This window comes from Bradyrhizobium sp. 192 (genome assembly GCF_023100965.1).
GTDB lineage: Bacteria > Pseudomonadota > Alphaproteobacteria > Rhizobiales > Xanthobacteraceae > Bradyrhizobium > Bradyrhizobium symbiodeficiens.
On sequence record NZ_CP064691.1, the window covers coordinates 173,015 to 230,685 of the forward strand.

General features: G+C 60.4%; 43 protein-coding genes and 18 pseudogenes (1 of these 61 cut by a window edge). 19 read left to right on the forward strand and 42 right to left on the reverse strand.

Annotated elements, in window-relative coordinates; all coding sequences use genetic code 11:
- The 5 genes from IVB24_RS39310 to IVB24_RS39330 form a co-directional block, all read right to left on the reverse strand.
- Positions 1-462 carry the 5' portion of a transporter substrate-binding domain-containing protein gene (locus tag IVB24_RS39310; RefSeq protein WP_247403176.1) on the reverse strand. The gene continues 432 nt to the left of window position 1, outside the view, so 462 of the gene's 894 nt are visible here — the first part of the coding sequence; it begins with the start codon at positions 460-462; its stop codon lies beyond the left edge, outside the window.
- A 130-nt stretch (positions 463-592) separates the two neighbouring features.
- Complete coding sequence (locus IVB24_RS39315) at positions 593-1,303, reverse strand: VTT domain-containing protein (protein ID WP_247403179.1); 711 nt, start codon at positions 1,301-1,303, stop codon at positions 593-595.
- Between the two features lie 3 nt (positions 1,304-1,306).
- Complete coding sequence (locus IVB24_RS39320) at positions 1,307-2,656, reverse strand: pyridoxal-phosphate dependent enzyme (RefSeq protein WP_247774309.1); 1,350 nt, start codon at positions 2,654-2,656, stop codon at positions 1,307-1,309.
- 751 nt (positions 2,657-3,407) lie between these two features.
- Positions 3,408-4,049: a 2-hydroxychromene-2-carboxylate isomerase gene (locus IVB24_RS39325; protein ID WP_247377031.1), complete on the reverse strand. Its 642-nt coding sequence runs from the start codon at positions 4,047-4,049 to the stop codon at positions 3,408-3,410.
- A 33-nt stretch (positions 4,050-4,082) separates the two neighbouring features.
- Entirely contained in the window at positions 4,083-4,685 is a 603-nt protein-coding gene (locus tag IVB24_RS39330; protein WP_247285523.1) for an XRE family transcriptional regulator, read from the reverse strand.
- A 281-nt stretch (positions 4,686-4,966) separates the two neighbouring features.
- On the opposite strand from IVB24_RS39330, the gene IVB24_RS39335 reads away from it, so the two are divergent.
- Complete coding sequence (locus IVB24_RS39335) at positions 4,967-6,259, forward strand: MFS transporter (protein WP_247774310.1); 1,293 nt, start codon at positions 4,967-4,969, stop codon at positions 6,257-6,259.
- A gap of 366 nt (positions 6,260-6,625) precedes the next feature.
- On the opposite strand, the pseudogene IVB24_RS39340 reads toward IVB24_RS39335, so the two are convergent.
- Positions 6,626-6,978, reverse strand: a pseudogene (locus IVB24_RS39340) (FGGY-family carbohydrate kinase); the annotation flags it as partial.
- Positions 6,979-7,500: 522 nt separating this feature from the next.
- On the opposite strand from IVB24_RS39340, the gene IVB24_RS39345 reads away from it, so the two are divergent.
- From IVB24_RS39345 to IVB24_RS39365, 5 genes are read left to right on the forward strand one after another with little or no spacing between them, the layout of a single operon-like run.
- A complete protein-coding gene (locus IVB24_RS39345; protein WP_247403189.1) occupies positions 7,501-8,937 on the forward strand; it encodes a sugar ABC transporter substrate-binding protein in 1,437 nt (478 codons plus the stop codon).
- A 59-nt stretch (positions 8,938-8,996) separates the two neighbouring features.
- Positions 8,997-9,923 carry a sugar ABC transporter permease gene (locus tag IVB24_RS39350; protein WP_247774311.1) on the forward strand — a complete coding sequence of 309 codons (927 nt, stop codon included), beginning with the start codon at positions 8,997-8,999 and terminating at the stop codon, positions 9,921-9,923.
- Positions 9,920-10,759 carry a carbohydrate ABC transporter permease gene (locus IVB24_RS39355; RefSeq protein ID WP_247285518.1) on the forward strand — a complete coding sequence of 280 codons (840 nt, stop codon included), beginning with the start codon at positions 9,920-9,922 and terminating at the stop codon, positions 10,757-10,759. The genes IVB24_RS39350 and IVB24_RS39355 overlap by 4 nt, the downstream gene beginning before the upstream one ends.
- A 10-nt stretch (positions 10,760-10,769) precedes the next feature.
- Positions 10,770-11,873: an ABC transporter ATP-binding protein gene (locus tag IVB24_RS39360; protein WP_247403197.1), complete on the forward strand. Its 1,104-nt coding sequence runs from the start codon at positions 10,770-10,772 to the stop codon at positions 11,871-11,873.
- 34 nt (positions 11,874-11,907) lie between these two features.
- Positions 11,908-12,798: an SMP-30/gluconolactonase/LRE family protein gene (locus IVB24_RS39365; RefSeq protein ID WP_247774312.1), complete on the forward strand. Its 891-nt coding sequence runs from the start codon at positions 11,908-11,910 to the stop codon at positions 12,796-12,798.
- Between the two features lie 44 nt (positions 12,799-12,842).
- Here IVB24_RS39365 and IVB24_RS39370 read toward each other — a convergent pair whose 3' ends face one another.
- The 5 genes and pseudogenes from IVB24_RS39370 to IVB24_RS39390 form a co-directional block, all read right to left on the reverse strand.
- Complete coding sequence (locus tag IVB24_RS39370) at positions 12,843-14,735, reverse strand: TRAP transporter large permease subunit (protein ID WP_247774313.1); 1,893 nt, start codon at positions 14,733-14,735, stop codon at positions 12,843-12,845.
- Positions 14,732-15,757, reverse strand: a pseudogene (locus IVB24_RS39375) (TRAP transporter substrate-binding protein). The gene IVB24_RS39370 and the pseudogene IVB24_RS39375 overlap by 4 nt, the downstream one beginning before the upstream one ends.
- 194 nt (positions 15,758-15,951) lie before the next feature.
- Positions 15,952-16,962: a transketolase family protein gene (locus IVB24_RS39380; protein WP_247403202.1), complete on the reverse strand. Its 1,011-nt coding sequence runs from the start codon at positions 16,960-16,962 to the stop codon at positions 15,952-15,954.
- Positions 16,959-17,810 (reverse strand): transketolase, encoded by an 852-nt coding sequence (locus IVB24_RS39385; protein ID WP_247385128.1) that lies wholly within the window; start codon positions 17,808-17,810, stop codon positions 16,959-16,961. The genes IVB24_RS39380 and IVB24_RS39385 overlap by 4 nt, the downstream gene beginning before the upstream one ends.
- Before the next feature lie 23 nt (positions 17,811-17,833).
- A complete protein-coding gene (locus IVB24_RS39390) occupies positions 17,834-18,583 on the reverse strand; it encodes a glucose 1-dehydrogenase (protein WP_018459026.1) in 750 nt (249 codons plus the stop codon).
- A gap of 111 nt (positions 18,584-18,694) precedes the next feature.
- Between IVB24_RS39390 and IVB24_RS39395 the strand changes: the two genes are divergently transcribed.
- Together IVB24_RS39395 and IVB24_RS39400 are read left to right on the forward strand one after the other, a co-directional pair.
- On the forward strand, positions 18,695-19,591 hold the full coding sequence (locus IVB24_RS39395) for a LysR substrate-binding domain-containing protein (protein WP_247403208.1): 897 nt from the start codon (positions 18,695-18,697) through the stop codon (positions 19,589-19,591).
- Positions 19,592-19,711: 120 nt separating this feature from the next.
- Positions 19,712-20,357 (forward strand): annotated as a pseudogene (locus tag IVB24_RS39400) (lactate dehydrogenase); the annotation flags it as partial.
- Positions 20,358-21,528: 1,171 nt separating this feature from the next.
- Here IVB24_RS39400 and IVB24_RS39405 read toward each other — a convergent pair.
- The 4 genes and pseudogenes from IVB24_RS39405 to IVB24_RS39420 all read right to left on the reverse strand — a co-directional run bounded on the left by IVB24_RS39405 (position 21,529) and on the right by IVB24_RS39420 (position 25,774).
- On the reverse strand, positions 21,529-21,924 hold the full coding sequence (locus tag IVB24_RS39405) for a winged helix-turn-helix domain-containing protein (protein WP_247774418.1): 396 nt from the start codon (positions 21,922-21,924) through the stop codon (positions 21,529-21,531).
- A gap of 33 nt (positions 21,925-21,957) precedes the next feature.
- Positions 21,958-22,152, reverse strand: a pseudogene (locus tag IVB24_RS39410) (hypothetical protein); the annotation flags it as partial.
- A 1,097-nt stretch (positions 22,153-23,249) separates the two neighbouring features.
- Positions 23,250-24,329 (reverse strand): hypothetical protein, encoded by a 1,080-nt coding sequence (locus IVB24_RS39415; RefSeq protein WP_247360299.1) that lies wholly within the window; start codon positions 24,327-24,329, stop codon positions 23,250-23,252.
- A 203-nt stretch (positions 24,330-24,532) separates the two neighbouring features.
- Positions 24,533-25,774 (reverse strand): hypothetical protein, encoded by a 1,242-nt coding sequence (locus IVB24_RS39420; RefSeq protein ID WP_247360301.1) that lies wholly within the window; start codon positions 25,772-25,774, stop codon positions 24,533-24,535.
- A 356-nt stretch (positions 25,775-26,130) separates the two neighbouring features.
- Here IVB24_RS39420 and IVB24_RS39425 point away from each other — a divergent pair, with 356 nt between their 5' ends.
- Both IVB24_RS39425 and IVB24_RS39430 read left to right on the forward strand, forming a co-directional pair.
- On the forward strand, positions 26,131-26,430 hold the full coding sequence (locus IVB24_RS39425) for a hypothetical protein (RefSeq protein WP_247285503.1): 300 nt from the start codon (positions 26,131-26,133) through the stop codon (positions 26,428-26,430).
- 11 nt (positions 26,431-26,441) lie between these two features.
- On the forward strand, positions 26,442-27,296 hold the full coding sequence (locus IVB24_RS39430) for a hypothetical protein (protein WP_247774314.1): 855 nt from the start codon (positions 26,442-26,444) through the stop codon (positions 27,294-27,296).
- A gap of 179 nt (positions 27,297-27,475) precedes the next feature.
- Here the strand turns inward: IVB24_RS39430 and IVB24_RS39435 are convergent.
- Positions 27,476-27,911 (reverse strand): annotated as a pseudogene (locus tag IVB24_RS39435) (nitrilase-related carbon-nitrogen hydrolase); the annotation flags it as partial.
- Between the two features lie 91 nt (positions 27,912-28,002).
- Positions 28,003-28,419, reverse strand: a complete 417-nt coding sequence (locus tag IVB24_RS39440) for a hypothetical protein (RefSeq protein ID WP_247774315.1) — start codon at positions 28,417-28,419, stop codon at positions 28,003-28,005.
- Positions 28,420-28,832: 413 nt separating this feature from the next.
- Between IVB24_RS39440 and IVB24_RS39445 the strand changes: the two are divergent.
- A pseudogene (locus IVB24_RS39445) lies at positions 28,833-29,042 on the forward strand (transposase); the annotation flags it as partial.
- A gap of 2 nt (positions 29,043-29,044) precedes the next feature.
- On the opposite strand, the pseudogene IVB24_RS39450 reads toward IVB24_RS39445, so the two are convergent.
- Positions 29,045-30,426: pseudogene (locus IVB24_RS39450) on the reverse strand (IS110 family transposase).
- A 222-nt stretch (positions 30,427-30,648) separates the two neighbouring features.
- Between IVB24_RS39450 and IVB24_RS39455 the strand changes: the two are divergent.
- The 3 genes and pseudogenes from IVB24_RS39455 to IVB24_RS39465 form a co-directional block, all read left to right on the forward strand.
- Positions 30,649-30,795: pseudogene (locus IVB24_RS39455) on the forward strand (IS3 family transposase); the annotation flags it as partial.
- A gap of 265 nt (positions 30,796-31,060) precedes the next feature.
- Positions 31,061-31,966: a hypothetical protein gene (locus IVB24_RS39460; protein WP_247774316.1), complete on the forward strand. Its 906-nt coding sequence runs from the start codon at positions 31,061-31,063 to the stop codon at positions 31,964-31,966.
- Between the two features lie 1,444 nt (positions 31,967-33,410).
- Positions 33,411-33,503 (forward strand): annotated as a pseudogene (locus IVB24_RS39465) (ATP-binding protein); the annotation flags it as partial.
- Here IVB24_RS39465 and IVB24_RS39470 read toward each other — a convergent pair.
- The 5 genes and pseudogenes from IVB24_RS39470 to IVB24_RS39495 form a co-directional block, all read right to left on the reverse strand.
- Positions 33,502-33,603 (reverse strand): annotated as a pseudogene (locus IVB24_RS39470) (IS21-like element helper ATPase IstB); the annotation flags it as partial. The pseudogenes IVB24_RS39465 and IVB24_RS39470 sit on opposite strands and share 2 nt — an antisense overlap.
- Before the next feature lie 855 nt (positions 33,604-34,458).
- A pseudogene (locus tag IVB24_RS39480) lies at positions 34,459-34,653 on the reverse strand (hypothetical protein); the annotation flags it as partial.
- Positions 34,654-35,331: 678 nt separating this feature from the next.
- Positions 35,332-35,637, reverse strand: a complete 306-nt coding sequence (locus IVB24_RS39485) for a hypothetical protein (RefSeq protein ID WP_247285496.1) — start codon at positions 35,635-35,637, stop codon at positions 35,332-35,334.
- 446 nt (positions 35,638-36,083) lie between these two features.
- Positions 36,084-36,506, reverse strand: a complete 423-nt coding sequence (locus IVB24_RS39490) for a CopG family transcriptional regulator (RefSeq protein ID WP_247285495.1) — start codon at positions 36,504-36,506, stop codon at positions 36,084-36,086.
- A gap of 10 nt (positions 36,507-36,516) precedes the next feature.
- Entirely contained in the window at positions 36,517-38,487 is a 1,971-nt protein-coding gene (locus tag IVB24_RS39495; RefSeq protein WP_247408863.1) for a conjugal transfer protein TraG, read from the reverse strand.
- 439 nt (positions 38,488-38,926) lie between these two features.
- Here IVB24_RS39495 and IVB24_RS39500 point away from each other — a divergent pair.
- A pseudogene (locus IVB24_RS39500) lies at positions 38,927-39,750 on the forward strand (polysaccharide deacetylase family protein).
- A gap of 178 nt (positions 39,751-39,928) precedes the next feature.
- Here the strand turns inward: IVB24_RS39500 and IVB24_RS39505 are convergent.
- The 10 genes from IVB24_RS39505 to IVB24_RS39550 form a co-directional block, all read right to left on the reverse strand.
- The gene (locus IVB24_RS39505; RefSeq protein WP_247408864.1) at positions 39,929-40,135 is read right to left on the reverse strand and encodes a cold-shock protein; all 207 of its coding nucleotides are present in this window, start codon (positions 40,133-40,135) and stop codon (positions 39,929-39,931) included.
- 276 nt (positions 40,136-40,411) lie between these two features.
- On the reverse strand, positions 40,412-42,136 hold the full coding sequence (locus IVB24_RS39510) for a DUF3363 domain-containing protein (RefSeq protein ID WP_247408865.1): 1,725 nt from the start codon (positions 42,134-42,136) through the stop codon (positions 40,412-40,414).
- A 546-nt stretch (positions 42,137-42,682) separates the two neighbouring features.
- Positions 42,683-43,771: an IS110 family transposase gene (locus IVB24_RS39515; RefSeq protein WP_247476073.1), complete on the reverse strand. Its 1,089-nt coding sequence runs from the start codon at positions 43,769-43,771 to the stop codon at positions 42,683-42,685.
- Between the two features lie 332 nt (positions 43,772-44,103).
- Positions 44,104-45,006: a lytic transglycosylase domain-containing protein gene (locus IVB24_RS39520; protein WP_247282171.1), complete on the reverse strand. Its 903-nt coding sequence runs from the start codon at positions 45,004-45,006 to the stop codon at positions 44,104-44,106.
- Positions 45,003-45,509 carry a S26 family signal peptidase gene (locus IVB24_RS39525; protein ID WP_247282172.1) on the reverse strand — a complete coding sequence of 169 codons (507 nt, stop codon included), beginning with the start codon at positions 45,507-45,509 and terminating at the stop codon, positions 45,003-45,005. Before IVB24_RS39525 ends, IVB24_RS39520 begins: the two co-directional genes overlap by 4 nt.
- Complete coding sequence (locus IVB24_RS39530) at positions 45,509-45,973, reverse strand: DUF2840 domain-containing protein (RefSeq protein WP_247403508.1); 465 nt, start codon at positions 45,971-45,973, stop codon at positions 45,509-45,511. Before IVB24_RS39530 ends, IVB24_RS39525 begins: the two co-directional genes overlap by 1 nt.
- 454 nt (positions 45,974-46,427) lie before the next feature.
- Entirely contained in the window at positions 46,428-47,330 is a 903-nt protein-coding gene (locus IVB24_RS39535) for a replication initiator protein A (RefSeq protein WP_247774317.1), read from the reverse strand.
- Positions 47,331-47,333: 3 nt separating this feature from the next.
- Positions 47,334-47,612 carry a helix-turn-helix domain-containing protein gene (locus tag IVB24_RS39540; protein ID WP_247282175.1) on the reverse strand — a complete coding sequence of 93 codons (279 nt, stop codon included), beginning with the start codon at positions 47,610-47,612 and terminating at the stop codon, positions 47,334-47,336.
- 381 nt (positions 47,613-47,993) lie between these two features.
- On the reverse strand, positions 47,994-48,266 hold the full coding sequence (locus IVB24_RS39545; RefSeq protein WP_247282176.1) for a DUF2285 domain-containing protein: 273 nt from the start codon (positions 48,264-48,266) through the stop codon (positions 47,994-47,996).
- Positions 48,263-48,628, reverse strand: coding sequence for a hypothetical protein (locus IVB24_RS39550; protein WP_247282177.1), 366 nt, complete (start codon positions 48,626-48,628; stop codon positions 48,263-48,265). The genes IVB24_RS39545 and IVB24_RS39550 overlap by 4 nt, the downstream gene beginning before the upstream one ends.
- Here IVB24_RS39550 and IVB24_RS39555 point away from each other — a divergent pair.
- Positions 48,621-48,843 (forward strand): annotated as a pseudogene (locus IVB24_RS39555) (helix-turn-helix transcriptional regulator). The gene IVB24_RS39550 and the pseudogene IVB24_RS39555 sit on opposite strands and share 8 nt — an antisense overlap.
- A gap of 182 nt (positions 48,844-49,025) precedes the next feature.
- Here IVB24_RS39555 and IVB24_RS39560 read toward each other — a convergent pair.
- Positions 49,026-49,302, reverse strand: a pseudogene (locus IVB24_RS39560) (DUF2285 domain-containing protein).
- 77 nt (positions 49,303-49,379) lie between these two features.
- Here IVB24_RS39560 and IVB24_RS39565 point away from each other — a divergent pair.
- On the forward strand, positions 49,380-49,643 hold the full coding sequence (locus IVB24_RS39565; RefSeq protein ID WP_247282301.1) for a helix-turn-helix transcriptional regulator: 264 nt from the start codon (positions 49,380-49,382) through the stop codon (positions 49,641-49,643).
- Positions 49,644-50,157: 514 nt separating this feature from the next.
- On the opposite strand, the gene IVB24_RS39570 is transcribed toward IVB24_RS39565, so the two are convergent.
- The 7 genes and pseudogenes from IVB24_RS39570 to IVB24_RS39605 form a co-directional block, all read right to left on the reverse strand.
- A complete protein-coding gene (locus IVB24_RS39570; RefSeq protein ID WP_018458991.1) occupies positions 50,158-50,478 on the reverse strand; it encodes a DUF736 domain-containing protein in 321 nt (106 codons plus the stop codon).
- Between the two features lie 1,170 nt (positions 50,479-51,648).
- Positions 51,649-52,572: a DUF2493 domain-containing protein gene (locus IVB24_RS39580; RefSeq protein WP_247403505.1), complete on the reverse strand. Its 924-nt coding sequence runs from the start codon at positions 52,570-52,572 to the stop codon at positions 51,649-51,651.
- A 330-nt stretch (positions 52,573-52,902) separates the two neighbouring features.
- A complete protein-coding gene (locus IVB24_RS39585; RefSeq protein ID WP_247282178.1) occupies positions 52,903-53,964 on the reverse strand; it encodes a toprim domain-containing protein in 1,062 nt (353 codons plus the stop codon).
- Between the two features lie 107 nt (positions 53,965-54,071).
- Positions 54,072-54,230: pseudogene (locus IVB24_RS40280) on the reverse strand (DNA-binding protein); the annotation flags it as partial.
- 106 nt (positions 54,231-54,336) lie between these two features.
- The gene (locus IVB24_RS39595; RefSeq protein WP_247774319.1) at positions 54,337-55,284 is read right to left on the reverse strand and encodes a zincin-like metallopeptidase domain-containing protein; all 948 of its coding nucleotides are present in this window, start codon (positions 55,282-55,284) and stop codon (positions 54,337-54,339) included.
- Positions 55,285-55,708: 424 nt separating this feature from the next.
- On the reverse strand, positions 55,709-55,966 hold the full coding sequence (locus IVB24_RS39600) for a hypothetical protein (RefSeq protein ID WP_247403498.1): 258 nt from the start codon (positions 55,964-55,966) through the stop codon (positions 55,709-55,711).
- A 94-nt stretch (positions 55,967-56,060) separates the two neighbouring features.
- Positions 56,061-56,354: pseudogene (locus IVB24_RS39605) on the reverse strand (thermonuclease family protein); the annotation flags it as partial.
- Between the two features lie 105 nt (positions 56,355-56,459).
- On the opposite strand from IVB24_RS39605, the pseudogene IVB24_RS39990 reads away from it, so the two are divergent.
- Both IVB24_RS39990 and IVB24_RS39610 read left to right on the forward strand, forming a co-directional pair.
- Positions 56,460-56,681 (forward strand): annotated as a pseudogene (locus IVB24_RS39990) (transposase); the annotation flags it as partial.
- On the forward strand, positions 56,638-57,171 hold the full coding sequence (locus IVB24_RS39610) for an IS5 family transposase (RefSeq protein WP_253075699.1): 534 nt from the start codon (positions 56,638-56,640) through the stop codon (positions 57,169-57,171). The pseudogene IVB24_RS39990 and the gene IVB24_RS39610, both read left to right, overlap by 44 nt.
- A gap of 44 nt (positions 57,172-57,215) precedes the next feature.
- Here the strand turns inward: IVB24_RS39610 and IVB24_RS39615 are convergent.
- Positions 57,216-57,443: pseudogene (locus tag IVB24_RS39615) on the reverse strand (thermonuclease family protein); the annotation flags it as partial.
- Between the last annotated feature and the right edge of the window lie 228 nt (positions 57,444-57,671).

The following is a 57,671-nucleotide window of genomic DNA, read 5'->3' on the forward strand; positions in this document are numbered from 1 at the left end:
AAGATCCGCGCCGTCCTGGATCGGCTGCAGATCAGACTCGGCTGGTGCCACCAAGAGAACCTGCGAAGGAAGGGTCGGCTCGGAATATAGAAGAATGGCCTCACGCCAGGGCAGCACGGTGAAGCCGCTCGATATCACATCGCCTTTGATGGGATAGTCACCGGCCAGCGTCACTTCGCCATTTTTGCGCACCACATCCTTGCCGAGCAGGTCGCGGATGACCGAATAAAAGTCTGAGTAGACAAGCTTGTAGGAGACGCCAATTCTTTTGGCGAAGCCCTGCATCAGCTCGACCTCCAAACCATCCCCCGCGCCGGTCACAAAGTTGGCGTAGCGGATGCCAAGATGGCGGATTTCGCCTCGCTGCTTGATCTCTGCAAGATCAGCTGCCCAGCCTGAAGTCGCGAATAGGAAGACCAAGGCGCCGCTCAGCGAGCCGCGGACAAAGCGTTTCAGGGACATGGAGGCGCTCTTTACCTTTGTGCCAGGAGAGGCGCCTGCAATCTATAGCTGTGAGTTTAAGAAAGGATGGCGAAATACAACAAAGTAGATTTCAGTTTTCGGAAAAACCAGTTTGTCGGTAAAGGATTGATTACAGACCAGGTGCTGAGTGCAACGGAAGATTGTTCGATCCGGGCGTGCCTTTCAGTTTCTTGAGGTCGTTCAGCACCGAGCGCCACGGACCCATCGCGCTCAACAGCGTGCTTAAGCATAATATGGTCAAGTATCCGGAAAACTGCTGCCAATGCGGCGTTTCGCCGGACAATAAGTGATGCCCTTGCTGCCCTATTTGCGCATAGAACAGGACCAGCGGCGCGCCGCCCAACATGCTGGTCGTCAGGTACTGAAGAGGGGTGACGTCAAGCATCGCGGCAATGAAATTCACCAGTGGTGCGGGCACCAGCGGCGAGAGGCGTAGTCCGAGCAAGGTCAACCAGAGTCTCACAGCCGATTGCTGACATAATGAAGCGCTGGGACGTTGAATGTGCTTTCGATAGAAGAGAAACGCGCTCAAACCGCCAAAGGCACTGCCGAGCAGCACGGTGGCGCCTCCCTCCAACCCATCCATGTAAAAACCGGCGGCCAGGCAAATCATTGGCATGGAGGGAAAGGACAGAAATGCAAGGACAGTGGATGTGACCAGAAACGCCACAGCGGTGCCGAGTGGATGCGCTTGGGCCATTGTTTCGAGCCCCGGAAACACCTGCCAAAAGGCCTCTCTCGAAATAGGTGATGCAAAATATGCCAGCGTCAGAAACATGACGATTGCCATATAGACGATCAATGGCTGGTAACCACGCATCGGCTATCCCAAGCTGGATAGAAGAGGCGGCATGTAATCAAAGCTGTTGTAAGTATTCCAGAAAAGAACCTTCTTGTTCTTGAGCGCCCCCGCTTTAGACATGGTGAGCAACGAGCGCCATGCTTTCAAAGTGAAGACTGGATCAAGGATGAGTCCGGCTTCCTCCAACTCGTTCGCCCACGCAACGTCGGCGGCTTCGACCAAGCCGTAGCCGGGCTGCCAGCTGGTGGAATCCGGCACGAATATCTCGTCTTGCATCAGGCGAAGTACATCAGGGGAGATGCCTGGAAAGCGGATTTGCTGCAGCCACTCAACCGTGCTGCGAGCGAGTTTGGCAACATTCCCCTCCACAAATGGCAAGGAGGGTTGCCGGTTGACAACCCATCGCGTCAGATATGATTTGTCCTGATCGGCCACTCCCACGACCTTGGTCTTCCATCCCATCAAATGGACGCCCAGGAGAAGGCCCAAGACCGTCGAGCCGCTGCCCATGGCGACAAAAATCACGTCGGGCGGTGCACTCCACGCCTGAGCGGCGCTAAGGAACTGCGCCAACTCGGCAATCGCATTCATATGTCCCAACACACTCAGATCGTTCGAACCGCCTGGGGGAACGAGCGAATCCGTATCCGGATGTAGCCAATTTCTCGCATATTCCTGGGAAGCTTCGCCCACCAATTCAATGTTGTTCTTGGCTATGGCAACGTCTTCAACCAGGCCTCGCAAAATCCCCAGCCGCGCCATGTCCGTGGTAGCTCCCGGCACCTCGAAAAGCACCAAGTCGAGGGCACAATTCAGCGGCTGTCCGTCACCAGTCAAATCGGCCAGACGATTGGCTAGGGCAAACTGCAGAGCATGATTGCTAGAGACCGCGCCAACCGTCCCTAAACGCTTGGAGCCGGACCACTTCAGATTCGGGAGCAGGAATTCGTACTTCCGCGCCTTGTTGCCAAAGACGGGATAACGCGCACTGCTCTCATTCATCACCAAAAGATCAGAGCAGTCTATTTGTCGCGTCACAGACGACGGCAACTGCAATAGCTGGTTGTTTCCCCTCAAGAAAATGGGTGTCCATGGAATGGCGGCGCGGCCGTCAGCCTGCCTCAGGAAAACCGAGTTACCGGGTTCGCCCCAGCGAACGTAATCGGCAAATGACTTATCGCCGGAGAGCGTGTTGCAGATGAAAGGACCGCCTGCGGCATCGGGATCCAGCAGGGAGGGAAAGAATCTGCCGAGCGCCAAGGATTGCGATTTCAACGCTGCGGTCGAGGGAGCCAAGCCGGCAAGATCAGCGGCTTGCGGGAGCGGCGACAACGGGAGGGGGCGACGTTGATGGGTGGCGACCGCGCTCAACGCGGCACCTCCGCTCAGCGCGGCACCGCCTAGGAGGGCCGCTTGCATGAAGTTCCGGCGAGAGAGGTTCATTGCCTGGATGCTACTCGGTGTAGCTTCAGGTTAACGCTTTTTTAACCCTATTCCAATCCGCATGCGCGCTCACGGGCGAAATACTGAAAGGTTTGCTTAACGCAGACGCGTTGAAGGCGTGCTCAGTATCAAATCTAGCTCAAACCAGCTTGGCAGTACGGCGATTAGCCCCGCCGTATTGTTGTTTTGGCGCAAGGGCTTCGCCCATCGGACCGCATCAAGAGATATACTCCGGGTCGGCCGGAAAGTGGATCAGAAGGGCCCTTTTTTGCTAGTGCGCGCGCACTTCCCGTCTGCGCCCCCATTGTATCCGGCGTTGGCGCCACTCGGCTGTTGCGCAATCTCCGCACGTCGTTGGTGTAGGCGCCGAAGCACGGCACGATCAGCTGGCGCCTTGGCCAGCACCGCGCCCGAACAATTGCGAACGAGAGTGGCTGACTCATAGTCGCGGTGAGAAACACCAGACCCAAGCGCTTTTCCGATCCGGAAGGCGTGTCCGGCCCGCGGCAAGCCAATGCCCGCGTGCCGGACGACTCCAACGAGGGGCGGTTGTGCTACGCTTGTACCGCTTGGAAGACGAGCCGCTGCCGAGCCGCCCGCCCGCAGTTGGGCCGACAGTCCGCTGAAGCCGACACGGTGACCGCGTCGACGTCGGATTGGCTCAGACACTCGAAATGAATCAGGCTCGCGGCCTGCGCCCCAGCGGAGCGCCTTTTGTGCGGATCAGTCGCTCTTCAAGCATATCCAGCCGATCCTGCCCCCAGAACCGTTCGCCTTTGAAGACATAGAACGGCGATCCAAAGACACCAGCTTCCAATGCGCGAGAGGTATTGGATACGTATTCCAGGCGGGCAGCACCTGCCGCCCCCTCCAACAGCGTCAAACCGTCATAACCGGCGCGATCCGCAGTTCTCAGCAGCGTGTCGCGGTCGGCGAGGTTCTCGTCCTCGACCCAAATCGCGCGCATCATTGCGTTCGCGAGACTGTCGACATTCAAGCCTTGGTTTTGCGCCGCAATTACCATGCAGGACGCAAGATCCACGTCGACAGGAAAATAGGAAGGCTCGATGTTGACGATCATCCCGAGCCGCTCGCTCCAACGCTTAAGCTCCTCGATTCGATAGTCGCGTCGCTGCCATGAACGCTTTTCAAGAACGATGCCGCCGCTTGCTGCATAGACATCCTGCATGCGCATTGGGATATAGTTGACACGAACTCCGTGACGCGCGGTTATCTGTGACAATCTGACCTGCCCTAAATAGGCCCAGTCCGACATCAGCCAGACATAGTAGTCGATGAATGGCGCATCTTGATCAAGCATAGCATCAGGCCTTCGGAAGGTGGTGGGCGTGGATTAGTCTCGGCTAATGACGATAAGGACGGTTGCGCGGGCGCCAACCCGCCGCACGTGGTGAACGAGGTGCCCCGGAAACTGCAGGAAATCTCCGGGGCCCATGACGACACTGCGGTCCGCGAACTTCACTTCGACGCGCCCCGTAATGACGTAGAGCGACTCCTCGCCGGAATGTTCTGCGTAGGTTGCCTCACTGAAGTGGGCCGGCGGCGTCATTAAGAAAGCTTCCGCCCGTCGGCCCGGCCCCGCTGGCGATAGGGATACAAAAGAGTATCCATGGACCGGATCCTCCTCCGGCTGCCGGTTCGCGGTACGAACCAGATGGATGTCCGAGTCCGCGACCTGTTCACCAAATAGCAGCGCCACGGGAATGTCCAAAGCACGAGAGAGCTTCATCACGGTTGCGATCGACGGTGCCTTGGCGTCTTTCTCGATCCGGGACAGGAAGCTTTTGTTCAGTCCCGTCGCGAGAGCCAGCTCGTCGAGTGTCATGTTCTTGTTGCGGCGCCAGGCACGCAAACGAGCGCCGATCCGTCCCGCCGGCAGCTGCTCTGAAACACTCGCTTCGAATTTGGTCGTCCGAATTGTCTTCTTGCTCATCATTCTTCATCACCGGACTGGCAGACCAGATTTCCACGATTTTTTGTCTCCCCAAGCATCGTGGCGACTGAATGTGCTTTGTCAATGAACGAAGAGCCAGCGCGGAGCGGTAGGCCTCGCCGCGCTCGTCATGAGCACACCTCGCCTTAGTCCGTTATAGCCGCGCCCTTTTCAATAGTGACGGAGTGATATATGGTTCCCTGCGGGCAACATGTTGTCCAAAGGACTACGCGTGGAAAAAATTGTCAAGGCAGCCGGGACCACTCAACTTCAACGGAGAAGAGATGACTGTCTATGAGAATGCATCAACGACAACCGCCGCAAAGCCGACCTCGAAGGGATGGGTTGTGGCCGCGACAGTGGTCGGAACAACCATCGAATGGTACGACTTTTTCATCTTCGGGACGGCCTCCGCCCTGGTCTTTAGCAAGCTGTTCTTCCCCAGCATTGATCCCGTCAGCGGCACGCTGGCTTCTTTCGCGACCTTTGCCGTTGGGCTCTTTGCGCGACCGCTAGGCGGACTCGTTTTCGGACATTTCGGAGATAGGATCGGCCGAAAGAGTATGCTTCTCCTCAGCCTCTTCCTGATGGGCATCCCGACTGTTTTGATTGGCCTGCTCCCCACCTACTCTCAGATCGGTATCTGGGCGGCCGTGCTGCTCGTCCTTCTTCGAATCTGCCAGGGAATTGCCGTGGGCGGCGAATGGGGCGGCGCGGTACTGATGGCCGTCGAGCATGCCGATGGCAACAAGCGGTCGCTATTCGGCAGCTTGCCGCAGGCAGGCACTCCAGCCGGATTAATCCTCGCGACCTTGGTATTCGCCCATATGAGCTCCTTCTCCGAGAGCGATTTTCTGGCTTGGGGATGGCGAGTGCCCTTCCTCGCGAGCATCGTCCTCATCCTGCTGGGAAGTTTTGTCCGATCGAAGGTTCCCGAGAGCCCGGTATTCTTGCAAGCCAAGAATGAAGGACAGACCGTGGCTATGCCGAGCGCTGAAGTCGTGAGCACGCATCTCCGCCCTCTTCTCCTGGCCGTGGGAGCGAAGCTGGCAGAGGTCACATTGTTCTATCTCGTCACGATCTTCATCCTTCAATATTCGACCGTCACCCTCGGTCTCTCGAGGGCTGAGGTATTGAATAGCATTCTCATTGCGGCAACCGTCGGACTGTTCGCAATTCCAATATATGGACATTTCGGCGACAAGATCGGCGCCCGCACGATTTACGGCGTCGGAGGCATTCTGCTCGCGCTGTTTGCCATTCCGTTATTTCTGATGGTCAACACCAAGGACCCCCTATTGATCCGCCTCGCTATCGTCGTCTCCCTAGGCCTTATCTATCCAACAATGTTCGGACTTCAGCCCGCGCTGTATTCGGCTCAATTCCCGCCCGGGGTTCGCTACAGTGGCATGTCGCTCGGCGTTCAGATCGCGGCTGCAATTGGCGGAGGCCTTGCCCCTATCATCGCAACCACGCTGCTGACCACGACGGGCAGCACGTTGGCCATCGGCTTCTATTTGGGAGGGCTGGCCCTGTTGGCTGCCGCTTGCGCCTTTTCGATGAAACCATCGAAATAGACGATACCAAAACACCGGAGCCTTCTCGCGAAATGCTGGCGCGTTGTTCTGCGCGCCAGCATTGCGGCACGCTCGTGCTATCCGGCTCGAGTGCGGCCTCTTTGTGCCGCACGATCGGCCAGCGATCCGCCTCGCCCGCAATCGGCCGTTGCGATCGCCCCGCGGCCTCTACTCAATCTCAACGGTCGCATCAACGACCGACGCTCCAGAGCTCGGTGCGGCTCGCAGGGGAAAGGATTGGCTGGACATAGACGCCTTCGGGCCGAGGTCGGCAGCTTGATCAGGGTCCCACCGCCCAGCGTCGTGGAATGGCGGGATGGTGATAGCCGGCGAAGGCGCGATCGTCTTCGGCTACGTGAATGCCCTGCCGATTTTCCACATGGCCGACATCGCGCTGATGATATCAGGATAGCGGCGCGGGGCCACCGCGCCCAGCATAGCGGACCCGAGAAGCACAGGCTCGGGTGAGGTTGTCGTTGCCGCGACTTGTCCAGTCGCATCGGCCAGAAGCTGAAGCGCCAACTCACTCTGGCCCGCACCGCCGCTGACGATAATCGTGTCGATTGGCCCGCCCTTCTCGTGCAGCGATCGCACAATTTGTCGGGTCCCGTAGCCAAGGCCGCACATCCTGGCGAGATACAAGGTGACTAGGCTGTCGAGCTCGTTTTCCCTCCCAAGGCGGCGATCAATCCTCGCGCGTCCGGATCCGCAAACGGCGATCAGCCCCGCGGCACGGCCGATGGCGGCAACACTTGGTTCGTATCACGGCATGCTTAGCATATGGCGTGTGCAGTAGCTGTTCCTGTTCAACGCCGCCTCGCAGATCGGAGCTAGGCGGGTAAAGCAAATCCGCACTTATCTCGCTTCGGAGAGCCGCATGCTAGACAGGTGAATGTAGCTCACCCATGCTTGCAAAGTTCTCATTTGTCGAAGAGTTCTGCGACAACGCAGACTAGCCCAAAAATCAGAGCTTGGTAGCGTTTTTGGGGGAGGATGCATGCTTCAAGGAAGCCAAATCGCGTTCATTCGGGAAGCCCAGTCTGGCTGATCCAGACCTGGCCGAAAGACGCCTGAGTGGCAATTCTCGCCATAGATGAATCGATTTACCCGCGACGTCGGAGTCCGTCCGTGCTCGCGCCGCGGGGCCATATCCGTACCTGCTGATCAGCTAAAACTCACATGAGAAGCGCTCCAAAGCAGCCCGGCGGTCTGCGGACGCCCAGAGGAGGAGGAAGAAGGGGATGAAGTTTAGGACATTTCTCGGCGCCGCCGCTGTCCTAGCGCTCGCTGGTGCCTCGGCGCCAGCCGCCGATAAGGATGCCGCCGACATCGCGGTCGAAGCCGCAAAGAAGTATGCGGGAACGACGATCAGCATCGTCTGGGAGGCCGGTCTTCAATCGTTAGACCCGCTGAACTATTCAGGCCCGAAATGGGAGAAGCTCACCGGGATCAAGGTCAAGGTGGTCGAAGTGCCCACCGACCAGATGTTCACCAAGATCATGCAGGATTTCAGATCGGGCGCCGGCGCCTATGACGCGCTGAACGTCATTCCGTCCTGGATGCCTGACCTTGCGCGCGCTGGCGCGCTCGAGGCTCTCGACAAGTATGTCGACAAGTTCGGCTATCGCGACGAGTTGCAGGACATCGCGACCGCGTATCGCGACAACCAGATGCAGTATGACGGGAAGATTTACGGCTTTCCGGACGACGGCGACGTGATGCTGCTTTACTACCGCAAAGACATCTTCGAGGATCCGAAGATGAAGGAAGAGTTCAAGGCCAAGTTCGGCTACGAACTCGCGCCGCCAAAGGACTGGAAGCAGTTCGACGAGATCGGCCAGTTCATCACCGACAAGATGGCGCCCAAGGTATACGGTGCCGGCTTCTTCCGCACAGCGCCCTATCCGCAATACATGTTTCAGGAACGCTTCCGCATGGAAGGCGGCAAGTTCTTCAATGCCGACACCTTGAAGGCGACGGTGAATAGTGACATCGGCCTCAAGGTGTTCAAACAAATGCTGGCGGAAAACAAGTTCATGCCGCCGGGCGTTGAGCAGTGGAATTTCGTCGACAATCTCGCCGCGTTCCTCCAGGGCACCACCGCGATGACGATCTCCTGGCCGCCCTATGGACGGTGGGCCGCTGGCTACGGTTCGGGCGAGGAAGCGTTGAAATGGGTGCCCAAATCGCAAGTCGCTGGCAAGGTCGGCTACGCACTCACGCCTCTCGGCCGTCCGGAGCTCGGCGTCGGTTTCGACTTGTCGGTGTCGGCGACCAGCAAGAACAAGGAGGCCGCCTATCTCTTCATTCAATGGCTGAACAGCAAGAAGACCAGCCTCGAGCGCGTCCAGCTCCCCTATACGCTGCGCGATCCGTTCCGGCTGTCGCACTACGCGAGCGAAAAATACCGTGCGCTCTGGCCCGACGCTCCCGCCTATCTCGATACGATCAAGACTTCCGGCGAGAAGGGCCTGCTTGATCTCTCCCTGCTGCAACAGGACAAGTACGACGAAGCAGTGACCAAGGCGATCTCCAGCCTCTGGGCGGGCGAAGATCCCAAGGCTATCCTCGATCGCCTGGCGCAACAATTCGACGCCATCACCGAGAAGGTCGGCAACGACAATCAAAAAGCGGTCTACAAGGTCTGGGCGGCAAAGCCCGGCGCTTATCCCCAATAGCTGCCTTGGACACCGCACGGGAGGCCTAGCCCTCCCGTGCTGTGCTGTTTCCTGGACTGATGATGACGCTTTCCGCAAGTCTCAAGGGTGCCGAACAACGTCGGCCTAGCCGCCTCGGGCGCATGCTCGAGGACCGCCTGCCCTATCTCATCGTCGCGCCGGCCATTCTGATCCTTCTCCTGGTCGGCTTGTTTCCCCTGATCTATTCGCTGATCGTAAGCTTTCAGCGCATCACGATGACCGAGAACGACACGTCCTTCGTTGGCCTCTTGAACTATGCGGAGCTGTTCAGGGATGCTCGCCTCTGGGCCTCGCTCGGCCACACTGCCATCATCACCGCGATCGCCCTGCCCCTCGAGCTGCTGATCGGCTTCCTGATGGCGCAGCTTTTCATCGATCGCATGCCCGGACGCCAGCTCTTCGTCGCACTGCTGGTGCTTCCGACGGTGATCTCTCCGATCGTCGCGGGAGCGACCTGGCGGTTGATGTTCGACGTTCGCTTCGGTCCAGTCGGTCAGATCCTGAGCTTCATTGCGGGCGAGCCGGTGCGAATCCTTTGGACGGTCAATCCTGCCTACGTCTATCCGGCGATCATCGTCTGCGAAGTCTGGCAATGGTCGCCGTTCATGTTCCTGCTGCTGCTCGCAGCCTTGTCGAACGTCGACCAATCGCAGCTCGAAGCTGCGGAACTCGACGGCGCATCATACTTTCGCGTGCTTCGCGCAATCGTTCTGCCGGCGATCGCGCCCGTTGTCGCCGTGGCCTGCCTGATCCGGGGCCTGGACCTCGTCCGCATCTTCGACATCATCTGGGCTCTTACCGAAGGCGGCCCGGGCTCGATGACCGAGACCATCTCGCTCTACACCTATGTGCAGGGCTTCTCGCAATTCGAGACGAGCTATACGGCCGCGATCTCGTTCCTGGTGATTGCGCTGCTGACGCTCGTCACCACCCTGTTCCTCAAGCGCATGGTGCTTGCGCGATGAGGATCGCCAAGCTTCCAGCGAGAAAAGCCCGCATCCTGGCGCTTCGCTATGTCGGCGCCAGCGTCGTAACCCTGCTGTTTCTGTTTCCGGTCTACTGGCTGTTCATGATTTCGTTCAAGACGCCGGACGAGATCTATCATGTGCCGCCCTTGTGGATTCCCGGTCAGATCCAGTTCTCGAACTATTACGTGCTGTTCAAGGACGGGGACGTCCTTGCCATTCTGAACAGTCTGATCGTCGCCGGCGTCAGCTCCGGCATTGCGATCGTTCTTGGGACGCTCTGCGCCTACAGCCTAGCCCGGTTCGGCACCGGCGGCGAGAACCTCGCAATGTGGATCATCTCCCAGCGCATGATCCCACCAATTGCGGTCGTCTTTCCGATTTTCCTGATCTACGTCTATTTTGGTCTCGTCGACGGCTATTTCGGGCTGATCCTGCTCTACACGGCGTTCAATCTCCCCTACGTGATCTGGATGATGCGCGGCTACATCGTCGACGTTCCGCTGGAGCTCGAAGAAAGCGCGCTCGTGGACGGCCTGAATCGATGGGAAGTGATCTGGAAAGTTGTCTTTCCGATGGTCCGTCCGGGGCTCATGGCGACGTCGGTCTTCACCTTCGTCTTCGCCTGGAATGACTTCCTCTTCGCGCTGGTGCTCACGCGTACCGAGGTCATCACCTTTCCCGTCATGCTGACGCACTACTTCGGCGGACAATCGAATTTCTGGGCAAAGATCGCGGCAATGTCGGTCCTTGGTACGTTGCCGATCTTCGTCGCGGTCTCGGTGATGCAGCGCTATCTCGTGCGCGGCATCTCTCTGGGCGCAGTCAAAGGTTAAGGAGAGCGAAGTGGCTGACGTCAAGCTGTCCGGGGTGCACAAATATTACGGCAACGTGCACGCGGTTCGGGGTGTGGATCTTACCATCACCGACGGCGAATTCGCAGTGCTTGTAGGGCCGTCCGGCTGCGGCAAGAGCACGCTCTTACGAACGATAGCCGGTCTTGAAGACCCGGATGACGGGACGATCACCATCGGCGGCGCAGTGGTCAACGATCTGCGCCCGCGCGAGCGCAACATCGCGATGGTGTTTCAAAATTACGCGCTCTACCCCTATTTGACCGTCAACGAGAACATCGCCTTCGGTCTGCGCGCCCGCAAGACTCCAGAGATGGAGATCAGGAAGCGGGTCAGCGAAGCCGCCGAAATGCTGGGCATCGGCAATCTTCTTCAGCGCTATCCTCGGCAGCTCTCCGGCGGACAGCGTCAGCGGGTCGCCATCGGCCGGGCCATCGTCCGCAAGGCGGACCTGTTCCTGTTCGACGAGCCGCTCTCAAATCTCGACGCCCAATTGCGCGATGAGATGCGGACCGAGATCAAGCGCCTGCACCACGAAATCACGACGACGATGATCTACGTCACCCACGATCAGGTCGAGGCGATGACGCTGGCCGACCGCATCGTGCTGCTCCGTGATGGAAAAATCGAGCAGCAAGGGGCTCCGCTTGAACTGTTCGAGCAGCCCCGTACGGGTTTTGTGGCCGGCTTCCTCGGATCTCCGTCGATCAACCTCATCCCGGCGACCCTCAAGACCAACGGCGGCGTTGGTGCAGTTGTGTTTCGGCCTGGTGATTCGCTGACACTTCCGCCCGCAAAGGCCACATTAGTCACCCGCGAGGATGGACGGGAGGTTCTCGTCGGCATTCGTCCCCAGCACCTCATCCGGGCTGGCGGCGGACCTTTGCGCGACGGAGTGGTCTCTTATTCAGCCGTCGCCGATCTCATTCAGCCGACTGGGACCCGTACATTCGCCACCATCAAGATCGGCGGAGTGGATGCGGTTGCCGAGCTGCAAGCTCATGACGTCAGCAGCCATGGCGAGCGGATCGACCTCGCCATCGACCTCAATCGTGTGGTGCTGATCGATCCGGCCAGCGGCCTGGTCATCGCCTAGCGAGCGCCAACAATCTGGAAAACGGGAGGAAACAATGGTGTCGAGACTCTTTGCCACCGGGATCGGAGCGCCCGAGGGCCCGGTGTGCCTGCCGGACGGATCAATGTACGTCACGGAGATGTCCGCGTCGACCCTTTGCATTACGCGGCTTGACCCTCGCGGCAATCGCAGGGTGATCCGGACCACGGGCGGTCGTCCAAACGGACTGACGACCGATGGCCACGACCGGATCTGGATCGCAGAAGCCGGTCTTCGGGCGCTGATTTGCATCGACGAAAGCGGAAACGAGATCCGGCGCATGCAGGGCGAAGGTGCGGACCGCTTTCTGTTCCCGAACGATCTCTGCTTCGGTCCGAATGGACTGCTCTACATGACCGACTCCGGCATGGCTGCTGAGGGTTTCATCAACGGGCAAGCCTTCGTCGACGACTATATGAATCTTGATTGGGACGGCCGTGTGTATGAGATCGATCCAGCGGCGATGAAAGTCCTGCGCGTGCTCGATCGCAAGATCCGGTTCACCAACGGCATTGCCTTCGGTCCCGACAATCAGCTCTATGCCAACGCGTCCTTCACCGGCGAGATCTACCGATACGACGTGCTCGGCGAAGCCTCGCCGAAACGTGCGGTCTTCGGCAACGTCCTGCAGCCTGATTCCAATCCTGACTTCAAAGGGCCGGACGGTATGGCCTTCGGGACGAATGGCCGCCTCTATTGCACGGTCTACAACCAGAAGAACGTCACGGTGCTGGACCGACGGGGCGAAGTCGTCGACCGGCTGATCCTGGATGGGCCGCAGCCGACGAATTGTGCCTTTACACTCGAGGGCAAGAAGCTGCGTGTCACTGAAGTCGGCAAGGGCCAGGTCGAGGAGATCGATATGCCCTGCGAAGGCCTGCCGCTGAATCTGCCGAAATTCGCCTGACGAGGCGCCTCACGGTTTTGTCCCGCGAGGCATTCCGCCGAGGCTCAAAGGAAGCCGATCGATAGCCAGGGCACGGCTGCGACGATCAGGGTGCCGATCAAGAGCGCGATCATGTAGCCCACGATCGGCTTCATTCCCTCGTCCGGGTTGATCCGGCTGATCGCGCAGGCCGCGTAGTAACCGACGCCGAAGGGTGGCGCGAACAGCCCGATTCCCATCGCGAGAACGATCACCATCGCGTAGTGGACGTCGTGTACCCCCACCTGCCGCGCGATGGGGAACAGGAGCGGGCCGAACAAAACGATGGCCGGGATCCCTTCCAGCACGCTGCCCAGGATCACGAAGGTCACGATCGTTACCGCGAGGAAGACAGGGACGCCGCCGGGAAGGCTGGTCATGAACTTTGCAAGAGAGGCAGAAAATCCCGACTGGGTCAGCGCCCAGGCCATGCCCGTCGCCGCGCCGATGATGAGCAGGATCGCCCCCGACAGCGAGGCCGTCTCGACCAGCATCGGATAGATGCGGCGCCAGTCGAACTGCCGGTAGATGAAGAGACCCGCGCAGGCCGAATAGAGGATCCCGATGGTCGAGACCTCCGTTGCCGTCGCAATGCCTTCAACGACGGCAGTCCGGATCACGAATGGCAGTGCGATGGCGGAAATTGCAATCACGAAAGCCCGGCCAATCTGCCGCCCTGTGGCTCGTTTGACGTGAGACAGATCCTCGCGGCGGTATCGCCACCTAACGACGGCGGCGAGCATGACCGCGAGCACCACGCCGGGGAGCAATCCTCCGGTGAACAGTGCCGAGATCGACACGCCCGTCACCGAGCCGATCGTGATCAGAACCAGTGACGGCGGAATCGTTTCGGTCTGCGCCCCCGTCGCGGCCAGGAGCGCAACGAGATCGCCGGGCTTGGCCCCACGCTGCCGCATCTCGGGAAACAGCACCGGAGCCACCGCAGCCATGTCCGCCGCCTTGGAACCGGAGATGCCGGAGACCAGATACATCGCCCCGACGAGCACGTAGTGCAGCCCGCCGCGGACGTGACCGAGAAGGCTCGCCAGGAAGCTGACCATGGCGCGCGCCATACCCGTCATCTCGATCAGAAGGCCGAGAAAGACGAAGAGAGGCACGGCAAGCAGGATCAGGTGGCTCATGCCCTCATCCATCCGTCCGATCATCACCACGTCGGGCGTGCTGGTTGTCAGGGCGAGATAGCCGACCGTGGCGAGGCCAAATGCGAACGCGATCGGCACGGCCGCAAAAACCATCGCGCCGACCACGAAAACGAAGAAGATCAGAAGATTCAGATTGCCGAGCGGCTTCAACACCGGCGCGAGCAGAACGAATAGCGCGATGATGCCTGCGACGATCGCCAGAGAAGTCAGCAAGCTGCGCAGGTTCGCGATGCGGATGAGCCGGAGGACGGCTGCGACCAGCATCAGCCCGATCCCGATCGGCAGCGCTGCGGCACGCCAGGTGTTGACGATCTCGAGCGCCGGGGTCGTGACGAAGGCCTCGTCGGCGGCGAATTCATAGGCCGGCCAAACGACGAGCACGAGAAATGCCAGCGACGTCGCAGCCGCTATGACATCCAGGAACGCGCGAACTTCCGTCCCGAGAATCCCGACGATTGCGGTCATCCGCATATGCTCGCCGCGCTGGAACGCAATCACTGATCCAAACATGGCGAGCCAGAGGAAGAGGATGCCGGCAAGCTCATCCGACCAGACGATCGGCGAATGGAACACGTATCTGGCTACGATGCCAGCGGACAGCACCGCGATCTCGGCCAGCACGAGTAACGCCGCGGGTACTGCGGCGACGTGGCCGAGCACCGTATTCGCTTTCACTGTCCAACTGCTCGAGCCTGCTTGAGACGCGCCGGCCGCCATACCGGCATCTGCGTGCGGCGTATGGCTCACGCTGGTCATGATAGCTGACCCGCGGCTTTTTCGAGCTGGGACCACGCCTCCTCGCCAAACTTGCTCTTCCAGTCGGCGTAGAAGCTGGTCTTGGACAACGCCTGGCGGAAGGCGGCACGATCGACGTCGATGAACTTGAGACCCTTGGCCGAGAGATCGGTTCGCAGCGATTGGCTGAGCTTTGCGATATCGGCGCGCTGATCGACGGCAGAGCGGTCGAGCTCGCGCGTCACGATCTCCTGCACGTCCTTCGGCAGGCGCTCGACGGCGCGCTTGTTGCCGAGGATCCAGTAGCCGTCCCAGACGTGCCCGGTCAGGCTGCACGTGCTCTGCACTTCATAAAGACGCGCGGTCGCGATAATCGGCAGCGGATTCTCCTGGCCGTCGACGACCTTGGTCTGCAACGCGGAATAGACCTCGTTGAAGTTGATCGGCGTCGGCCGGGCTCCGAGCGCCTTGAACAGTGAGGTCAGCAGCGGCGCGGGCGGAACACGGATCTGGAAATTCTTCAGATCATCCGGCGTTCGCACCTCGCGGCCGGACGAGGTCACCTGACGAAAACCGTTGTCCCAGGCCTTCGACACCGCCATGATCGGCGTCTTGGCAATCTGCGCCCGGATAAAGGCGCCGAGGTCGCCGTCCATCGCCTTCCATACGCTGTCATAGTCGGCGAACGCGAAGCCGGTGTTCACGATGCCCGCGCTGGGCACCAGCGTGGCAAGGATCGAGGACGATTGATTGAACAACTCGACGCCGCCGCTGCGAACCTGGGTCAGGAGCTCGGTGTCGGAGCCGAGCTGATTGGCCGGGAACAGCCTGATCTCCAGCCGGCCGCTTGTGGCTTCGCGGATACGGTCGATCGCCTACTGCGCCCGAATATTCACCGGATGGGTTGGATCCTGTCCGGTCGCGAACTTGTAGACGAACTCGGCGGCAGACGCCGGACGGGTCAGAATCCCGCAGAGTGGTACGGCCGTGGCCGCCATCAACAGCGAACGGCGGCTGATGCTTCCGGGCTTCGATACTGTCATGTTTTCCTCCTGGTCCATCATTGACGTTGCTGCCCGCTGCATCAGCGCACGCTGGCGTGCAGCCTTCCGGGCTCTTCGTTCACCGACTCTCGACCGCCGGCATTTGGTGCAAGAGCCATCGCTCGCCGCCGCAACATGCGACGGGCATAGCTCTTCACTCGGGCTTGGCTGGGTTGGCGCTTAGCGCCGGTGCACTAAAGCCACTGTTTGATCTGCCGTGCGACCTCTGCGGTGGAAATCCCGTAGCGGTCGTGCAGTGTCGGAAGCGCGCCGGCGTCAAGAAATTCGTCTGGCAATGCGATCTGGCGGAAAGGCGGATGGACGCCTGAACGCATCAGAAGTGCGGCAACCGCCTCGCCAAGACCGCCAATCGTTGTGTGGTTCTCGGCAACGACGACAAGGCGGCCCGGCTTGCCGGCTTCACGCAAGATCGTGTCGGCATCCAGCGGCTTGATGGTTGGAACATGCAGCACCGCGATATCGACACTGTCGCCCCTCAAGGTTTGCGCGGCTTCGAGCGCACGCATGGTCATGATGCCGGATGAGATGACCAGGGCGTCCTTCCCGTCGCGGATCAGCTTGGCCTTGCCGAGCTCGAACTTGTAATCATATTCGTCCAGCACGACCGGCACCTGGCCGCGCAGCAGGCGCATGTAGACCGGTCGCTGATGCGCCGCGATGGCAGGCACCAGCTGCTCGATTTCGTGGGCATCGCAGGGATCGATGACCGTCATGTTCGGCATGGCGCGAAACAGCGCGAGGTCCTCCGCGGCCTGATGACTCGGGCCGTAGCCCGAGGTCAGGCCCGGCAATGCGCAGACGATCTTCACGTTGCGGTCTTCCTCCGCAATGGTCTGATGTATGAAGTCGTAAGCCCGCCGCGATGCGAACACCGCGTAGGTTGTCGCGAATGGCATGAAGCCTTCTGCGGCAAGGCCGGATGCTGCGCCGAACAGGAGCTGCTCGGCCATGCCCATCTGATAATAGCGGTCCGGGAACTCCTTTGCGAAGATGTGCATATCGGTGTATTTGCCGAGATCGGCCGTCATGCCGACCACCTCGGGGCGGTGGCGCGCGAGTTCGACGAGCGCGTGTCCAAAGGGCGCTGGCTTCGTCTTCTGCCCCTCGGCCGCGATCGATGCAATCATGGCCGAGGTGGTCAGGCGCGGCTTGCCCGGCTGCGGTGCTGATCTGACGGTCTTCATGCCTGCCTCCCGGCTTCCAGCGCGGCAAGCGCGAGCTGCCATTCGTGCGGCTCGACGCGGATGAAATGGCTCTTCTCGCGCTGCTCGAGGAAGGGAACACCCTTCCCCATCAGCGTGTCAGCGACGATCATCCGCGGCTTGAGTTCGGGATGGGATTTGGCCGCGTCGAAGGCGGCAACCACGGCATTGAGATCGTTGCCGTTGACGCGCTGCACGAACCAGCCGAACGCCTGAAGCTTGTCGACCAGCGGCTCGAACGCCATGACCTGCGTGGAAGGACCGTCCGCCTGCTGATTGTTGACGTCGACGATGCCGATCACATTGTCGAGCTTGTAGTGGCCTGCCGACTGGATGGCCTCCCAGACCGAGCCTTCATCAAGCTCGCCGTCCGAGAACAAGGTGTACACCCGCGCCTCGGATTTCTTGCGCCTGAGCCCAAGGCCGATGCCGACAGCAATGCTGAGTCCAAGTCCGAGCGAGCCGCCCGACATTTCCATTCCCGGCGTGTAAGACGCCATGCCCGACATCGGCAGGCGGCTCTCGTCGCTGCCATAAGTTTCGAGTTCTTCCTCGGGGACAATCCCCGCCTCGATCAAAGCCGCGTAGAGCGCGATGGCGTAGTGCCCGTTTGAGAGAAGGAAGCGGTCGCGTCCTTCCCAGGACGGATCTTCCGGCCGATAGCGCATCGCATGAAAATAGGCGACGGCGAGAACGTCAGAGATGTCGAGCGCCTGTGCAATATAGCCCTGGCCCTGGACTTCACCCATGCGCAGCGCATTGCGGCGAATGTTGTAGGCGCGGTCGGCCAGCTTGGGGGTGTTCGCAAGCGTGTTGGTCGTGGTTTCCATCGATCTGACCTCGTCTTGCCGGCTCAGTGGATCAGCATGCCGCCGTTGACGTCGATTACGGCGCCGGTCACGTAAGCGGAAAGATCCGAGGCCAGGAAGGTGTAGATGCCGGCAACGTCTTCCGCCGTGCCGAGACGGTTGAGCGGAATGCCTTCCAGGATCTTCACCCTCATCTCGTCGGTCAGCTTGCCCGCGGTGATATCGGTGCCGATCAGACCGGGCGTGACGCAGTTGACGCGAATGCCATCCGGGCCAAACTCACGGGCCATCGCCTTGGCAAGACCAAGCACACCGGCTTTCGCCGCGGAGTAGTGCGGGCCGCCAAAAATTCCACCGCCGCGCTGGGCCGAGACCGACGACATGCATGCAATCGATCCGGATTTCCGGGCGCGCATATGCGGGATCACGGCCTGGGAGAGGAACAAAATACCCTTGAGATTGACGTCCTGAATGCGATCCCAATCGGCGGGCGAAATGTCCAGGAACTTGACGGGTTGGGTGATGCCGGCATTGTTGATCAGGACATCGATGGCGCCGAAGGCTTCGATCACGCGGGCGACCGCCTGCTCGCAGGATGATTTATCTGCGACGTCGCACCGTAGCCCAATGTGCGACTTTCCAAGCGAGGTCGCAGCCTCCGCGGCAGCGTCAGCGTCAATGTCCAGAATGGCGACCCGAGCGCCCTCGCCGGCGAACCGCCGGGCGGTGGCAAGCCCGATCCCGCGCGGCGAGGCCGCGCCCGAAATGATGGCCGTCTTACCGCTGAGCAGCATCAGTTCCTCCCACGAATTTATTCTTCCTTGGCAAGGCCAGGAATGACCCGCGGAGGATCAACGGACAAGCGCGCAGTTGTCACGGACCGATGAATCTGGTTCACTTATGGGATGCTGTCGAATATCCCCATATCGGCAATTCGCGCCTTCGAAGCAGCCGCCCGCACTGGATCGTTTCGCGATGCGGCGAATGAGCTTCACCTGACGCCAAGCGCCGTCAGTCACGCGATCCGCAAGCTGGAAGGCACGCTTCGAACCGTTCTGTTCGAGCGCAGTTCGCGGTCTGTGCGGCTCACGCCGGCCGGCGAGAATCTGATGCGCCACACGGGAGCAGCGTTCGACCAGCTCCGTCGCGGCCTCGAGGAAGTCGCCGCGCGCGGGCCACAATTGGTGCGCGTCCATTCCGCGCCCAGCTTTGCCGCGCAATGGCTGGCGCCACGGCTTGCGCAGTTTCTCGCCGCCTACCCGAAGCTCGAAGTTCGACTGGCTGCAAACACCGACTACGCACGCTTCAGCAATGATGATTTCGATATCGACATCGTCTACGGTCCGCCGCGCGCGGAAGGTGTCGAAATTGTTCCTCTGCCGGAGGAGACGGTCACGCCGCTCTGCTCGCCTTCGCTCGCAAAATCGATACGAAAGGCTGCCGATCTGCTCGATCAGACGCTCATCCGCTCCGACGTCAAGCGGGTGCAGTGGCACCAATGGTTCACCGCAAATGGCTTGGAAGCACCTGCGCTTCACGGCATGAGATTCGACCGGAGCTTTCTTGCGATTGCTACGGCTGTCGAGGGGTTGGGCGTAGCGCTGGAATCGACCCTCCTGGCCGAGCGCGAACTGGCGAGCGGACGATTGGTCGCTCCGCTGGCAGGACGCGCTAACGATATCCGCTACGTTGGTCACCGCCTGATCTACCCGCGCGCCAGCCGACAGAGATCGGCGGTACGAGCCTTCGCAGATTGGTTCATGGCGCAACTCGGTGGCGAAGGCGCGGTACCACCGAGCTAACGTGATCGCAGAGAATCGGCGCCGAACTCGATCCGAACTGTTTACGTTTATACGTTTTATAGCGATCGACGAGTACCGAAGCGCTCCCGACCTTTAAGAAGCCCGCGATGCATCGGAGTCGATTGGCCTGCCGATCGCCACGTGCGCGAGGGCAGCTACTTCTTCGACAAGGCCCACGGATTTATGCAGGTCGTCGACGGCGAGCCCGTCGTGGTGAAAGCGCGCAACGGCCGCAGCGCCGAGGGCATCCCGGAAAAGCATGTGCGCATCATCCGGAAGCCGATCCCGGTCCGCGACGCCCTGCGCGAGGTGTTGAAGGCGCAGGAGCTCGACCACCGTAGAAGAACGCCCAGGTCAGGCTGCGCATCGCCTAGTCGAACTTCGCCCGCGACTTCGGCCCGATCAACTTCACCACCGTCTCCATGGTGGAGGATGAAGAGATCGTCGAGGTGCGCGAGACGCACCGCCGGCCGAACATCCAGCCCTTCCTCGACGACCTGGACTGCTGGCTCGTCGCCTCGATCGAGGACTACGACCTCGAGACGAACACCGCGAAGGCCGGGCCGATCGGTGATCGCGCCGGCGGCGGCCCGGAAATCACCAGCGCGGCAGACGCGCTCGCGGTCGTCCTCAACGAGCGCGGCTGCATCGACATCGACCACATCGCCGAGCTTCTGCACGGGACTGCGACAACGTCGTCGCTGAACTCGCCAGCGCCGTTTTCCGCGACCCCGCGAACGGCTCGTGGCAGACGGCGGACTCCTACCGGCAGGATGTTAGCTGCCTGCTCCAGCGCGTTTTCTTCAAGCGATGGCGTGCTCGCTTGCAGTTCCCCCTCGTCACAGTCCGCCGATCCTAGGAGTGCTCAAACCAGCAATGCTACGGACTACAAACTGAACGTCCGCTTCCGAGCCATCTAGCATGACCAATTCGCACCGGCGAAACGCCAATCCAGTTCGGGAAAGTAGCAAGAAAAAATGTCGTGATTTGAGCACGTCTGGAGACCCGTCAACGCGTAGGCGGGCGCCAGTTTCGGAAATCTCAACGAGAACGCAATCGCGCCACCATTTTCCATTTACACCCAAAAGGGTGACCCAATGCTCTCGTTCGAAACGCACGCGCTTTGTTTGTCGCTTGCTCCAAAGCATCAAAGATCACACCGCTCAGCGGCGCCTTCAAATCATTTCGTCAGAAAAGAAGCCGAAGAGCTGTTTGCGAGCGACATCAAGCCGGCCACGCTGGCAAGTCGGCAGTCGAAAGAGAATTATTGCCTTTGACCTCAGAGGCAAAGCGAGGTCTTAAATTACTTAAGCTTCATAATAACGCGAAGAGGCTCGAACATAGGAGTATAGTCCCGCGGCAGTTAGCGCTAGGAGCGCGCCGGAAGCACAATGGTTTGCGCATGAGCGCCCCTGGTTGGGGTCCTGGATAGCAACAGACCTTTCCTGCGCCCGCGCCGTCAGTTCTTATCCTGATTTTGCACAGATTTCCGGCTGTTGCGCCTCGAAAATGCATTTTTTGAGCACCACACAAGGCTACTCGGCCGTGTTGCGGCACGAATAATCGTTATTGCTTTCGGCTCAGCAAACGGGACCTGAAGAGCGGCGCGATATTATGCGCGCGACGCGCGTCGTTTGGCCCGGGTGTGAGGGGTTTCACAATTGCGATATGGATTCTGAAGTAATTCTTGGTCATGACTCGGTCTCTGATTTTCCTCGTGGTTTTTGCAATCATCCTGGCAGCGCGCGGGCAGCAGCAAGAGCAATTCGTGTTGCGCCCGACTGCGGCCATGCCGCCGGTCAACGTACCTTGAGCGCAAGTGCACGGAACGTGTCGGCGCGATGATGATCATTTGGGGCACTTATTTGGTCAATCAGATCCGGCGGGCCATCCGCCGGCGGAGATCGTGAGAGTCCAGCATCCTTGCGCCGACGTCGTTAGCCATCAGTGAGTCTGGAGGACCGGCGCCGCCCCAGTCGTTCGGGCTCACGCCGGCGTAGTTCGACAGGAAGAGATCCTGCCGGCACTGGCGATGGCAGCTCAGGAGCTCTCGTGTCCTCTGGTTGGAGTTGGTGCGTACTAGGGCGCGGCTCCATCAGCTCGAGCACCGCTCGTCCCTTGTCCGTGATGCGCCACCCTCGATTCACTCGCTCGACGAGTTGCTGCGTAAAAAGGTCGAGCTCTGGCACACGGGTGCCCATTCGTTTGGTGCGTGCCGCCCAATCCGGACCGCTCGTGGCCAAAATGGCCATGTCTCGCTTGAGGTCCGGCATGGATGCGAAGCCGTTCGGGTAGCTCAAAAGGATCTTCAACACCGTGACCTGGAAATTCACATGAGCACTATCGGTCTTGTCCGTATCTAGCGCCCACATGGTTGGCGCGGAGCGAAGAGCTTGCATTGCGACCTGCCGAAGGCGCTCCGCTGTGATCTCACCTTTGTTGGCGGCCTCCAAGATCTTGGAAGCGACATGGGCCCGAGTGCCGGTTTCGCTGCGAGGCAGACTGTCGCAAACCTCCTCAAGAACAGCACGCAAAAGCGCAGTGGTCGTTGCGTCCAACACTTGGCGACTCCGCAAGGCGCAAAGAATGGTAGCAGAGAAAGCACGGTGAACCCCTCAAAGAGACTACTAGCTGATTCCAAAGTCGAGTATGAACTTCACCACAGTCGTCGTTGCTTGTTGATTGTCCAAGACGTTGCCGCCATGCCGTCGAAGCAGGACAGTTGTGCTGGTCTGGCTCCGCCACGCCAGCGCTGGAGGAACCGCCTCCGTGATGGTATTCAGCGCTGGAGCGGCTCTTTTTGACGATTTTCGCCGCGATGTCCGTGCGATGTCTCGCCACTTGCCAGAGTGTCTATTTTCCCGCGGCGAATCCATCTCCGGGGCAGCCGCAGCGGGCGTTCCGGTCCAGACAGACCGCCGGTGTTTATGTCCGATCGTTTTTCTTTCTTTGAGATTTCCTTTAAGCGCCGTGGGCGAAGCTGGTCATGGTCCGTCAGCACGAGCGAGGGCACCGCCGGTTATCCCACGGAAAGGCCAATGCCGAAATGCATCTTCTGCGATAACGAGCTCACGCCGGAACCAAGCCCGAGCACGTGCTTCTCAGCGCACTCGGCGGGCGGATGACCGCCATGGCCGAGCGCTACGTTAATCAGGCCCGCGAACGCGAGTTCGCCAGGATTGTCCGGGACGCTTGTCACAACGCGGCATCACGGGAGATGTCGATCCCATTCCCGTCGACAGGCTCGAAGAGATCGCAAGCGAAGTCGCTGCAAGAGCCTCGGCGCACTCAATCGGTCTCCCGTACGAGGATACGCTCAACCGGGAGCGCCTACGCGAACTGCTTCGCGTAGCGCACGGCGAGTCTGAGTAGGTAGCCAACCTCAATCTTCCTTCGCTCGCCTGCCCAGCGCATTAAGTCTCGGCGGTTGCTGGTAACGATCCCTCGCGCGGGTGAGGCTTACGGGCAGACGGGTCCCTGTCGCGAAAGCCAAGGTTAACGAGCTCACGCGCGGTAAGAAGAACGAGCGACGGGATAAAGTCCATGCGCCATGTCCGGGAAGGAATCGATGGCTCGCGGCCCAAGATCAAGTTCGGTGCCCATGCCGCTTGAAAAACGCTTCGCGCTGAAGCACTACCCATGCGTCGCGAACGTGCCCTCAAGGAGCCGCGGGGTTATTACCTGCAACAACTGGAACAGTCGGCTGCGGCGCATATTTCGCGGCGAAGTCCGAGCAGAGCCTGTTTCGATATTCGGCAGGCAAGGACGCGAGCACCGATGCGGCAGCCGCCGCCCTTGCGTCTCCCTTCGATTTCACGGTCAGGTAGGCGATCAACCGATGAAGGGTGAGAAAGATGGAGAAAAAATTCCGCGTATTGACGTAGAAGCAATGATTGCCTTCCAGGCTGCCCTCCCGGTCCTGCCGATGCCGCTGAACGATTGCTGTTCCCGCATCAAAGTCGGTGACAGCAAAATTGCCATCACCGAGCGGCGTGAATAAGGGAGGATTGCTGAGAAACTTGCTCAGGTCGAGCTCCTGTCCGCGCACAGCCCCGATCAGCGACATTCGATCCGCCATGGAGATGTTGCGGCGAACTTGAAATCCTTTCTGCAATTCAATGGCGCACACGACGTAGCGCGGAAGGCGAGTAGATTCCATTGCCTTTCCTTGAGCGGCCGGCGTGCACAGATCCTGCTTGACGAGCTGAGCCAGATGGGCAAGCGCGCCGGACACCCCGACCGCCTTCCCCTTCAGGAGCAGAGGAGCAGGATCTTTCTGACGGAGCTTGATTCCAATATCCAGCAGGTCGTCAAACTCATCGCCTGCAGGAAGGTCCATCTCGAGCAGGGACGACCACCCGAACGGCCAAAGCCAGATCGTCGACCGCACTTTCCGGTTCGTGTTCCACACGGCTCCATTTAGCGTTAAATCGAGATTCTTGGGCCTGCAGCGTACCGGCCACACAAAATCGCTGGCTTCTCCAAACGGAGTTATACTTCCTGGTACATTGCTAGCGACCGTCTGATAGCGCGGCCAAAGGTGATTCCGTCGCAGATCGAGTTCATTATTCAGAGGAAGCAGGACCAGGTTCGCAAGTTCGATCTTGGTGCCGCGGGTGCGCATCTGGCGGAAATCAGAAGCGGACCAAAGGAAATGGACCCTTGGATCGAAATCGGCCCCAACGAACGGCTGCGACCAGAGATGAACGTCAAAAACACAATAAACCACGCGCGCCATTTCAAATTCCTCGCAAGCGCCGCATCGGGGGTGACCACCTTCTATTGACCGTTTACCGTTTGTCTTCTCGCCCTTGGCGCGATATTCTCACAACGCTGTACAGCTGGGCTACGTGCCCAAAGATGCCGCCACTGCTTGCCACACAAGGCGAGCAAGGCGGCAACTATCTCCTGGGGCCGGCCGCAAGGCCGGTCCCAGCCGCATCATTTGGTCACGATGACAGGTTTGCTCTCTTTAAGCTCATCTCGCATGACCGCCAAACGCACGGCCTTCTCATCGAAGTACTTACCAATCGTATTCGTTGCTTTGAGACCGCCAGCGTCGTCCGGTTCCTTGACCGGATCATCCATTTCCGGCTGAATCTTCCACCAGGCAGCTTTTCTCATGAGTTTGACGAACTTGTTCTTTCTGACCAATTCCTCCGCTTTCGATCGCTTCGTCTCGTCGGATATCTTGAGCTTAAACCATCCGAGCAAAATCTTGCCGCCGTCGTACGTGGGCACTGCAAGCGAACCGAAAAACTGCTTATCGCCCTGGATCATCATGACGGGCTCGAAGTTGCCCCCGGCAGCGCGCAAAGCTTTCCGGAGCATTCTGCCGGGACTGTCAGTTTCCTGGACAACGCGGGCTTTGCGCCATTGACTGGCTATAAATGACAAACCTTGCAAAACGACGGCTGCAATGAAAGCAAGCGCGATCGCAGCGCCACAGAGCGCGAGAAACGCAATCGCACTTACACTTGATCCGATCCCTGCGAAACGCAGCTGCAAGGAAGGAAATCCAAGCGCCGCCAGAAGGAACAAGAGAACCGAGATAAAAATGCTGAGTGTGACGGACTCCGTCGCACCGAGTTCTACTTTCCATTTGGGAGCGAATAATCGCAAAATCATCAAGAAAAGCGTGCCGGGAATGATGTACGACGCAAGACGCAGCGAAACACCGCCAACGCTTTCCGTTCCGAATAGGCCGATGCTCAACTTCTTTTCCGCAACAAGCGCGCCGGCAGTCGTTTTGTTGTCCTTCACGTTCTGAAGTGAATAGCTGAGACCGAACCCCAGATTCTCGTCACGCTCTTCGATGCTGGAATCTGCCTTCAGGCACAATTTGTTCCGCACCAGCGTCGAACCGGGCTCAACGCTGCCGAGAACTATAGTGTCTTTTGTGGAGCACACGCCGCTTGTGTCGAGGGTGCCGACTTTCAAGAAGGTCGGCCCAAACAAGCTGAGACCCGCATCGATTATCCTGGCCTCGGTCGCATTCTCGATCCACACGTTGAAGCTCATCGTCTGGCCGGCGAGAATTTCATTGCGCTCTAGAATAACCGTCAACGCCGGCTTGCCGGGAGCATCGGCCGAGGCCGCAACGCCAGGAAGCACACAGGTCACCAGCTGAAGGACGATGGTCCAAAAGAAGCCACCCGGCCTACGATTTAAAAAAGAGCGCACGTGCCGCTCCCATTGAATTTCACGGTGCAGGCCCCGCGGCGCGTCACCGCATCAAATTGCGTTCTACTAAAGCTTGCAGTAAGCTAGACTTGCTCGGAGGGTAAGGCAAGCTCGTGCGGCAGCCTAGCCCAGCACCGCAAAATTGGCGCGAAAACGATCGAGCCCTTTTATGGCAACGACGCACCGCAGCCCGGTTCGCTTTTGAACGCGCTTGCCTGGTGTGGCCCCCCGGATACAACTCGACATTTTTCGTCAAGGCTCCTGCTACTCAGACTTGCCAAGACGGCATTACGGCCCGATCGTATCGGTTGCGACGAAAATCTATTGCGAGGAAAAACTTTTATCGGGAGACGGATATGGCCCCTCATCCTCCACCCTGCGCCGCCAATGAAGTCTTGTGGGGAAACCTGTGCTACCCCCGCATCGATGCGATCCGTATCGAGAGGGTCGGCGCCGACTACAAGTTCATCCTTGAGGAAGTGCCCGGCGAGCTGCTTCCCGGTTTAGCGGACAAAGCCGGCGATCAGGCCAATTTGCACGTCAAGAAGGCGGGCCCCGGTTTTGAGGTAACGATCACCTCGGTCCCGCACGGGGATGCGACCGATCTACTCAAGCAGCTGCGGCCTGATGAGCCGAACCTCAAGCTGCCAGACTGAGGCATGCCATAATGCTAAGTTTGTCCTTGAGGGTGTGCACGGCAGCGCTGCTCCTGACGATCCCCCTCGCCGGCTGCGGCCTTGTCCCGCCTACGCTCACAGAAGCGTGGGAGGCGCAAGATGTCGGCCCCGACATGGTGCTTAAGATAAAGCGCAATATTCTGTGCGAAACCATCAAGGGGATACGCAGGGTCAATCAAACTCCAACCGGATTCGGACCGCCGATACCGCCAGACTATGGCATTCAGTTGCAGTTGACCCTTAGCGTTGTGGAAAGCTCGGGCTTCACGCCGAACCTGACTTATAATCGTACGCTTACGAACGGATCGGAATCGGGCCTCTCGATCGGTAGGAGCTGGAGCGTAGGCCTTTCGGGAGAGCTTTCATCGACTGCAACACGAACGGATACAGCCTACTCCTACTGGAGTGTCGGCAGCATTGCGGGCCCCGGCAAGAACAAAGACATGTGCGACGAGCAGGCGTGGCCTATCGAACGAGACGCCAGCTCACTTCTCGTGAAGTCGGATTTGGGTATAGCGCGTTTTTTGGAGGACCACGTAAAGGCTGCCGATCTGCTCCATTCATCAAAGCCGCAGGGTGCGAAGAAGCCTGAAAAGATCGACGTTTACAGTTACGATCTGAAGTTCGTGGTTGTCTCCAGCGGCGGCGTAACCCCTCAATTCAAGCTTATTCCGCTGTCCGGCAGCGGAACGCCGATCCTGAACCTGAATCGCTCCCGCACACATGAGCTGCTGCTTACCTTCGGGCCAACGGGTCCCAATGGCTTCGCCCCGTCCCAAATCTCGTTTTACCAGCACATCAATACCCAACTGGGATCGACCCTCGCGCGCAGGCCTGGGCCCTAGAGGCGCCAGTTTATTAGCCGCAGTTGACTGCAGCAGCATCGCCGCGGGGAGCAAAGCGGACATCGCTTATACTTCCGCTCATGCCCGTTTTGACCGAGTAGCGCGGCGCTAGCGGCAAATGTCCGCGGGTACAGCCCTCCCGGTGCACGCGCTCCTCGAAGCGACTTCCGGTCGTCGCTTCACTCCGCACCGTTCAGGTCGGGCGCAAAAACATCGTGCGGAAGCGAGAAGTGCTCCACCCTCTTCGCCGGCTTGTTATTTAACAACAACCGAACGACGTCGGGGCGGGAGTAATGCCCCGCAGGGTCAGCCGCGTTCTTCGCTATGCCGATCGCGGCAAGATCGATAGTGGCATAGACGATCCCTACGCTGGTTTCAGGCAACTTCTCCGCGAGCGGACTGCCGTCAGGACCGTAGATTACGGCATGTCCGCCGCCCTCATGCACCAGGTTGCGCTTGTCCTCTGTATCGCACATCTCCTCGACCATCTCCCGGGAGATAACGGCGCAAGGCGCCAGCACGAAACAGGATCCTTTCGACCGCATAAATCTTGCTGACGGCATTGTTGGTCTCCCAGCCAAGCGCGTACGCAAAGGGCTCGTACATGGAGAGCGTTCGATGGACGCGCGGACCTGCGGCATGTAGCGTGGGACCGGCGGCCTGTTCTCCTTGCCCTTGCACTGCAGAAGCTCGTTGCCGTCCGCCTTCACGTCAAAGTGACATGCGCTTTGTTCTTTGCGTCGCGCAGCGAGTAGATGATCCGGCTACGGTCTTTGACGGCCGCGTCATACGCGCCCTGCCCGACGCAATGACCCATCATCGCGCTTTCGCGATCGAGCGCCGCCGGCGTCAAAAGACGCACGATCCGGCTGCCGTCGGCGAACGTCATCACCGATTCTTCGCCCTCGCCGTCGATATGGGGCGCGGCCGCCGCATTGAAAGCGAACCGCCGCATCGCCTTGTCGGCTTCAGCGATCGCCTGCGCGAGCGAGCCGATCTTAAGGAGCTTCAGCGGACGGCCTTGCTCGTCGCAGCGCTGCAGCCATTCTTCGTTGTTCACCCGCGCAGCTTCGATCCAGTCGGCAACGTGGCGCACACTCGCCTCGAGCGCGGCATTCGGCACGAAGCGATGAAACCTAACGCCGGACGCGAACTTCTCGCGCAGCCAGCCCGGTGCGTCAGGATCTTATTTTTCGAGAGGCTGAAGACCGTCCGGCCCATTGCGCAACGCGCGTTCCAGACAAATAGCCAGCAGTCGCGCTGTGGCCTGGTTCTGAGAACATCCGGCGAGGAAGGTATTGATTTCACCACTGTCGACTACGTTGTATTCCAAAAACGGCGTGGGGCAAAGCCCGGTAAAGGTTTAACAACGCCACGGTTATACCACGCGCGCTTTCCTGTTTTCCAGCAAATCCGTTAAATCATTGAATCGTTGGAAAATTGTTCTGCACAGCGAGATAGATATTAGTGCGTGCTCATAAGGATTCGGCGGCCTGGTGATCGAAAGACAACGGTCCGGCTTTAACGCCGGCGAAGGTGGCGCTTGCCGCCGTCAAGGGCGACCGGACGATCGCTCAACTGGCCCAGCAGTTCGACGTCCACCCCAATCAGATCACGGCCTGGAAGGCCCAATTGGAAGGCGGCGCGTGCGGAGGTTTTTGACCTGGCAGTGCTGCGCCCGCCGCGCCTGCGATCGACGTAAAGTCGCTGCACGCCAAGATCGGAGAGCTGACGCTGGAGAACGATTCCTAAGAAACGGCAGCACCAGCTTTCGGCTCCACGGGCTGGAGAACAAACCCGAATGCCTTGGCACGCCGATGCAGATTGTTGACGACCCGCGTGCGGTAGCGCGTCTCGTAGGATGAGCCCCCGGATCGACATACTCCATTCCGTGTCGCACCGCGTTGTAGAATAGGACTGCGATCTTGCGGGCCGTGGCGGTCACCGCCTTGGCCTTGCCGATGCGGGACGAGAGGCGCCTGTAAAAGGCGCCGAGCGCGGTGTCAGTGCGTCCGACGGTGACGGCAGCGAGGCGCAGAAGAGCCGCGGCCCGACCGCCGGATCGGCGCGTTCGTGACGAGAGCACTTTGCCGCCGGAGATCTTATTGCTCGGAGCCAACCCCAGCCAGGAGGTAAAATGCTTTGCACTTGGCCATGAGGTAAGGTCGTCGCCGCATTCCGCGATCAACTTCAGCGAAAGGTAAGGGCCGAGGCCGTCGATCATAGTGATGTCCTTTCCGAGCAACACGAACAGCGCCGCCCGCATGTCGAAAGCCAGAGCGTTCGCCTGATCGGTTCTGTTCCGACGCCGCGAGACTGGCGGTGCTGATCCATGATCACGACCCCTGTGGGTGCTGAGTTCCTTCAACACAGCTTCGATCCGGACATCGCAGGCTGATGCCTTCTCGCGATAGGCGTCGTAAAGGGCGAGTGCCTGATCGAGCGCATAACAGATGCTCGGCACGGTAGCTACCGGTGAGCGCCTTCGCGATCGCCTCGGCGCTGGAGTGGCAGCTGTAATGGCGTAAGCACGCCAGCGCCTCAGGGTCGCGCTCGCCGGCAAGGATCGCGCGAATGATGCCCAGGCCGGTCGCACCGGTGATGTCGGCCACAACGTGGTGGAGTTGAAGATTCATCTCAGTCAATGCTTTCTGCATATGCTGGATGTGTGAAGCCGCGTACTCCAGCAGAAGCTCCCGCTGACGCACGTAGGCTCGCAGTTCGGCAATCTGCCCTTTGGGTCGAAAGCTGGCTCGCAGCAACCCGAACGAATGGAGCCGCTGCAGCCACTGCGCGTCGCTGACATCGGTCTTGCGCCCCGGCACGTGCTTGGCATCGCGCGCGTTGACAAGAAACACAGTGAACCCCCGTGCATCGAGAAGCTCGAAGATCGGGATCCAGTAGACACTGGTCGATTCCATGACGGCGGTCTCGACGCCGCATTCTGAAACCAGTCGACCAGCCGATGCAGATCAGCCGTGAAGGTACCAAAGCTGCGTACTGGCTCAGGTGCGCGATCTGCCCTGACGGCAGCCATGTGCATGGTCGCGCCAATGTCGATGGCAGCCGCGTTCGGGTGCACCATGGGCATCGTGCGGTCGGCCCTGGATTTCGATTTGTTGCGGTTCATCTCCAATCCTCCTGCTGACACGGCGGAAGGGCTGGGCTGCGCAATTTATTCATATTCCTAGACGGGATCGCCGGGACGGCGTCACCACTCTCACGTACGCAACAGCCCATGGACCAGGTTTTCTAGCGGGGTCACATGCCACCAAAATCATATCGGCCGCTCCCTTCCGGCCGCAGTCTAGCGGCAATGCGTTTCTATCCCACAGGGAGCGAGCAGCGCTGAGACCAGTTTTTTAGAAGGCGCGCTCACCAAGGCGGGATTGCTGAGCGCAAAGCGATGATCGACCGCGAGCACGATCTGTCGATCACCAAGCAAGCGGAAGTTTTGCAGATCAGCCGCGGCAGCATTTATTACCTGCCGCGTCCCATGAGACTTGGGCGAGCAAAGCATGCCGTCACCGCCGGGGTAGTCAAGAGGCTTTCTACCAAGAGGTGTGAGTTGCTTCACAATCGCGCTATGCAATGTTGGGTCGTCACGCTAGAATGCGCTCCTTGGACACATTGCGATGTGTGAAGTGGGATCACGCTTTTCACTTGCGGCCCAGCGTTGCTCTAATAGCGGGGCCGTCTTCTTAATTTGTCGCAATGATGCCCGTGCGCCGACCATGGCAGTCTGATTGAGCAGAGGGGGTAACATGCAGAGGACGGCCGTAGTACGCCTGTCACTGCCGAGCACATCTCCCAGTGCAACAAAGAAAGATTTTTGGACCAACTATTGGCAGAGCAGCAGCCCGACTCGATCTCCCGCACCCGATGACAATGAACGGGCGCTCATTCAAGAGTTCGGGACAAAGCTCGCGCAGAAGATTTCTCGTGTGGATCGGAGTTGGAGGGACGTCCGCATCGAAGTACGCGGCGTGCGGTATGGCTCCATCGAACTGTTACTACTCGTCATCGGCGGGGAAGAGCTATTAAGCGAGATGTTCTGGACGGTGCTCGAATTCAGTGCGCCGGAGGCGTTCAACGACACCGTGAATGGCAACGTAGCCTTGCAAGCGCACGTCTCGCCAGGGCAAGGGGGACTTGCCGGCGGCGCAGGTGGGCATGGTGGGGGCGCAGGTGGGCATGGATTTAATCGGGCTCTTGCGGCCGCGAGGACGCCACTGACCGCGCTCATACTCGGCGCAGTGATCATCATCTACCTTTTGATGTGGAGGGTGGAATCGCTCGAAAAAGAGTACACCGCGTTGCACCACGACCACACGTCGGTGGTGAACAAACTGACCGAGCAGAACACCGTGCTGACCACAGGACTAATGCTAAGGCTTGGTATTCCCGTGCCGCCCGGGAAAGACGAGCACAAGCAGGAAGGCAAAGCTGAAACTTCGACGCCGTCGCACAGTTCGCAGACGCAGGCTCCTCCCGCCTCTTCCCCGCTGCTTCCTCCTCCGGCTGGATCGCCACACACGAAAGCGGAGCCAGCGCCGCCGACACAGATATCACCATCTCCTACCTCTGAGCCACAGACGGGAACATCATCGTCCCCACAGCCAAACGTGCAGTCATCTCCACAAGGCGAGAAGCGCGGAGAGTCCCACTAATCTCTAAGATGTTCGTTGCCGTAGAAACTCGGTGGGCTGCTTGCAGTCCTGGCGTTGCCTAAGGTGCGGAATTCCTCGCATCTGAACCAAAAAGGAGGCTCAAGGTCCCATCTTCCCATTGTGAGTGAATCAGGAGGTCAACCATGTCCTACCCGATCTACCGCAGACCGCAAAGAGAGGAACTTCTCAGCCAAGGTGACATTCTGGATCCCGAGCCCTTGCGGACAACCTTGAAGAGGCATCAGCGCCGATCATTTACCCTATCGATCTCCATCGCGACGGTGGCATCAATCTCCGCGGGTTCGTGCGTGGTTGCCGGAGGACCGTGAAATTCGAAATGACTAGGCTTCCCAAGCTTGGGCGGAGGAATGGGGGACTTGCGCTGGGCGCGGATTGCGCCATCGTCGCCGGCGCGACAGACAGAAAGGCGACGGCATGAACGGCCTCGGTCTCTCAGGACGCATCACCGTGATTTCCGGCGGTTGCGGCGACATCGGCCGAGCCGTGCGCGAGCCGCAAGTCTCCTCGTGCGCGAACTAAGGTTGAATCTGATGCTTCGCCTCGCTGGTCAATTTGAAGGCACAAGCGACGCTTTCGCGGACAACGAAAGAATTGGGTTGGAGGCGTCGCGTGCAAGAGGTCGTGATGCACGCCAATCTCCGCCTCGCCCGGATCGGCTATTCAGCCCACCCAGTCAATGGCCGTGCACTCGACGAAGTTCTAGTGATGAACGCGAACTATAGACTATCTCAACGAACTTCCACGCTGAAGGCAGGACCGTCTCATCCCATGTGTTACCGAGTGGGTCCGGGTCCACATCGATGCGGGTTGCCACAATCATAAGGTAGTGTCTTACATATGCCGAGCGAAGCTCGGCAGCTTGCACACGTAGTCAACTTCCATTTTGGAACCCTGAACCCATGCTCCCTTGCAGAGTCGGTAAACCGGGCGTACCGCTGAGGTTGGTGTGAAGATCAAAAAGAACTGGTTGAGTGTCGGCGGGACGTGCTCGAGTAAGGCGCCACTTTCGCCCGTGTTCAGCACGAGACAGCTTGCCGCCGAGGCTGCCGTCAACGGACATGTATTTTGCTTCAAGCGGAGGATTGAATGGGACACGACGGGCCCCGTCTTTTGCAGTGTCTGTGACCACGATCGAGCCTCGCCGGACTTAATCTCTTGGAGAGCGACAATTTTGGTCGCCCTTGCCCGATGAACTCAGCACGCAATGGAACGAACAATCTCGCTTCTCACCTGAGTGTGTCGTCTCGGCTTCCGATCGGAGCATTTCGTACCCAACACTTGACCATGCGCCTTTCGGACGTCTAGCTCTATTGTAGTATTATACCGATGTCGATTGATGCAACTCTCAGCGCATTCACGCTGAAATCTCGCGTTTGGCCCCCTTTCTTCGGCTGATTCCAGCGCATGCGCCCGACTGCTAACGCAGCGGAATGCCGTTTTGGTGGGCGGCGCCGGTACCGGCAAGACCCATCTGGCTATCGCTATCGCCACAAGCTGTATCCGCGATGGTGCCCGTTGTTGGCGAGCGGAAGCTTAGCGATGCTGAGCTGGTACTTGATCGATCTTGCCTGCTTCTCGCTGATGTCGGTGGTGAGCAGATCGCCGACAACGCGCTGCGACGCGGCTATCAGGCCTCTGTCGAAGAACGGCATACCTCTCTGGCGCCCGCACGCATAGGACGGCATCGCAGCGGAAGCGGCGGGCGATTACCTGAAGCTGGACGACCGCACCGAGAGCGGCAGATGGGTCAGCCTCGCGACTACCGGCTATGGACACGTCGGGACACCGTTCCGGACGATGGACACAGGACCGACGCTTCACGCGTCAAAATCGAGGTCCAGCGCACCTCGCATCCGGGATCTTGGAGCTGATCGAAGCAACAGCACCTCTCCCCGATATGTGCTCCGATATGTGCTGAGATGTCAGCACTTCTCGTTCCAGCTCTCCAATAAAAAGAAAGCCACAACGGCATCGAAAATCCTCCTTCGGCAACCTGATTGTGGGGCGCGGCCATGATCACCTACATAGTCGGAGAGTGCGGTGCGCGCGATCGGCTCTTAGAGGACCGGCGCCGCCCCAGTCGTTCGGGCTCGCGCCGGCGTAGTTCGACAGAAAGGGATCGTGCCGGCACTGGCGATGGCAGCTCAGGAGCTCTCGGGTCCTCTCGCTGGACTTGGCCCGTGCTCGGCCGCGGCTCCATCAGCTCGAGCACCGCTCGTCCCTTGTCCGTGATGCGCCACCCTCGATTCACTCGCTCGACGAGTTGCTGCGTAAAAAGGTCGAGCTCTGGCACACGGGTGCCCATTCGTTTGGTGCGTGCCGCCCAATCCGGACCGCTCGTGGCCAAAATGGCCATGTCTCGCTTGAGGTCCCGGCATGGATGCGAAGCCGTTCGGGTAGCTCAAAAGGATCTTCAACACCGTGACCTGGAAATTCACATGAGCACTATCGGTCTTGTCCGTATCTAGCGCCCACATGGTTGGCGCGGAGCGAAGAGCTTGCATTGCGACCTGCCGAAGGCGCTCCGCTGTGATCTCACCTTTGTTGGCGGCCTCCAAGATCTTGGAAGCGACATGGGCCCGAGTGCCGGTTTCGCTGCGAGGCAGACTGTCGCAAACCTCCTCAAGAACAGCACGCAAAAGCGCAGTGGTCGTTGCGTCCAACACTTGGCGACTCCGCAAGGCGCAAAGAATGGTAGCAGAGAAAGCACGGTGAACCCCTCAAAGAGACTACTAGCTGATTCCAAAGTCGAGTATGAACTTCACCACAGTCGTCGTTGCTTGTTGATTGTCCAAGACGTTGCCGCCATGCCGTCGAAGCAGGACAGTTGTGCTGGTCTGGCTCCGCCACGCCAGCGCTGGAGGAACCGCCTCCGTGATGGTATTCAGCGCTGGAGCGGCTCTTTTTGACGATTTTCGCCGCGATGTCCGTGCGATGTCTCGCCACTTGCCAGAGTGTCTATTTTCCCGCGGCGAATCCATCTCCGGGGCAGCCGCAGCGGGCGTTCCGGTCCAGACAGACCGCCGGTGTTTATGTCCGATCGTTTTTCTTTCTTTGAGATTTCCTTTAAGCGCCGTGGGCGAAGCTGGTCATGGTCCGTCAGCACGAGCGAGGGCACGCCGGTTATAGCAGGCTCACGAAGCAGTCGAGCCGCCGCCGGATAGGAAGCGAACAGGGCGATATTTCTGCTGCTAAGCACGCCAATGGGCCCGCCTGTGTCAGTTTCGTCACGCCGAGCTGGCGAGCGGTGTCGGTCACGGCGTTGGCTCCCGCGCCATTAGGCCCTGGTCTGTGAGTGGCCATGTCATGACCATGTCCCAGTCCTCGTATTTTGCTGAATGCATCTAGGGAATGTCGCTGGCCGCCGTAACGGTGAGGTGATAGCGCGCATGCAGGGCCACTGTCTCGGCAACGATCGCGACCTCGCGCTCGAGCCTTGCCATCTGACCACTGAACCGGTCCGGAGTTTCACGAATGAGCCCTTCGGCCGCTGGCGCAGGAGCCAGAAAACGCTGAAGCGCCGTGTCGACGACCATGCTCTTGCCGGCTCCCGCGCGTTCGGTCGCGGCTTCAAGCCGCTCGAAGATGCTTTCGGAGAGCTGAACGATGATCTTCTTGGTTCGCAGACCTTCGTTCGAGCTCGGCTCCACCTGCCATCGGAACTTTTCCCAATCGAGCTGGCCTGACCTTCAGCCTCACCATCGATCTGCATTGTTTCTTCAGCTCCTCAATTGCGACCGCACGAAACGGCACACGCTATCCGTGCGGCGTGGCTTTCCGGTCGAAACAGATGAATCGGCCCAGCGATGATGCGTCGACAGAAGGGTCAATCCGACCACGACATCAATCGCGCCGACATCGGCGTCGTAGTCTGGCGTAGCCAAAGAAAGACGAGGCGGGCTCAAGATGAGCCGGATCTTTCAGCCTCCTGCGCGGCAGCTAGGGGCGACTCGCGATGGCCTTCTGGGACGTCAAGAAAGCTCCCCGCGCTTCACGACTCTGTGTCGGTCTGCCTTCGCGCGCGCCCGCTCGGCTCACCTAGGCCCGGCGCTCGATCGCCAAGGAGCCGTCACAGGCACTCTGCGCGGAGAAGTTTCTATTCGGGCTTCTTGGAGGCTTGCACGTCGATGCTTACCTCCTTCAGGACGCTGGATCCGCTCGCAAGTCGTCGTCCCAGCGCTTCGACAAAGCGGTCGTACCGCTCACCGCCCTTGGCGCGGGCGGCAGGGCTCGAATGCTCCGGCAATGCCGGAGTTGAGGTCAGCCAGAACCGGATGAAGAGCGCGACGGTCTCAAGCGTGATGCCATCATTGCGTTCAAGACGCTCGAGCACCCGCACAATCCGATCCAGCCGTTTTGCTATCACAGCCTCGCGCCGATCGGAATCGTCCGGAGAAAGGAAGGAACCTATTGCGGCCTCGACCACCAGCGACTTGGACCGGCCACCGCGGCTTGCGAAGGCCTCAAGCGTTTTGAACGTTCCGGGATCGAGATAGATGCTGAGCTGGACCTTTTTCACGCTGCCTCGCTCACAGGTCCATTCCATCGTCGGGATCGAGGGTGACGGTTCGCGCAACTCCCTGCATCGACCGGCTCATCAGTTGCGCCTGGACGGCATCCTCGTCACCCTCGTCGAGCTCGGGGTCGAACTCGTGCTCGCCGGCCGGCGTCTTGATCTCGATTTCCTCATGCAATTCCGGCTCGCGGCGTAAGCCGCCGTTCGCCTCGTCGCTCCTGCCCGTGCGCCTGGTCAGCAGCTGGCCCGACGGCGATATTTGGGCGCGGGCTGACCAGTCATCTGGGCGGGTGGGCTGCTTGTTCGGCTCCAAGCGGGGCGGCTTCAAGACACGTCGCTGGAATTGCGGATCCTCATAGTAGCGGACCTTGTTAGCACGGACCGGGTGCACACCGGAAATCATCACGACCGCGTCTTGCGGAGACAGTTGCATGATTTCGCCGGGAGTCAGCAGCGGACGAGAGGTCTCCTGGCGGCTGACCATCAAGTGCCCAAGCCACGGGCTCAGGCGGTGGCCCGCATAGTTCTTCATGGCTCGCAATTCGGTCGCAGTTCCGAGCGCGTCGGAGACGCGCTTGGCGGTGCGCTCGTCATTGGTCGAAAAGGCGATCCGGACGTGGCAATTGTCAAGGATCGCATGGTTCGGACCGTAGGCGCGTTCGAGCTGGTTAAGGCTCTGCGTGATGAGAAAGCTGCGGATGCCGTAACCTGCCATAAAGGCGAGTTGGCTCTCGAAAAAGTCGAGCCGGCCGAGGGCTGCAAACTCGTCAAGCATCAGAAGCAGCTTCTGCCGGCGCCGGTCGGGATCAAGGCTCTCGGTCAAACGCCGTCCGATCTGGTTCAGGATGAGCCGCATCAAGGGTTTGGTGCGGACGATGTCCGATGGCGGCACCACAAGGTACAGTGAGACGGATTCAGGACGGTCGACGAGATCACGGATGCGCCAATCGCTTCGCGCGGTGATCTTGGCAACTACCGGATCACGATAGAGCCCGAGGAAGCTCATCGCCGTCGAGAGCACACCCGAGCGCTCGTTCTCGCTTTTGTTCAAAAGTTCGCGTGCCGCTGATGCGACGACTGGATGGATGCCTGTCCCAAGATGCGGAGTCGCCAGCATTGCGTTGAGCGTAGCCTCGATCGGGCGAGATGGATCCGAAAGGAAATTTGCAACCCCAGCGAGAGTCTTATCGGCTTCGGCGTAGAGGACATGCAGAATTGCCCCCACCAAGAGTGAGTGGCTGGTCTTTTCCCAATGATTGCGGCGCTCGAGTGCACCCTCAGGATCGACGAGAATATCGGCGATATTTTGAGCATCTCGCACCTCGCAGTCGCCACGGCGGATCTCGAGGAGTGGATTGTAGGCGGCGCTGGCCGGATTGGTCGGATCGAACAACAGCACGGGCCCAAATTGCGCGCGCCATCCGGAGGTCAACTGGAAGTTCTCACCCTTGATGTCATGGACGATGGTGGAGGCCGGCCAGGTCAGAAGAGTCGGAATGACGAGGCCAACACCCTTGCCGGAGCGCGTTGGCGCAAAGCATAGCACATGCTCGGGCCCGTCGTGGCGCAGATAGTGACGTCCGAACCGGCCGAGCACGACGCCGTCAGGGCCTAACAGTCCCGCCCGTTTGACTTCGCGTAGATCGGCCCAGCGCGCCGAGCCGTAGGTGGTGACGTCCCGCCCTTCATGGGCCCGCAGGACCGAGAGCAACATGGCCATCGCTATGGCCGCGATGCCGCCGCTTGCAGCAATCGCGCCACCCTCCAGAAAAACGACGGGCGCGTAAGCATCGAACTTGAACCACCAGCCAAAGAAAGCTGCCGGCTGATAAATTGGCCAATGTCCGAGCTTGAACCAGGGAGCCCCAAGCTGCTGCTGGAAGGCAAGCCGCCAAGCTGTCCATTCGGTCGCCGCCCACAGGAACGCGAGCACGATGAGGCAGACCAGGATGACCTGGTGCCAAATGATTTTTGTCGCCGACATGATCGGGTTATCTCGGCATATCGACGTGCGCACACAACTAAAATGGTGCTCGCGTCGCAGTGGCGCGCGTGGCAGCGCAGAGATCGGCGGGGACAAAGCCGAGATACGTAGCCAACCCATTCAAGTTAAGCAGGACTGATCGATCGAGGTTTGCATCACGAGACGGCGCCGAAACGCCGATTATGTGCGTGAGAGCTCATGGATAGGCAGAAAACGCTGACTTCGCTCAAGTAATGTGAAGCGTTCCTGAAGATTGCCCCTCCTGGAGCATTCAAACCCTGGTGTCGCTGAATGCGTCCCGGAGTTCTGACGATCGCGCAATAGATAAGCTCACCCGCGGCCAAGCGACCTTCCCCAAGAGCCACCTGAATCGCATGAGGTTATCGTACTTCGGCAATGCTGGTGGCTCAGGTAAGGTGGAGGTGTGGCGCATTCAAAGATGCGCCTGCTCAGATTGACCACGCCGCTTGCTGGTGCTGTGACCCTGCTACTTGCCGGGGTGGTCGTGACAGACGCGGCCGACTGCCCGCGGCAGGATGTGCTCGGCACCTCCCGCGTCCTCGAGGTCGATGCAAAGGCGTACCCGCGCGTTGGGTTGAACAGCTTTCGGGAAACGCTCCCTTTGGCCGACCATGAGGTCGTCCTCACCTTTGACGACGGGCCGCGGCCGCAATCACGCAAAAGGTACTGGCGGCGCTCGCCGAGGAATGCGTGCGGGCCACGTTCTTTCTGGTCGGCAAGTCCTCCGCAAAGTCTCCAGAGCTTGTTCGCCGAATAGCTGCCGAGGGCCACCATCGCACACCACAGCTGGTCGCATACGATGATGTCGAAGATGACCTTCGAACAGGGCAAGAGGGATATTGATCGCGGAATTGCCGCTGATGAGACGGGCTCAAGGGCGTCTCCGCCCCAAGCCCGCCATCCCGCTTTTTCCGGTTTCCGTATTTCGACTCGAGCCCAGTGACGCTCGAATTGTTGCGTTCGCGCGGGATGGTCGTGTTTGGAGCTGACCTTCCGGCGGGCGACTGGGAGAACCTAACCCCAGAACAAGAACTAAAGACCGTTACCGGGCGATTGGAGGTCGCAAGCAAGGGTATCATTCTCCTGCACGATGCCCAGGCCCAAACGGCCGCAATGATGCCGGCGTTCTTGCGCTATCTGCACGAGAATGGCTATCGCATCGTGCATCTGGTGCCGGCTGGCGCGATCAAGAGCAACGCTGAAGTCATCCCAGCGGCAAGCCGCAGCAGTTCGCGGCAATGACAGCGGGTAGATTGGGTTAATCTAACCAGCTGGTTCTCACGGTGAGCCCGGGTCCACATCGATACCATGGCACGGCCGTATCGCCCACTAGCGAAGCTCTCTTTCTTTGGCGAGATCGGGTCTCATTTCAGGAGGGATCCCGATCCAACCGTTGCCGCCGCGGTCGGTGATGTCGGCCTTATCCAATCCGGAGATTCTCGGCTGATACTTTGCCGGACCGACCAGCCTTGGCCTCGAAGCTGATCCGAGCGCCTTCTGCCAAGCCGGTGTATCCGGCCTTTTCAACGGCGCTGATGTGCACAAAGACGTCGGGGCCGCCGTCATCCGGCTTGATGAAACCGTAGCCCTTGGTCGTGTTAAACCACTTTACAGTACCGATCGTCACCGTCACTTCTCCTAAATGAACACATGCGATCTAGCGAAAACTCGCACCGGCATCAAGATCTCCAGGAGGAGACAGTTGCTCGGAACCGGGCACGCAGAAGGGTCGAACCAGCGAACGTCCCGGCCCCCGAGACCCGCTGGGACATGGTTGCAGTGAGCGCGACTACGGCGAACTTCTTCTAGCGACAAAAGGATAGCGGGCTTCACTTGTACGTGGGTGAGCGCAGCCCAGCTAGGGCGGCAGTCTTGCGTCGTAGCCCAGCAAAGAGACTGCCAGTCAAAGTGACAGGCCCCGTTTGCGGTTCCAGGACCAATCGACATTGCCTGGACCTGCGATCCCGCTCACCTGTTTGCCCAGTTCCCGTTCTAGTGAAGGAGCCCATGGCACGAGCTGAAAGCCGAGTCCATTGTCGATCATGGCAAAGCGCCCCGAGGCGAGGGAAAGCCGCTGACGATATGTCCCCGAAACCTGTTCACCTGATTGAGCAGGTAGATGCGTAAGCCCGGTCTCCTCCGCAAGGCGCCGGCCGGCGCTATCGAGCTCGCGGCTTCGCAAGGTCTCGATCAGATCGCGGCCAAGCCGCACTCTGTCGCCGTGCCGCTGGGCAAGTCCGTACTCTGCCAGCACATCAATTCGCTGTTCCAGGGCTGCCCGGACCTCTGCGCCGAAACCGGCGCGCGAGAACTCAGCAGGTTCGCGCGCCACAAGCTGCCGGTCGAGCCATGTGGCGCCTTCCGCGGTGACCTGCTTGTCGAGGACGAGTTCCGATCTTACCGCGAGTGCGATGCGTGTCCGTCCCTTCGCATCCTCAAAGCGGCGGAGCTCCACGACGCCTCCAATCGGTCCGTCGCCAGCCGCCTCGATATCGGGGAGTTTGAGGTGATGGACGCGCCCGTCTATGCCGTCGACAATGGCAAAGGCATTGCCCCTCAGCTCGTCGTCGTGTCCGCGGGCGACGAGACGGCCAATGATCGGTTCACCGTGATGCTCGCCTTCGAGCGCAAAGGAGGACGGTGAGCGTGCGATACCATCCTTGGCAATCGCCTTGTGCAGCCGCTTGATGATGTCGCCGCGCTCGCCAAGCGCCCTCAGGCGTGGCTCGGCGTCTTCGGCCAAGACCCAGCGAGCGGGCCCCGCCGGCTCTGCCACACCCAGGCGCTCCAGCATCCGCATCCGCCCGATCCGAATGTCTCGTAACGGGTCCCGGGCACCATCCCGTTCCGGCCTTAAATCGATGACCCCATCGGCCGATCCCGCTTGCCGCGCGAGCACCCGGTCGAGCCTGGTCCAGCGTTCGGCGGTCACCTCGGCTTCCAGCCCTTCCCGGATCTGGAGCTCGGATCGGGGACCCAGTTCGCGGGTGACGAGATCGCCGGCCCGGGCGCGCAAGCCAGTTGCGATGTAATCGCGGCTGATGACGAGATCTTTTCCATCATCGGCGCGTCCGCGCACGAGAATATGAATGTGCGGGTGCTCCGTATTCCAGTGATCGACCGCGACCCATTCGAGGCGCGTTCCAAGGTCGCGCGAGGCCTGATCCATGAGCTCACGGGTGAAGCTGCGCAGGCTGGTGAGCTCGCCTGCATCATCGGGCGAAACGATGAAGCGGAAATGGTGTCGGTCACCCTCGCAGCGTTCGGCGAAGGCGCGGCCGTCTGCTTCATCTCCGAGAGCGTCAAAGAGCTTGCCTGGCGCTCCGTCCTGGGTGACCCCGTCACGCTGCAGATAACCAAGATGGGCCCGCAGCGCCCCGGGCGTGCGCATTCGGCGAACCACCCGCGCCTTGACCATGGCGCCGCGAGCGCGGTTGTTGAGCAGTCTGGACGCTGCAAGGCTCGCGGCGCGCCCACGCCCGAAGTTTGTTCCACGACGATAGCCGCGTGACAGGCCGCCGGCCTTCTGCGCGGCTCTGAGGGCCTGCGCCAGAAACGGCTTTGCCCGCGGCGCTCGCGTAGAGCGAATGCGGCCAGGGCGGATTCGGAAGTCGTCCTTACCGGCCATCGTTTGCCGGCAGAGTGCAAAAAGCTGAGCCGCGGCTGCAATTTGGCAAAACTGAAAATGTGCGCTCAAGATTCGCAAGTTGCACCGGATGATTGAAACTAAGGCAAGATTTCTCGCAACCGACCGGCCGCACCTTGCGGCTTTTATCCTGCCGTCTTAATCGGTCGTGTCGTCTGTCTGACCTCAGCCATTCTCGCTTCCTTTCTCGCTTGCGACAAGCCTCTCTGATCCACGCCATGACACGATGCGCCGCGAGGCTTGCGAGTCCTGATGCGCCGTGCAGTCTTCCGCGCTCAGCGACGGCACAGTTTCGCTGCAGCAAGGCAGCGCGGACGCCGTCGCGGCGCATCTTTCCATCGGTGTGACGGAGCCACATCACAGGCAATCCGGCGCGATCGGTCGGCATCCGAAGATGCATCGTCGCAGGCAAGATAACGTGCGTTCCGTCTTGTTGGTGCTGCACCAGTCCTCATCCGCCGGCGGCGGAGCTCCGTGTTCAGGTCGCGGCCATCACCGCGTCGTTGCCAGGTTGCAGGATCACGCGCCTCATGCGTAGGGCCCGAGCAATTTGCGCTGCTTAGCTGTTGTTTCGGCATGCATCTCCGCCGCCGAGGCGTCCGGATCGCCGCAGTAGAACGTGCCGCTGGTCCACATCGCATGCATGATCACAGCGAGCTTGCGCGCTACCGCCACCGTCGCCTTGCGGTGCGAGGAGCGCTTGGCCAGCGCCAGCCCCCACGCCTTGACCTTGTCTTTTTTCTTGTAGCGAGTCAGCAAAGCGCTGGCCGCCTCGTACAGCGCCCGCCGCACGTCACCGTCGCCCGCCTTGCTGATCCGGCCCTTGACGTCGATAGACGAGCCGGACTGCCAGCGCCGCGAGGTCAGGCCAAAATAGGCCGCCACGTCGCGCGAGCGCCTGAAGCGCGAGGGATCGTCGACCGCGGTCATAAAGCTCAGCGCCGCGATCGGGCCGACGCCAGGAATCTGCATGAAGCGCCGGCACAGCTCATGGCCGGCGACCAGGCGAACCACCAGGTCGTGCAGCCGGCAGTACTCCTTCCACAGCGCCGCGCGCGCATTCAGCATGGCGTCGATCAGCTCGCTGACAAGCGCATCGTGGGCCACCGCCTCGCGCACGACTTGCGCAAAGCCGCCGCGCCCGACCCGGTTCAGCCGGATGCCAAACACTTTCAGCGAGTGCCGGATCGCATTCTCGAGGTCCACAAACTTGCGCTTCAGATTGCGCCGGTGCGTCAACAACAGCCGCAGCCGGTAGCAGGCCTCGCTCTTGATATGGGCGCGCCGGAACCAGCCGGTGCGCATGATGTGGGCAATCCCGAGCGCATCTGCCCGGTCGGTCTTGTTGCGCTGCGCCTTCAGCGCCGCGCGAACATGCAAAGTCTCCAGGCAGACCGCCGGCAGGCCAAGCCTGAGCAGCTCCGGATGCAGCCAGGGCGACAGCGATCCCGCCTCATGACCAAGGCGTCGCAAGCGGCCAAGATAGGGCGTCAGCGCCACCTTGATCGCGTCCGGATCGGTCACCACCGCCGTCTCCAGCATCACCTTGCCGGTCGCATCCACCACGCAGATCGCCGTCTCGTCCATGCCGACGTCCAAACCACAGAAGAATTCCATCACACGCCTCCCGCGTTGCTGAGCCGGTGCAGTGTGCGCAATATTCATCGCGCAGACCATCTGCTCCGCCGCCGCAAGTTCTGCAGGAGACCGATTACGGGCGGCCATCCCCGGTCTGCTCCTTCCGCCCGTGTCCTCATCACTTTCCAAAATGCGAGACCTTGCGATGGCATGCGAGGAGATGCGATTATCGTCATTGAGACTTCACCTCCCCGATCGCGGCACGAACAGGCCATCCCCGGTCTGCTCCTTCCGCCCGTGTCCTCATCACTTTCCAAAATGCGAGACCTTGCGATGGCATGCGAGGAGATGCGATTATCGTCATTGAGACTTCACCTCCCCGATCGCGGCACGAACAGGCCACTCGCATGGGGCAAAAGTTCAGTCGCGTGGGAATTCAGCGCGTCTTTCGATGAAGGCGTTTCGTGCAGAGCGGATGCCGAGCTCCGTTCGCGCGACCAGCGATAAAATCGCGGAACGAACAGCTTGGCTTGCTTCCAATTTGTGCCGTGACCAGGGACCGAAGTATCGCGCCAGCGCTGTATCATGCCGGTCAATGGCTCGAGTTTGTTCAGGTAGGCCAGGGTTTCTTCAGGCAGCGCGCGCCCCGTCGTCAGATGCTTCGCGTAGCGCTGGGGGCCTGCGTTGTAGGCAGCGAGAAATCCGTCCGAGCCGAACCGGTCCAGCATCTCTCGCAGGTAGGCGGCCCCCGCGAAAATGTTGTCATGGGGGTCGAAGGGGTCGATGCCTAGATTGTAGCGGGCGCTCAGGTCGACCCACGTCCCTGGCATGATTTGCATCAAGCCCAGGGCACCTCGAGATGACACGGCGTGCGCTTTGCCACTGCTTTCGACCTGGATCACGGCACAAACCAATTGCACGGGAACTGCAAACCGGCGGGACGCCTCGGCAATGAAGGCCGCATATGGGACGAATTTGCCAAGGCACGTTGAGGGCGGAGCAGGCGCCTGCAATTCGGATTGGGCTCGACAGCTCCACGGCAATTCGACAGCTGCCAAAGCTGCCAGGAATGCCACGATGATACGGAAGGACGGACGGCATGCCCGCATCGCCTCGAGCGCAGCCTGGGAGAAGTCAACGTGCGGCCTTTGCAGCTGATCATCATCGGCGCGCCCGCATCTGCTGACGAGCTTGGCCGGGAAGGAGCAAGGGGATTGCGGTCCGCGGAAGCATGATGAAGCTGCAAGTCGATGAAGCAAGGCAAGCATGGTCATTCGTCCTTTGTCCACACTGGCAAGGCCTGGCCGATGACGGCGGAGGCCGCGATCGGCCCGAAATAGCGGCCGTCAAAAGAATCGGCCGATTCCCAGTTCATCAGAAAGATCTGGTCGGCCGTCAGGACGTGGCATCCTTGCCATGCGGGCAAAGGCCGCCCACGGCCATCGCGCTCGCGGGCCTCGCCCATCTCGATGCCGTCGACGAGGATAGTGAGTTCTCGTCTGCAGACGGTGTGCCCAGGGAGCGCCAACACCCGCTTGAGCATGGGAATGCCGAGCGGCAGATAGCCGTTCAAATCAAGGAACGACGCAAGCGGCTCAGGCGGGCGAACGGCTACGAGCGAGGTGACACGGAGACGCTCTACCGGCTGCAAGCGGTAAAGACCGATCGGCACGCTATGCGAAGCGTTCCAAATATACCATGGCGCTGTGCACCGGTCGGCGGAGAGCGCAAGAGCCGTGCCACCGCACATGGCAAGAAGTGTTATGAGCCGGCCCATCAGAGTGTCGCCCTTTGGCGCCGGAGCCACGCCTGGTGACGCGCACGGGTGTAGCTTCGCGGAGTTTCATTCACGGAAAGGCGATTGTGCGCGTGGTGCCAGTAGTCGGGCGCCGCGTCGGCAGGATCGATGCCCAGTGCTTCCACCGCGCCGATCAGCTGCAGGACACGTTCGACCTTCGGCCAACCTGACAATCTCAGCAGGCTCTCGCCGCCCGGACTGATCCAAGGCACGGTCGAGTAGCGTTGCCCCGGCGCGCACGCGCGCAGAATATCGATGCGTGACAGTACAGTTCCGAAGTCATTGGAGCTCCAGCGTACGAACGCAAAAATGCTGCCAGGCGCAAATGAAAGAACACGCCGGTGATGGTCGATGATCGTTTCCGATGTAGGCCGGCCGAACCGAATGCGGTTTTCGATGCGTTTCTCGAGCCACAGGAGCTCAACGGTCGTGAGATCATTCATATTGAAATTCCATATCGCAAGACGGCAGGCGCGGTGCTGAGACGTGGCGATCTGAAGTCCAGGACGAGGAGGCGTGATAGGCAAACGACAGGCGGGGCGAAGCACGACTGCTCCGCGCTCACGGCCGCGTCAGAACGCCAAGCGCGCCTTGGGAGGAGATAACGCTCCTGCAGGTCCAGGACTGCGAAGATCCATTTCCAGGAAGCAAGACGCAGCTCAGCCGCTGTCGTGCGGAGGTTGGCGCAGGCGGTAGGCTGACCGGACAGCCACGAACTCTGCCGCGACGTGGACTGGGGGTCCGTTAGAAGGAATCCGAAGGATTCCTGGTTAGGAAAGTTAGAGGAAGCGGAAGCTCGTCTGTGGCAAGGGCTTTTCCGCGATAGCGGTCCCTGATGGCACGCGTTTTCGGTCCCCGATGGCACGGTGGCGCTGGTCCCTGATAGCACGGCGGGATTCACAGGTTTTCCCCCGAGCCGGAGATAAGCCCGCGCTTGCGCAGCCGGTGGGTAAGCGGGTCGACCGGAGTGGGAGCGAAGTTCAGCCGTTCCGTCCCATTTGGGTCGTGCGAGATGACCAGTTCATATCCTGGCAATCTCTGCTGTCGAACGATCTGGCGCAGGTCGTATGCGAAGTGCTTGAGTGGCGATAGGCAGCCCGATTTGGCGTGGAGGTGCACAAGATCAAAGCTCCAGCCGCCCTTTTGGCGACCGCCGTGCTTGCGCACGAGGCGATAAAGCCAGCGCTCCAGTCCGCCAGTCAGATCGAAATATGCGCGGTCGATCGTCAGCACGAGCGCTTCGTTCAGAACACCCGTGTAGAACCAGTCTGGCAGGATCAGCTCGAGCCCGCGGGCGCGGCCGTGCATATCCGCCGTCTCTTTCCATTCGTTGATCCACGAGAACCGATGCTGCCGGCGCTCAGTCGGCTGGCGAATGGATGTCATCACAGTGGTCGATTGCAACCGGTCGAGCGCAGCCTTGAGGCGATCGTAGTCGCGCACGCTTGTGCCGCGTCCCACGAAGGTCAGGATCTCGTAAGGGGTGGCAGCCATCAACCGCGACGTCTTCAAACCCGCATCACGCGCCTGGATAATTTGCGAGGCGGCCCAGATCAGCACGTCCGCATCCCAGATGGTCGCCATGCCATGTTCCGGCACAGCTCCGACACGGATCTTGATTGTCCCGACCCCAAAATCGATGGGAACGGTCCGTTTCGACTTCGCCAGCGAAAAGAACGGATAAGCCATTAAGTCTTGCGCGTCGCGCGGCGCGAGATCACCGGGAAGAGCGCGAAACAGATCGAGCTGATCCCGTTCTGAGTTGCGCCGCGAGCGCGCAAAGGAGTTGCTGTCCGGCATGGGTCAGCGCCGCTCCTTGCCAGCGTAAGGGATGGGCGGGTGCCGCTTGGCGGGCAAGACCGTGCCAACCCCGGGATCGCTGGTCGACGTTTTGGCGCCGCGGTCCACCCATGCTTTCAGGTCTTCGAGCGCGTAGACGACGCGGCCGCCCAGCTTGCGGTAGGTCGGACCTGTGCCATAGGTGCGATGCTTTTCGAGGGTGCGGCCGGAGAGGCCAAGAAAGCGTGCCGCTTCTGGTGTGCGAAGATAGCGCTGCGGCGTGCCGGCGTTCGGGTCGGGCATCGGATCGCTCCCGTGATGTCATGGAGCGCGACGGAGTTTGATCGCGCGTCAAGGGACACCATGGAGGAGCGAACGCACGTGAGGGGATGCCGAACATTGTTAGGGCGATTTCGGCACCCCTCCTTTGCTTTCGCGCTGCGATCGGCAAAAGAGGAATGCAGGCTTGGTAGTCCAGCAATCGGCCGACGATTCTGCTGCGCAGCCAGGGACGTCTCAGTTGTTAGGCGTGGTGCGGGGGAGCTCGAAGCGCTCCGATGCGACGCAGGCGATCGGCGCGCATGAGGCGTAAGATCCAATCGCGGGCCGCCCGCCGGTGCAGTCAGCGGGAGGGCTAGAGGCGCCAAACCTGACCTGATTGCATCAGTTGTACGCTATGCAGATCTATCTCTGGCGGGATCTCGACCGAAACAATGAACGGTAGCCAGCGCGCACGATGAAGCGACCGGCTTTGACCAGGCGAATGGTACGGCTGCGCACGTCGTGGGTCTTCCAGCCGCGCTCGATGAGTCGCTTTTTGCCGAACATCACCTCCGCGATCGTTCGATAGGATGCGCCATCCTCATGCCCATCCCGCGCTCGCAGAGCCAGGCCGAGCCTTTTCCGCTGCTGGGCCGAAAGCCGGTGAAAGGCAGGTCCCGGCGGGCGGCCGTTCAACGTTCGCCATAAGCGATGCGCGGCGTGGGCGCGCGCGACGAATTCTCGTCAAGCGGCAATTCGGTGGCATATCCGGTGCCGAGGTGCGGGGCCTCACTGAGCCATAATCGATGCTGCGTGCCCTGGACCAGCAAGAGGGCATGCCAGCCGTCCGGTGCTTGCCTCATGGTGGCCGACGTGAGGTCAGCAAGCGGAAGTACTACGTCCGAACCTTGACGGCCGGACGCGCTCCGAACGACCGGCACCACCGTTGGCATCGCCTCGGGCGCCCAGAAGATGGTCTGCTCGTAGAAAGACCCTTGCGGGTCATGGGTGAAAGCAGCGCCAAATACGCGAATGCTTCCTATCCTGCGGATGGACATCCGCAAGCTTTTTGGAGCAAACACGCGTCGATTTCGGTTAGACCTGCGCCTGACCCAAGAGGCGGTGGCAGAGCGCATGGGTGTCGACCGCGCGTTCATCAATGGAGAGAGGGTTGCAAAACGTGACCCTGCTTACGATCTGGCAAGTCTCGCAGGCTCTGGAAGTTCGACCCGCCCAACTGGTCGAGGAGAAGGCGAGCAAAATTCGTGCGTGATTGTGCGCTCGACCGCATCTACTCCGGGCTGAACTCTCCAAGCGCGATTGACTCGATAGCCGGTCAATAAGGGCTGTGGGAGTGCCAAGTTGCCGTGGAAGCGATCACCAAGTGATGCTCAAGAAGATCCATGATGGTCGGAGAGAATTGACTTCTCAACTCGGATGGCCAAATCCTGCTATCTACCTGCGCCACCGCGCAACCAGATGACGGTAGCCGTGATCTGCCAGCCATCTAGCGCGCCTCAAATAGCTCTCGAATGCAGTTTGCGCCCGCATCGATTCTCGGTCCGGATCAAATGTGCAGCGCGATTCGGGCCACTTCCTTCCAGTCGGCGCCATCTGCCGCGGCGTCGAGAAGGCGCCAGTACGTCACCAGATGCTCCTCATCATAGGATGTGAGCGCTGGATCTGTGGGGGCGCAGGCGGCGACATGCGGCTCAAGGGGCGGTGTTTGCATGATAAATCTCGCAAGAATGACAATAGACGTGCGCAGGCACGGTTCCTCAGTTCAATGTGAAGAAGCAACTTGCGCCGATGGATATGCGCAAGTTGGTGGGTCGGAATTTTTTAAAACTGCGGAAGCAGAAAGGCTTCACGCAGGAGAAATTCTCAGAGGCGTCCGACTTCACGCAACAATATATCAGCGGATTGGAACAAGGTCGGCGCAATCCCACCGTGGTGACGCTGTTCGAACTCGCAACCACACTGGGTGTTAGCCACGTGAATCTTGTCTTGCCGGACCAGGAGTTCTCCAAGAGCTTCCTAAAGCACCGAAGAGGAAAAAAGATTGACCAGTAGAGCATCGTACCGCGGCGAGACGTTCCCCTGCGCCTGCAAGAAGCCTCGCACGAGCGGTTCGACGAGGTTTTTGTTCGAGCTCTGCTTGCCGGTTTTATGCGGTCGGACCTAAGGAGGGTGTAGCCTCCTGCCCTTACAATCCATCCGGCAATGCTCAAGCGTGAGTGAAGGGCTTCAAGATGATGGTCAAAACGGGACCGCGTAGACGCCGGACTTGCCATTCCGATTGTGCCTCCGCCCGATTAGACGCCCGATGCAAGGTCAGCAAAGCGTTAGCGCCGCAGCGGTGACTTATGAGGTTGAGGCGCTCGGTCCCCGGGCTCCGCAAAGCCCCTCGCTGCCCCAAGAGCAAGCTGTCTACGATACCGGCATTGACCAGACCAAAATAGATATCGGTACCCACGAGAGGTGATGTGAGAACCGCTCCAATGGAACAGCAGCGTGATCATCTTGCCGCCTTAGGCTGGAAAAGAAGCCCCGCCCGATCAACTCAGGCGGGGCTTTGGACCGAGCCTCACTCCCCGTTCTTGCGCGGGCGCGACCAGAGGAGCGTGTAGCCCTCTCCGCCTTCGTCATCGAACAGGTTCGCGTAGATCGGCGCGTTGAACGACGGGTCGTCAAGCTTGAGCGAGAGGTAATCGCGGCCCTCCTCGGAGCGCTTGGACCAGGCTGCCCCGATCTCCGCCCGGCCCACATAGATGCGGTGGCTGGGAGCGTTATCGTTGGAGCGGTTGGTCTCGGCGACGATGCGGACGCCCCTGGCCTGCAAACTCAGGGTGACGATCTCGCCCTGGAAATCGTTGCCGACTTTCTTGAAAGAACCGATGTTAGCCATGTCACTTCTCCTGTTGTGTTTCGAGCCCGCGACCACCGCGGCCTCGATGGCGATCTAAAGGCCGAAGACGATCGGCGACGCACCCGCTAGCAGGCCGGAGCGCAGCGGAGGACGCCGTTGGAGCGACTTTCTTGTCTCGCGAGGAATGGGCGCAAGCCCAGGGGAAGAAAGTCGCATCAACGGCGTTGCGGCTCAGACGATCGAGGCGCAGCCGCTCTTGGGCCAGATCGAGCCATCAAGGAGGCCACGTGCGTCCGCGCGCTGAACCGCAATCCTAAGGAGATGAGTGGCAAATTTCGGTTGTTCTGAGCAAGAGGTCGGGACGGGCCGGCGCAGAAGGAGAAACAATCTGCCGCAAAGGGCGGTATCGTCTCCCGCAGGAATGATCGAGCGCGGCGCGCCCCACCCAGCTATGCGAGCCAGACAGAGATTGGTGGGCCTTGCATAAAGGCTTCGAAGGGAGACGCGGTTGCCTTTCGCTCGAGCTCGACGCCGTCTCGTTCAACCTGGTCTCTGTGCGAGCTTGCTCGACCTGATGACGACGAAGCCTCATCGCTCGAGCGTGGCGGCTGGAAGAATTGGTCGAGGTGTATTCTCCACCACCCCGGCCGAGTGAGACGGTGGGGGGCCTCGCGAAGCGGTCAAACGCGCCCATGCCGTGCCGCCGATGCAAAGCGCACCTACGCAAGCGAAGGCCTGCCGCCAGCTCGGCGAACGCACCCCGATCTGGGACAGGGCAAACACCACATGGTAGCCGGCGATTGCCGCGGGACCGCGAAGACGGTTGCGACCGGGACGCGCAAGGTCAAGGACCGATTAACCGCGAGAGTGAGCTGACCAGCGGCAAGCGTCAGCGCGCCAGAAGCAATTCCGATAAGCAGTGCGCCGAAGAGGCCCGCGCCATCGCGAAAATGCCGATATTCCGACACTGAGCGCGACGAAAAACGGCAAGGCATAGACCGCCAGCGCAAGGATCAGCCAGCAGAACAAACCGATGCCGAGCGTGTTGAGGGCAAGCCCAAGGGCGAGCATGGTGGTGGCTCCAATGCACAGAGGTATTGGTCGCGCCTCCACCACCACCGCGGCGCGGCTTCGGACCGAAAATCGGAAGTAGGCGGAGTTGCGGCGCGCAACTCCGTCTTCGTCGTCTTCCAGGCGAGTAGACGGCGCTCATGAGCCGCCGAACTTCCAAACGGGAATACCGAGCCGCTTCGCCTTGTCAGCGACATTGTCCTGAATTCCCGTGCCCGGAAAATGCATGACGCCGATCGGCAGGAGTTCGAGCATCGCGTCGTTGCGCTTGAATGGCGCCGCCTTGGCGTGTTTCGTCCAGTCCGGCTTGAAAGCGATCTGTGGGACCTTGCGATTGGTCGCCCATTTGGAGGCGATCAGTTCGGCGCCCTTGGGAGAGCCGCCATGCAGGAGGACCATGTCCGGGTGCTTGGCATGAACCTTGTCGAGGCGATCCCAGATGAGGTTGTGGTCATTGAAGTCGAGCCCGCCGGTGAGTGCGATTTTCGGCCCGGGTGGCAACAAGACCTCGGTTTCGGCGCGGCGTTTGGCGGCAATGAAGTCGCGGGAGTCGATCATCGCTGCGGTGAACGTGCGGTGGTTGACCAATGATCCCGATCGCGGGCGCCAGGATGCGCCGGTGTTGACCTCAAATTGTTCGATGGCCTGGTCACGGAAGAGTTCCAGGCAGTTGCGGCGTTCGATCAGCGTGACGCCTTCGGCGGTCAGGCGCTCGAGTTCGACCGATCGCACCTCGGACCCGTTCTGCTCGCGTTGGCTCTTGTGCTGCGCTTGTTCGTTGTTATCGAGCTGCCTTTCGACGCGCTCGACGGCACGATGGAACAGGTTGACGGTCGACCAGAGCAGATCGTCAAGGTCCGGCTCAAGCCGGGTGTCGCTCAAGGTCGCGACCAGGGCGTCGAAGATATCGGCGACGGCGCCGCCAACCATCTTGCCCTCTGGGAGCGGTCTTGGATCGGGCTGGTCGTCGAAGGGGTGATAGCCGAAGAGCTGGAGTTCGGTGATGACTTGGTCGGTCGGAGAAGAGTTGTGCAGCGGTTCGACGTCGTCATGGTCGGTCATGGGAAGAGGTCCTTTGCCGGATCGGCCGCGACTATCGCCGCCTTCGTGGCGATCCTCTGACGGCGGCCGAAGCGTGCCAGAACCCGAAAGGGCCGAAGCGGCAGCGGAGGATGGCGGAGGCCGGCTATTTTGCTTCGCGATGCAAAGCGCGCGGCGAACCCAATGATGTGTCTTCACATCACTGGCGCGCGGCGGAAAATAGCCGGCCGTAGCCATTGCCGGCGCGCTCCGCCTGCCGTCCGATCGCTCTCTAGAAGGCCGAGGTCGCGTCCTCTTCCGGTATTGGCCTCGCCTATGACTGGCCGATCGACGTCGATCAAGGACCGGAAGCTATTCCGCGGGTACAGTCGAGGGATGCAGGAAGCGAACGACGTCCTCTGGCACGAGCTGGAGCTGCAACGCTGCTTGGAGAGCATGGACACCGAAGACATGCAGATCTTCGTTGAAGTCGCCCAGCCGGGGCGACAGCGTGACCGCTTCAATGCCGGCGTCCGCTGCGCGCTGGCTGAGGGTCGCCTGCACCGCATCGCCAGCGGCATCGACATCGCGGGCGATGTAGAGCCGGCGCAGCCCGGTCGGAAGAACCATGGCGGAGAGATGATTGGCCGAGAGCGCAGCCAGCATTGGCATGATCGGCAACACGTAACGTAGCGACAGCATGGTTTCGATTCCCTCGCCGGCAGCGAGCACGTCGTCCAGCACGCCGAAGCGAACCGCGTTCCCCAGGAGATCGCCCATCGCGCGTCGCGGCGTATCGATCGGAGCTTTGCCCAGCCGAATGCGATCAAAGCCGTCAGGGTCGAGCCAGGTGCGATGCACGCCAGTGATCCTGCCTTCGAGATCCGTGACGCAGGCGATCATCGCCGGCCAGGTCTCGGCTGGCAGGTGTTCGTCGGGCCGATAATAGCAGCGCGGATGGAAACGCAGGCTGCCACCATGGTGCAGGTGGGCGATCCCGCGACGCTGCAAATATGTCTCGGCCAGCGTCCCCTCGATCGGTTGCGATCTCATAAAGAGCCGTCTTGCCGCGTCTTGCGATCCGGCCGGTCCTAACGGACGAACGGGTTTCGGGACGAGTTCCGGTTCAGTACGAGCCAGCCTCAGAAAGCGCCTCGCCTCCTCTGCGACCTCCCGGAAATCGCGCAAGCCGCAGGTTTCACGGATGACGTCGAGGAGATCGCCATGTTCCCCGGTTGCGGCGTCAGTCCATTTTCCGGCGGAGCCTTTCCGTGAGTCCTGGAGCCGCACGAACAGTGAGCGCCCTGGGGCGTTGTGGACATCGCCGACCAGCCAGTACCGCCCCTCCCTCTTTCCATTGGAGAGATAGTGTCGGCACACCGCCTCGGCCTCGCGCGCGAGGCGGCGTGCTAATTCGCAAGGCTTGCTGAACATCAGGCGGCCTCCCGCTCACTGATGCGCGTGATCGGATAGGGGTCGAGCACTTTCGACAGGACCTCCACACCGCTCGCAACCGTACGCACGAACAACCGCCCGCACACGAGGCTTTGCAGCAGCGTGCGATGCGCGATGCTTTCGGCGAGCTGCTCGATGGAAATGCCCGCCCGCACATGCCGGACGTTGGACGGGCAGAGGACCAGCTTGCTGAACGGAATGTCACGCGAGGGGGAGAGCGCGACTGTTTGGACAGCCTTCGTCATATCGATTCTCCACGACGGGCAGCCGGGAGTCTCTCTCGGCTTCCAACCCGTCGCGGAAAACGACCCTGCCCTCTCACTCTCGTCGCCGCGGCCACCGGGTAGAGCCTCACGCCGCCTGCTGGTCCTCCGGCTTATCGGCGGCGGGCTCTGGCAGAAAGCCGAGGAGATAGTCGGCGACCTTGCTGGCCTGGGAAGCGGCCCGGATAATTGCACGATTGTCCTCGCGCAGCACTTCCAGCCACGAGCCAATATAGTCGGCGTGTCGTACCGTCGGCACAATACCGAGCGAGGCGCAACCGAACGCCGACGCGATTTCCGCAACCAACTCCTCAAAGGCATACTTCCTGGTCCCAAAGCTGCCCGACGAGTCGCGGTTGAGACGTGACGGATGGCCGCTGGCATGCGCCAGCTCGTGGAGGGCCGTTCGGTGCCAATTGATCGGTTCGAAATAAGCTTGCGGTGGGGGCACCTGCACATAATCTTCTGTCGGCACATAGAAGGCGCGGTTACCACCAATGCGGAAGTCGATGCCGGTCGCCTTGATCAGGTATTCGACCTGCGGCTCAATCAGTCCTGGCGGCGGGGGCGGCGCTGTTGTTGCGATCTCCGGGGGCAGGCCGTCGCATTGATCGCTGTTGAAGACTGTGAAGCGCTTGAGGAACGCAATGGCCTGCGCTTCCTCACCGTTCTCGCTCGCGCGCCGCTTTTCGTCGACTGGCACAAAGCGATCGGCATAGACGACGGTCGTGCCGCGCTCGCCCTTGCGGACATGGCCACCGAGCGCCAGCGCTTGGCGGAATGTAAGCCAGCTCTGAGCGGTGAACGCGCGCTCAGTGGTGGCCCCCCAGAGGATTAGAATGTTGATGCCGCTATATTGGCGGCCGGTCGCGGCACTCTTCGGTAAGGCCAAAGGCGCCTGCGGCGCCGCCGAGCCCCAAGGCTGCACCCACGGCACGCGGCCCGCCTCCAGTTCGGTGATGATCTTGTTGGTAATGTCGTCATAAAGGCTCGTCCGGTCCTCACCGGTGCTCGCCCGAAGATAATGTCTGGACATCGCAGATCTCCGCGACGGGCACCGCGAGCCTCTCTCGCAGCCTGTAACCCGTCACGGCAAAACCGCGCGAACTCTTACTCTCAGTCTCTAATTCAAAATGCGACATTTGCGACCCGGTCCGCCTTCCGTCCCAAGTTTTCAGGACTAGATACTGAGATGTCTGGGGCCGCAGGCCCGACCGGGCGTGCGCCAAGAGCGCATCGCCTCGACGGGAAATGGCACCCGGAGAGCGTGAGCATAGCGACCCAAAGGGGCACGCGGGTCCGAGTGCAGCGACGAGACCGGTTCAATAGTGGCACCCGGGAACGGGGCAGTGATAGCGATCGCCGCAGGGGGGCCCCTTTCCCGAGTGCCCCGGCGAGGAGCTCCGCAGCTCTTGCGCGAGGGATCGAAGCCGGACGGCCGAGACGCAAAGCGGCTCGGTTCAACGAGAGCCCGATGCGGCGGAAGCCGCACGCGCACAAGCGGAAGAACTCCACCAGGGCTTAAGTCGGAGGACCAAGATTTCCTCGCGCGCATTGGTCTGCGCGTCGTCGATCCTGATCTGAAGCATGGAAAAAAACGCTTCTTTAGTTCTTCCACCTGCCCTGGCGCCGTCTCTGGTTGCAAATTCAGCGTTGAGCCGGCCGTCCACTTCAAGCGCGTAACCAGAGGCCGGCAATTCACCGGTGGCTGCAACCATTTCATTCGCGTTGTGCAGTGAGGGGATTGGAAATGATGGGTAGCGTGAGCAGCCCAAACGGCGCCAGAGCCACCTGCCCAAGTGCCGTGATTGGCTAACGCCCCTTCTGGATTGGTGCCTTGCAGGGATCGCATAAAGGATGGGCATTTGCATCGTCCGAACAGGCGGACGGCTTTCCACTTGCGCGGATGCATGCACGATAGAGCCACGGCTCGACGTAGCTGCCCTTCCAGAGTCCTCGGCCCGCGCGCTCAGCCTCGCGCTGAGCTTCGTGATACCTGCCCTTCGAGTATTGGGGCCAATCCAGCGCAAGACCGTTGCGTACAAGCCAATCACCGAGATCCTTGCCTGCGACCGAGCAGGTCGCGACCGTGCGGCCATACGGGTCGAGGCTGACTAGGGTCTGTTGGGATTCAGGATTCTCATCGGGGCTTGGTTGTGATTCAAGCTTGGGATGGACCGATTCGTTTTGACTGACGCCCAATGGGCGAAGATGGAGCCGCATTGTCTTGGCAAGCCGGGAGATCCGGGCCGCAGCGGCAAGGACAACCGACTGTTTGTCGAGGCCGTTCTGTGGATCGCCCGAACCGGCAGTCCCTGGCGGGATCTGCCGGCGATGTTCGGCCACTGGAATAGCACATTCACGCGCTTTCGCGACTGGGTGAAGGCGGATGTCTGGAAGCGGCTGTTCGAGGCCATCTCCGACGATCCCGACATGGAATACCCCATGGTCGACGCCACCATCGTCAAGGTCCACCGCCACGGTCAGGGCGCAAAAGGGGGACGCAAAGCCAGGCGATCGGCCGCTCGAAAGGCGCATGACCACCAAAATTCTGGCGCTCACCGATGCGCTCGGCAATCTCGTGCGCTTCGTGCTCCTGCCGGGACAGCGTTTCGATACGGTGGGCGTGCCGCCGCTCATCGAGGGATTGGCCTTCAACGCGCTGATCGCTGATAAGGCCTTCGATAGCAACGCCATCATCGCCGAACTCGAAGCGCGTGGCGCCAAAGTCGTCATCTCCCAGCATCCGCGCCGTGCACAGCCTCTCGCCATCGACAAGGAGATGTACAAATGGCGGCATCTCATCGAGAACTTCTTCGGCAAGCTCAAGGAATTCAAGCGCATCGCAATGCGCGCCGACAAGACCGACCAGAGCTTCACTTCAATGATCTATCTGGCCGCGGCCGCGATAAACTCCAGATGAATCCCAACAGACCCTAGAACACAATTGACGGCACTGCGGCCAATGAAGACGTCAAGGTCGTTCGCCGCCTGAGCACCACACCGATATTGTAAGCTGTCGTCGCCACGGCACAGCTGGCTGCTCTCCGGCGCATCGATGCCCCAGAGCCGGATGCGCACTCCATGTATTTCCAATGTGTCGCCGTCGATAACACTGGCCTGGCTGACAAAATCGTCGGCCAACGCTACGCTCGACAGAATGGCGATAATCAATGCGACAGAGGTTCGACGCATTCCAATGACCTTCTAGCTACCGCAAATCTCGCGGATTGGATTTCGGCCAGTTCGCGAGTGGCTACAGCGCTGGCAGGTTCGCAGGCCGCTCGGGATAGTGAAACTCCGCAAGGAGGCCGAGGACAAACCTGACCATAAGGCTGAGTGGAACTACATGTCTCCAGTTCCGCGCGAACAAGAACCGAAGCCGGTTGCATCTGCGGCTCCTGCGAGGCGATCTATTTTCGA

Excerpts from the sequence above, each read along its gene's own strand:
- IVB24_RS39345 (WP_247403189.1), top strand. The coding sequence starts at position 7,501 with ATGAAGTTTAGGACATTTCTCGGCGCCGCCGCTGTCCTAGCGCTCGCT.
- IVB24_RS39430 (WP_247774314.1), top strand. The coding sequence starts at position 26,442 with ATGCTAAGTTTGTCCTTGAGGGTGTGCACGGCAGCGCTGCTCCTGACG.
- IVB24_RS39585 (WP_247282178.1), bottom strand. The coding sequence starts at position 53,964 with ATGTTCAGCAAGCCTTGCGAATTAGCACGCCGCCTCGCGCGCGAGGCC.
- IVB24_RS39315 (WP_247403179.1), bottom strand. The coding sequence starts at position 1,303 with ATGCGTGGTTACCAGCCATTGATCGTCTATATGGCAATCGTCATGTTT.
- IVB24_RS39370 (WP_247774313.1), bottom strand. The coding sequence starts at position 14,735 with ATGACCAGCGTGAGCCATACGCCGCACGCAGATGCCGGTATGGCGGCC.
- IVB24_RS39350 (WP_247774311.1), top strand. The coding sequence starts at position 8,997 with ATGATGACGCTTTCCGCAAGTCTCAAGGGTGCCGAACAACGTCGGCCT.
- IVB24_RS39385 (WP_247385128.1), bottom strand. The coding sequence starts at position 17,810 with ATGGAAACCACGACCAACACGCTTGCGAACACCCCCAAGCTGGCCGAC.
- IVB24_RS39530 (WP_247403508.1), bottom strand. The coding sequence starts at position 45,973 with ATGAATGATCTCACGACCGTTGAGCTCCTGTGGCTCGAGAAACGCATC.
- IVB24_RS39325 (WP_247377031.1), bottom strand. The coding sequence starts at position 4,049 with ATGCTTGATCAAGATGCGCCATTCATCGACTACTATGTCTGGCTGATG.
- IVB24_RS39600 (WP_247403498.1), bottom strand. The coding sequence starts at position 55,966 with ATGGTTGCAGCCACCGGTGAATTGCCGGCCTCTGGTTACGCGCTTGAA.
- IVB24_RS39355 (WP_247285518.1), top strand. The coding sequence starts at position 9,920 with ATGAGGATCGCCAAGCTTCCAGCGAGAAAAGCCCGCATCCTGGCGCTT.
- IVB24_RS39510 (WP_247408865.1), bottom strand. The coding sequence starts at position 42,136 with ATGGCCGGTAAGGACGACTTCCGAATCCGCCCTGGCCGCATTCGCTCT.
- IVB24_RS39570 (WP_018458991.1), bottom strand. The coding sequence starts at position 50,478 with ATGGCTAACATCGGTTCTTTCAAGAAAGTCGGCAACGATTTCCAGGGC.
- IVB24_RS39595 (WP_247774319.1), bottom strand. The coding sequence starts at position 55,284 with ATGTCCAGACATTATCTTCGGGCGAGCACCGGTGAGGACCGGACGAGC.
- IVB24_RS39425 (WP_247285503.1), top strand. The coding sequence starts at position 26,131 with ATGGCCCCTCATCCTCCACCCTGCGCCGCCAATGAAGTCTTGTGGGGA.
- IVB24_RS39515 (WP_247476073.1), bottom strand. The coding sequence starts at position 43,771 with ATGGAATTCTTCTGTGGTTTGGACGTCGGCATGGACGAGACGGCGATC.
- IVB24_RS39380 (WP_247403202.1), bottom strand. The coding sequence starts at position 16,962 with ATGAAGACCGTCAGATCAGCACCGCAGCCGGGCAAGCCGCGCCTGACC.
- IVB24_RS39330 (WP_247285523.1), bottom strand. The coding sequence starts at position 4,685 with ATGATGAGCAAGAAGACAATTCGGACGACCAAATTCGAAGCGAGTGTT.
- IVB24_RS39550 (WP_247282177.1), bottom strand. The coding sequence starts at position 48,628 with ATGTCCATCCGCAGGATAGGAAGCATTCGCGTATTTGGCGCTGCTTTC.
- IVB24_RS39525 (WP_247282172.1), bottom strand. The coding sequence starts at position 45,509 with ATGGGCCGGCTCATAACACTTCTTGCCATGTGCGGTGGCACGGCTCTT.
- IVB24_RS39580 (WP_247403505.1), bottom strand. The coding sequence starts at position 52,572 with ATGACCGACCATGACGACGTCGAACCGCTGCACAACTCTTCTCCGACC.
- IVB24_RS39540 (WP_247282175.1), bottom strand. The coding sequence starts at position 47,612 with ATGCCCGACCCGAACGCCGGCACGCCGCAGCGCTATCTTCGCACACCA.
- IVB24_RS39460 (WP_247774316.1), top strand. The coding sequence starts at position 31,061 with ATGCAGAGGACGGCCGTAGTACGCCTGTCACTGCCGAGCACATCTCCC.
- IVB24_RS39390 (WP_018459026.1), bottom strand. The coding sequence starts at position 18,583 with ATGCTGCTCAGCGGTAAGACGGCCATCATTTCGGGCGCGGCCTCGCCG.
- IVB24_RS39535 (WP_247774317.1), bottom strand. The coding sequence starts at position 47,330 with ATGCCGGACAGCAACTCCTTTGCGCGCTCGCGGCGCAACTCAGAACGG.
- IVB24_RS39365 (WP_247774312.1), top strand. The coding sequence starts at position 11,908 with ATGGTGTCGAGACTCTTTGCCACCGGGATCGGAGCGCCCGAGGGCCCG.
- IVB24_RS39495 (WP_247408863.1), bottom strand. The coding sequence starts at position 38,487 with ATGTCGGCGACAAAAATCATTTGGCACCAGGTCATCCTGGTCTGCCTC.
- IVB24_RS39335 (WP_247774310.1), top strand. The coding sequence starts at position 4,967 with ATGACTGTCTATGAGAATGCATCAACGACAACCGCCGCAAAGCCGACC.
- IVB24_RS39565 (WP_247282301.1), top strand. The coding sequence starts at position 49,380 with ATGGATATGCGCAAGTTGGTGGGTCGGAATTTTTTAAAACTGCGGAAG.
- IVB24_RS39395 (WP_247403208.1), top strand. The coding sequence starts at position 18,695 with ATGCTGTCGAATATCCCCATATCGGCAATTCGCGCCTTCGAAGCAGCC.
- IVB24_RS39610 (WP_253075699.1), top strand. The coding sequence starts at position 56,638 with ATGTCTGGAAGCGGCTGTTCGAGGCCATCTCCGACGATCCCGACATGG.
- IVB24_RS39415 (WP_247360299.1), bottom strand. The coding sequence starts at position 24,329 with ATGGCGCGCGTGGTTTATTGTGTTTTTGACGTTCATCTCTGGTCGCAG.
- IVB24_RS39520 (WP_247282171.1), bottom strand. The coding sequence starts at position 45,006 with ATGACCATGCTTGCCTTGCTTCATCGACTTGCAGCTTCATCATGCTTC.